Annotated in this window: 48 protein-coding genes, 3 tRNA genes, 3 pseudogenes and 1 riboswitch (1 of these 55 only partly in view); of the genes and pseudogenes, 36 read left to right on the top strand and 18 right to left on the bottom strand. The window is 63.0% G+C overall.

The genetic code is table 11. The features are described 5' to 3' along the window. From LJ656_RS13495 to LJ656_RS13485, 3 genes are all read right to left on the bottom strand, one after another. Positions 1–351, bottom strand: partial view of a porin gene (locus LJ656_RS13495; protein WP_230509908.1) — the start only. Its footprint begins 807 nt before the window's first position; the window shows 351 of its 1158 coding nt (coding positions 1–351); the start codon lies at positions 349–351; its stop codon lies beyond the left edge, outside the window. Positions 352–667: 316 nt separating this feature from the next. Further along, a complete protein-coding gene (locus tag LJ656_RS13490; RefSeq protein WP_230509907.1) occupies positions 668–1867 on the bottom strand; it encodes a M20 aminoacylase family protein in 1200 nt (399 codons plus the stop codon). A 38-nt stretch (positions 1868–1905) separates the two neighbouring features. After that, positions 1906–3204: an MFS transporter gene (locus tag LJ656_RS13485; protein WP_230509906.1), complete on the bottom strand. Its 1299-nt coding sequence runs from the start codon at positions 3202–3204 to the stop codon at positions 1906–1908. Positions 3205–3374: 170 nt separating this feature from the next. Here LJ656_RS13485 and LJ656_RS13480 point away from each other — a divergent pair, with 170 nt between their 5' ends. The 5 genes from LJ656_RS13480 to LJ656_RS13460 all read left to right on the top strand — a co-directional run bounded on the left by LJ656_RS13480 (position 3375) and on the right by LJ656_RS13460 (position 8869). After that, the gene (locus LJ656_RS13480) at positions 3375–4328 is read left to right on the top strand and encodes a LysR family transcriptional regulator (RefSeq protein WP_230509905.1); all 954 of its coding nucleotides are present in this window, start codon (positions 3375–3377) and stop codon (positions 4326–4328) included. A gap of 50 nt (positions 4329–4378) precedes the next feature. Beyond that, a riboswitch (glycine riboswitch) is annotated at positions 4379–4468 on the top strand. 158 nt (positions 4469–4626) lie between these two features. After that, positions 4627–5862 carry a D-amino acid dehydrogenase gene (locus LJ656_RS13475; protein ID WP_230510179.1) on the top strand — a complete coding sequence of 412 codons (1236 nt, stop codon included), beginning with the start codon at positions 4627–4629 and terminating at the stop codon, positions 5860–5862. A 134-nt stretch (positions 5863–5996) separates the two neighbouring features. Beyond that, positions 5997–7001 carry a sugar phosphate isomerase/epimerase family protein gene (locus LJ656_RS13470; RefSeq protein ID WP_230509904.1) on the top strand — a complete coding sequence of 335 codons (1005 nt, stop codon included), beginning with the start codon at positions 5997–5999 and terminating at the stop codon, positions 6999–7001. A 46-nt stretch (positions 7002–7047) separates the two neighbouring features. Next, positions 7048–7437: a C-glycoside deglycosidase beta subunit domain-containing protein gene (locus LJ656_RS13465; protein WP_230509903.1), complete on the top strand. Its 390-nt coding sequence runs from the start codon at positions 7048–7050 to the stop codon at positions 7435–7437. 220 nt (positions 7438–7657) lie between these two features. Next, positions 7658–8869 carry an MFS transporter gene (locus LJ656_RS13460; RefSeq protein ID WP_230509902.1) on the top strand — a complete coding sequence of 404 codons (1212 nt, stop codon included), beginning with the start codon at positions 7658–7660 and terminating at the stop codon, positions 8867–8869. Between the two features lie 119 nt (positions 8870–8988). On the opposite strand, the gene LJ656_RS13455 is transcribed toward LJ656_RS13460, so the two are convergent. Next, complete coding sequence (locus LJ656_RS13455; protein WP_230509901.1) at positions 8989–9921, bottom strand: LysR family transcriptional regulator; 933 nt, start codon at positions 9919–9921, stop codon at positions 8989–8991. A 13-nt stretch (positions 9922–9934) separates the two neighbouring features. Beyond that, positions 9935–11014 carry a LysR family transcriptional regulator gene (locus tag LJ656_RS13450; protein ID WP_230509900.1) on the bottom strand — a complete coding sequence of 360 codons (1080 nt, stop codon included), beginning with the start codon at positions 11012–11014 and terminating at the stop codon, positions 9935–9937. Between the two features lie 187 nt (positions 11015–11201). Between LJ656_RS13450 and LJ656_RS13445 the strand changes: the two genes are divergently transcribed. Genes LJ656_RS13445 through LJ656_RS13395 form a run of 11 tightly spaced genes read left to right on the top strand, consistent with a single transcriptional unit; the run spans position 11202 to position 22196 of the window. Further along, the gene (locus LJ656_RS13445) at positions 11202–12299 is read left to right on the top strand and encodes a porin (protein ID WP_230509899.1); all 1098 of its coding nucleotides are present in this window, start codon (positions 11202–11204) and stop codon (positions 12297–12299) included. Between the two features lie 19 nt (positions 12300–12318). Continuing rightward, the gene (locus LJ656_RS13440; RefSeq protein ID WP_230509898.1) at positions 12319–12642 is read left to right on the top strand and encodes a hypothetical protein; all 324 of its coding nucleotides are present in this window, start codon (positions 12319–12321) and stop codon (positions 12640–12642) included. Between the two features lie 34 nt (positions 12643–12676). Then, complete coding sequence (locus tag LJ656_RS13435; RefSeq protein WP_230509897.1) at positions 12677–13732, top strand: sugar phosphate isomerase/epimerase family protein; 1056 nt, start codon at positions 12677–12679, stop codon at positions 13730–13732. Positions 13733–13771: 39 nt separating this feature from the next. Next, on the top strand, positions 13772–14938 hold the full coding sequence (locus LJ656_RS13430) for a Gfo/Idh/MocA family protein (protein ID WP_230509896.1): 1167 nt from the start codon (positions 13772–13774) through the stop codon (positions 14936–14938). 28 nt (positions 14939–14966) lie between these two features. Further along, the gene (locus LJ656_RS13425) at positions 14967–16130 is read left to right on the top strand and encodes an alpha/beta hydrolase family protein (protein ID WP_230509895.1); all 1164 of its coding nucleotides are present in this window, start codon (positions 14967–14969) and stop codon (positions 16128–16130) included. Positions 16131–16157: 27 nt separating this feature from the next. Then, positions 16158–17105: a VOC family protein gene (locus LJ656_RS13420; protein WP_230509894.1), complete on the top strand. Its 948-nt coding sequence runs from the start codon at positions 16158–16160 to the stop codon at positions 17103–17105. Further along, the gene (locus LJ656_RS13415) at positions 17105–17500 is read left to right on the top strand and encodes a Rieske (2Fe-2S) protein (RefSeq protein ID WP_230509893.1); all 396 of its coding nucleotides are present in this window, start codon (positions 17105–17107) and stop codon (positions 17498–17500) included. Before LJ656_RS13420 ends, LJ656_RS13415 begins: the two co-directional genes overlap by 1 nt. A 2-nt stretch (positions 17501–17502) precedes the next feature. Next, entirely contained in the window at positions 17503–18645 is a 1143-nt protein-coding gene (locus LJ656_RS13410; protein ID WP_230509892.1) for an FAD-dependent oxidoreductase, read from the top strand. A 24-nt stretch (positions 18646–18669) separates the two neighbouring features. After that, positions 18670–19704, top strand: a complete 1035-nt coding sequence (locus tag LJ656_RS13405; protein ID WP_230509891.1) for a fumarylacetoacetate hydrolase family protein — start codon at positions 18670–18672, stop codon at positions 19702–19704. Continuing rightward, positions 19701–20489 (top strand): cyclase family protein, encoded by a 789-nt coding sequence (locus LJ656_RS13400; protein WP_230509890.1) that lies wholly within the window; start codon positions 19701–19703, stop codon positions 20487–20489. Before LJ656_RS13405 ends, LJ656_RS13400 begins: the two co-directional genes overlap by 4 nt. 21 nt (positions 20490–20510) lie before the next feature. After that, positions 20511–22196, top strand: coding sequence for a GMC family oxidoreductase (locus LJ656_RS13395; RefSeq protein ID WP_230509889.1), 1686 nt, complete (start codon positions 20511–20513; stop codon positions 22194–22196). Positions 22197–22334: 138 nt separating this feature from the next. Here LJ656_RS13395 and LJ656_RS13390 read toward each other — a convergent pair whose 3' ends face one another. Next, positions 22335–23207 (bottom strand): helix-turn-helix domain-containing protein, encoded by an 873-nt coding sequence (locus LJ656_RS13390; RefSeq protein ID WP_230509888.1) that lies wholly within the window; start codon positions 23205–23207, stop codon positions 22335–22337. Between the two features lie 183 nt (positions 23208–23390). Between LJ656_RS13390 and pobA the strand changes: the two genes are divergently transcribed. From pobA to LJ656_RS13375, 3 genes are all read left to right on the top strand, one after another. Continuing rightward, positions 23391–24575, top strand: coding sequence for a 4-hydroxybenzoate 3-monooxygenase (gene pobA / locus LJ656_RS13385; protein ID WP_230509887.1), 1185 nt, complete (start codon positions 23391–23393; stop codon positions 24573–24575). Between the two features lie 453 nt (positions 24576–25028). Next, the gene (locus LJ656_RS13380; RefSeq protein WP_230509886.1) at positions 25029–25685 is read left to right on the top strand and encodes a peroxiredoxin; all 657 of its coding nucleotides are present in this window, start codon (positions 25029–25031) and stop codon (positions 25683–25685) included. A gap of 77 nt (positions 25686–25762) precedes the next feature. Then, the gene (locus LJ656_RS13375) at positions 25763–26830 is read left to right on the top strand and encodes an MBL fold metallo-hydrolase (RefSeq protein WP_230509885.1); all 1068 of its coding nucleotides are present in this window, start codon (positions 25763–25765) and stop codon (positions 26828–26830) included. Positions 26831–26862: 32 nt separating this feature from the next. On the opposite strand, the gene LJ656_RS13370 is transcribed toward LJ656_RS13375, so the two are convergent. Beyond that, positions 26863–27645, bottom strand: a complete 783-nt coding sequence (locus LJ656_RS13370) for an AAA family ATPase (RefSeq protein WP_230509884.1) — start codon at positions 27643–27645, stop codon at positions 26863–26865. A 119-nt stretch (positions 27646–27764) separates the two neighbouring features. Further along, positions 27765–28784 (bottom strand): DMT family transporter, encoded by a 1020-nt coding sequence (locus LJ656_RS13365; RefSeq protein WP_230509883.1) that lies wholly within the window; start codon positions 28782–28784, stop codon positions 27765–27767. Positions 28785–29981: 1197 nt separating this feature from the next. Between LJ656_RS13365 and LJ656_RS13360 the strand changes: the two genes are divergently transcribed. The 6 genes from LJ656_RS13360 to LJ656_RS13335 all read left to right on the top strand — a co-directional run bounded on the left by LJ656_RS13360 (position 29982) and on the right by LJ656_RS13335 (position 36476). After that, the gene (locus LJ656_RS13360; protein ID WP_230509882.1) at positions 29982–31370 is read left to right on the top strand and encodes a class I SAM-dependent methyltransferase; all 1389 of its coding nucleotides are present in this window, start codon (positions 29982–29984) and stop codon (positions 31368–31370) included. 22 nt (positions 31371–31392) lie between these two features. Continuing rightward, a complete protein-coding gene (locus LJ656_RS13355) occupies positions 31393–32748 on the top strand; it encodes a sensor histidine kinase (RefSeq protein ID WP_230509881.1) in 1356 nt (451 codons plus the stop codon). Positions 32749–32755: 7 nt separating this feature from the next. Further along, positions 32756–33877 carry a hybrid sensor histidine kinase/response regulator gene (locus tag LJ656_RS13350; protein WP_230509880.1) on the top strand — a complete coding sequence of 374 codons (1122 nt, stop codon included), beginning with the start codon at positions 32756–32758 and terminating at the stop codon, positions 33875–33877. Continuing rightward, positions 33877–34878 (top strand): response regulator, encoded by a 1002-nt coding sequence (locus tag LJ656_RS13345; RefSeq protein WP_230509879.1) that lies wholly within the window; start codon positions 33877–33879, stop codon positions 34876–34878. Before LJ656_RS13350 ends, LJ656_RS13345 begins: the two co-directional genes overlap by 1 nt. A 288-nt stretch (positions 34879–35166) precedes the next feature. Beyond that, on the top strand, positions 35167–36024 hold the full coding sequence (locus tag LJ656_RS13340) for an AraC family transcriptional regulator (RefSeq protein WP_230509878.1): 858 nt from the start codon (positions 35167–35169) through the stop codon (positions 36022–36024). A gap of 44 nt (positions 36025–36068) precedes the next feature. After that, entirely contained in the window at positions 36069–36476 is a 408-nt protein-coding gene (locus LJ656_RS13335; protein WP_230509877.1) for a DUF2000 domain-containing protein, read from the top strand. A gap of 63 nt (positions 36477–36539) precedes the next feature. Here the strand turns inward: LJ656_RS13335 and LJ656_RS13330 are convergent, their stop codons facing one another. The 3 genes and pseudogenes from LJ656_RS13330 to LJ656_RS35070 all read right to left on the bottom strand — a co-directional run. Then, a complete protein-coding gene (locus LJ656_RS13330) occupies positions 36540–37535 on the bottom strand; it encodes a TRAP transporter substrate-binding protein (RefSeq protein ID WP_230509876.1) in 996 nt (331 codons plus the stop codon). 291 nt (positions 37536–37826) lie between these two features. Then, positions 37827–38180 (bottom strand): DUF1493 family protein, encoded by a 354-nt coding sequence (locus LJ656_RS13325; RefSeq protein ID WP_230509875.1) that lies wholly within the window; start codon positions 38178–38180, stop codon positions 37827–37829. Beyond that, a pseudogene (locus LJ656_RS35070) lies at positions 38180–38371 on the bottom strand (STM2901 family protein); the annotation flags it as partial. The gene LJ656_RS13325 and the pseudogene LJ656_RS35070, both read right to left, overlap by 1 nt. A 109-nt stretch (positions 38372–38480) precedes the next feature. On the opposite strand from LJ656_RS35070, the pseudogene LJ656_RS13320 reads away from it, so the two are divergent. The 7 genes and pseudogenes from LJ656_RS13320 to LJ656_RS13290 all read left to right on the top strand — a co-directional run. Then, positions 38481–38609, top strand: a pseudogene (locus tag LJ656_RS13320) (IS5/IS1182 family transposase); the annotation flags it as partial. 397 nt (positions 38610–39006) lie between these two features. Continuing rightward, positions 39007–41346, top strand: a complete 2340-nt coding sequence (locus tag LJ656_RS13315; RefSeq protein WP_230509874.1) for an alkaline phosphatase family protein — start codon at positions 39007–39009, stop codon at positions 41344–41346. 251 nt (positions 41347–41597) lie between these two features. Further along, positions 41598–43079 carry a cytochrome-c peroxidase gene (locus LJ656_RS13310; RefSeq protein ID WP_230509873.1) on the top strand — a complete coding sequence of 494 codons (1482 nt, stop codon included), beginning with the start codon at positions 41598–41600 and terminating at the stop codon, positions 43077–43079. A 64-nt stretch (positions 43080–43143) separates the two neighbouring features. Continuing rightward, positions 43144–43815, top strand: a complete 672-nt coding sequence (locus LJ656_RS13305; RefSeq protein WP_230509872.1) for a hypothetical protein — start codon at positions 43144–43146, stop codon at positions 43813–43815. 121 nt (positions 43816–43936) lie between these two features. Next, a tRNA-Asn gene (locus LJ656_RS13300) sits at positions 43937–44012 on the top strand. 6 nt (positions 44013–44018) lie between these two features. Continuing rightward, a tRNA-Gly gene (locus LJ656_RS13295) sits at positions 44019–44094 on the top strand. A gap of 21 nt (positions 44095–44115) precedes the next feature. Beyond that, positions 44116–44190: transfer RNA gene (locus tag LJ656_RS13290), tRNA-Thr, on the top strand. A gap of 88 nt (positions 44191–44278) precedes the next feature. Here the strand turns inward: LJ656_RS13290 and LJ656_RS13285 are convergent. From LJ656_RS13285 to LJ656_RS13255, 7 genes and pseudogenes are all read right to left on the bottom strand, one after another. Next, positions 44279–45169, bottom strand: a complete 891-nt coding sequence (locus tag LJ656_RS13285; protein WP_230509871.1) for a 2OG-Fe(II) oxygenase — start codon at positions 45167–45169, stop codon at positions 44279–44281. Positions 45170–45305: 136 nt separating this feature from the next. Beyond that, positions 45306–45566 (bottom strand): contact-dependent growth inhibition system immunity protein, encoded by a 261-nt coding sequence (locus LJ656_RS13280; protein WP_230510178.1) that lies wholly within the window; start codon positions 45564–45566, stop codon positions 45306–45308. A gap of 90 nt (positions 45567–45656) precedes the next feature. Next, positions 45657–45920, bottom strand: a complete 264-nt coding sequence (locus LJ656_RS13275) for a contact-dependent growth inhibition system immunity protein (RefSeq protein ID WP_230509870.1) — start codon at positions 45918–45920, stop codon at positions 45657–45659. Between the two features lie 59 nt (positions 45921–45979). Continuing rightward, positions 45980–46267, bottom strand: a complete 288-nt coding sequence (locus LJ656_RS13270) for a contact-dependent growth inhibition system immunity protein (protein WP_230509869.1) — start codon at positions 46265–46267, stop codon at positions 45980–45982. A gap of 63 nt (positions 46268–46330) precedes the next feature. Then, positions 46331–46456: pseudogene (locus LJ656_RS13265) on the bottom strand (transposase); the annotation flags it as partial. Positions 46457–46554: 98 nt separating this feature from the next. Next, positions 46555–46845: a contact-dependent growth inhibition system immunity protein gene (locus LJ656_RS13260; RefSeq protein ID WP_230509868.1), complete on the bottom strand. Its 291-nt coding sequence runs from the start codon at positions 46843–46845 to the stop codon at positions 46555–46557. A 7-nt stretch (positions 46846–46852) separates the two neighbouring features. Beyond that, positions 46853–47689, bottom strand: coding sequence for an RNase A-like domain-containing protein (locus LJ656_RS13255; protein WP_230509867.1), 837 nt, complete (start codon positions 47687–47689; stop codon positions 46853–46855). A 720-nt stretch (positions 47690–48409) separates the two neighbouring features. Between LJ656_RS13255 and LJ656_RS13250 the strand changes: the two genes are divergently transcribed. Genes LJ656_RS13250 through LJ656_RS13235 form a run of 4 tightly spaced genes read left to right on the top strand, consistent with a single transcriptional unit; the run spans position 48410 to position 57671 of the window. Continuing rightward, positions 48410–49624, top strand: coding sequence for an efflux RND transporter periplasmic adaptor subunit (locus tag LJ656_RS13250; protein ID WP_230509866.1), 1215 nt, complete (start codon positions 48410–48412; stop codon positions 49622–49624). Positions 49625–49639: 15 nt separating this feature from the next. After that, positions 49640–52774, top strand: coding sequence for an efflux RND transporter permease subunit (locus LJ656_RS13245; RefSeq protein WP_230509865.1), 3135 nt, complete (start codon positions 49640–49642; stop codon positions 52772–52774). Then, positions 52771–56094: an efflux RND transporter permease subunit gene (locus tag LJ656_RS13240; RefSeq protein WP_230509864.1), complete on the top strand. Its 3324-nt coding sequence runs from the start codon at positions 52771–52773 to the stop codon at positions 56092–56094. The genes LJ656_RS13245 and LJ656_RS13240 overlap by 4 nt, the downstream gene beginning before the upstream one ends. Further along, positions 56091–57671, top strand: coding sequence for an efflux transporter outer membrane subunit (locus tag LJ656_RS13235; RefSeq protein WP_230509863.1), 1581 nt, complete (start codon positions 56091–56093; stop codon positions 57669–57671). The genes LJ656_RS13240 and LJ656_RS13235 overlap by 4 nt, the downstream gene beginning before the upstream one ends.

The following is a 57671-nucleotide window of genomic DNA, read 5'->3' as shown; positions in this document are numbered from 1 at the left end:
GCGATTGAACAAGGTGGTCGAATCCTGCAGGCTGCCGTTGTTTGCGGTGAAGCCCGATTCCAGCCGGAAGAATGCGGTCCAGTCGTCGCCCAGATACTCCTGCCCATAAATGCCGAATTTCGAGGTCCAGCTGTTGCCGCTTTGCACACGCGTGATGGACCGGCCTCCGGCATTCGTGTAGTTGATGCCGAGATCCAGCGTGCCGTATACCTGCACCATGCTTCTTTGCGCGGCCACGCCGAAGACCTGCGGACCGAAGCCTGTCGCCGCGAGACCTATCACCGCGTCCGACTGGTTGACCTGGGCGTTGGCGGCCGTAGCCGCGGCGAGCAGGGCGATGCATGTAGCCACCGAGCGGGCCATCGTCGAATGTTCTGGTTTGAGTGAGCGCTTGGTGCGTGTCATGTTCAGGATGAGGGTGAAATGAGCGTGATGGAACATTCGATAGACGCGCGTGCGCGCGCCTATCGTTGCGCGAGAAGCGACAACAATTGGGTATTCAATTCGTTGGGCGATCTACCGAATAGCAACGGGACGCGCAATCGCGCGTGCTGCAACGAAGCGCACCGACTGCCTGCGCCCCGGGCGCCGCACGCAGTCGTGGCGGATTACCTTGGCTCGCTATGCGCGAGCGAAGCGTTCGATATGCATTCGTTAGGCGTGCGGCTTATCTGAGGACCGTTTCGACCAGCCGCACCCATAAACTGGCTCCGAGGCTGATGATCTTGTCGTTGAAATCGTATTTGGGGTTATGGCACATGCAGCCGCCCCATTCACCCACGCCGTTGCCGAGTACCACATAGCAACCGGGTACGACTTGCGACATCCACGCGAAATCCTCGCTGCCCATGAGCCCGGGAACATCCGTCAGCACGTTTTCTTCGCCTACCAGCTGCGCTGCCACGTGCTGTGCGGTTTCGGTCGGTCCTTCTGCGTTCATTACCACCGGCACGAGGCGCTGATAGTCGATCGACGCCTCGACGCCGAAGGTCTGTGCCTGAAGCGTCACGATGTCCCGGATGCGGTTCTCGATCCGTTCGCGCACTTCGTTCGTCGTCGAACGCATGTTGAGCAGCAGCTTGACCGATGCGGGAATGACGTTGTGCGTGGCGCCGCCGTGAATCGCACCGATACTGACGACGCCGACCTCGCGCGCGGCCAGGTTGCGCGAGACGATGGTCTGCAGCGCCATGATCAGCGCGCCCGCGGCAACGATCGGGTCGCGCGACTGCTCGGGCATCGCGCCGTGTCCGCCGACACCGTCGAGCGTGACCGTCGCGACGTCCGAAGCGGCCGTGACAGGACCGGGCTTGACCACGATCTGTCCGACGGGAATGCCTGGCCCGTTGTGCAGCGCGTAGACTGCATCGCACGGAAAGCGCTCGAACAGGCCGTCCTCGATCATCCGGCGGGCGCCGCTCAGGTTTTCCTCGTCGGGCTGAAAGATCAGATTGAGCGTGCCGTTGAAGGTCGCGTGCAGGGCGATGTGTTTGGCTGCCGCCAGCAAGATTGCCGTGTGGCCGTCGTGTCCGCATGCGTGCATCCTGCCCTGCACGCGGCTCGCATAGGGCAGACCGGTCGCCTCGACGATCGGCAGCGCGTCCATATCGGCGCGTATGCCCAGCTTGCGCGTGCCGTCGCCGCGCTTCAGTTGGCCGACCACGCCGTGTCCGCCGATGCCGCTATGCACCTCGTAGCCCCACTCGGTGAGCAGGCCGGCTACGAGCGCGGCCGTGTCCGCGACCTCGGCGCCAAGCTCGGGATTCGCATGGATGCGACGCCGGATATCGATGAAGATGTCCTGTTCAGCTACCACCTCGGGGATCAGACGTTCTTCGTGAAACCCTCTTTCAAGTACCACCGGCATTTGTCAGGCTCCTTCCATTAGAGAATGTTGCGGGTGAATTAGTCGTGCCTGGTTTCGCGCATTGCTGCCAGTGCGCACAGTGAGATCGCGCCGCAGCCGATCATGTACCAGGCGGGCGACATCGGATTACCGGTGGCGCTGAGCAACCATGTGACGATGAACTGCGCAAATCCGCCGAACAGGGATACGCCGAAGCTGTAAACCACGCTGATACCGGTGGCGCGCACCTGTTTCGGAAACGATTCGAGCAGCAGCAGAAAGCCGGCGGGCGAGCCGAAAGCGAGGCAAGCGACGAGCGCCGCGACCACTGCGAGAGCGGCACCGACGCTTGCCGTATGGTTGAGCAGCCAGAACGCGGGATAGATCAGCAATGCGCTGCAGAGGGTGGTGGCCATCACGACGGGCTTGCGTCGCTTCAGGCGGTCGGCCAGCAGTCCCGCGAGTGGCGAGCCGACCAGCAGCATCGCGCCCGCGACACAGCCGGACACGAACGCGGTGCCCGCGGGCATGTGCAGCACGCGGATCATGTAGGTCGGCATATAGAAGACGGCGATGTACATGGTTGCAGTACTGCCGACGATCATCAGAATGCCGACGATCAACGCGCGTTTGTGTTCGCTGAGCGCCTCGCGAAAAGCACTTTTTTCGCGTGCTTCTTGCACGTGCGTTTCATGTAGCGCACGACGGATGAAGAGGCCGACCGGTCCGATCAGCAGGCCGCAGAGAAACGGCACACGCCACCCCCAGCTTTCGAGTGCTGCGGGCGAAAGCAGATGTGAGAGCGTAAAGCCGAACAGTGCGCCGATCAGTGCGGCGCCACCCTGGCTCGCGATCTGCCAGCTCACGAGAAAGCCGCGCGTGCGGCTGGTCGCCGACTCCATCAGCAGCGTAGTCGAGGCGCCGATCTCGCCGCCAGCGGAGAATCCCTGCAGAAGCCGCCCAACAATGATGATGACCGGCGCGAGCAGCCCCGCCGTGGCATACGTGGGCGCGAGCCCGATAAAAGCGGTGCCTAGCGCCATCAGCGCGATCGTCACGGTCATGGCGGCCTTGCGTCCCGCACGGTCCGCATAGTTGCCGATGACGATGCCGCCGAGAGGCCGCATCACGAAACCGATACCGAATGTTCCAACGGCCATCAGCAACGACCCGAATGCGGAGTCGGACGGAAAAAACAGCTTGCCGATCGTGACAGCGAAGAAGCTGTAGATCGTGAAGTCGAACATTTCGAGGCCGTTGCCGAGCGAAGTTGCTGCGATCAGCGTGAAACGCGATGACCGCCCGCTGCGTGGCGCGGAAAACGAAGCCTCGGCGGGCAGGTTCTGCGATTGAGCCATGATTGCTCCAGGGGATGACGGTGAACCGAAGGGAGGCGGCATGAGACGAACAGTGCGGTTGCCAAAATCCCGGCACAAATCGTTTTTTTTTATTGCGATAACTTTCGGTTATTCCCATACTGAGCAAACTGCCACGCAGCCCTCGCGTTCACATCAATGAGAAGACAGCGATGAAATTCCACCAGCTTCGGGCTTTGATCGCCGTCACGGAACACGGCAGCATTCATGAGGCGTCGCGTGAATTGCATCTGACCCAGCCCGCCATTAGCAAGGCGCTCGCCGACCTCGAAGCGGAACTCGGCGCGCCGTTGCTGATCCGCTCGGCACGCGGCGTGCAGCTCACGCATTACGGCAAGAGCCTGATTCGGCACGCGCGCGCGATTGATCAGGAGATCCGGCACGCGCACGAAGACATCGCGACGCTGTTAGGCGTTGCGCGGGGCAGCGTGACGATCGGTGTGACGCCGGTGACCTCGCTGGGGCCGTTCGCGGAGGCGCTGCGGCAGTTCATCCAGCTGTATCCGCAAGTGAACGTCAACGTGCGCGAATTGCGGCCTACGCTGATTCAGGAAGGACTGGTGGACGGCACGATCGACTTTGGACTGGTCTCGCGTATCGGCGCGCCGGAAGATACGCGCTTTCATTGGGAAGAGCTCTACTCCGTGCCCACCACGCTCGCCGTCCGCGCGGGGCATCCACTGCGGGGCGGGCAGTCGTTGGAAGCACTGGCGCAGTCCTCCTGGTTGAGCTGGGATGCCCTCGACGATGCATCGAGTCTGGTGGGCGCGCTATTCATCAGCAGCGGGATCGCTCCGCCGAAAAGCGTGGTGCGCTGCACCTCGACCATGTTGTACATGGAAATGGCGACTACTACCGATCTGGTGAGCCTCTGGTCCGAGCTGCCGTTCCATATGCCGGACCACAATGCGAAGCTCAGACGCATTGCGTTGAAGGAGCCGTTGCCGCCGATGACCATCGGACTCGTGTGCCGCGATCTCGATGTGGCGACGTCGGTTGCGATCTCTTTCGTGGAGCTGATTCGCGCATGCTGCACGCGGCTTGCAGGCGTGTATAAACGGGCGGGCGCGGTGCCGCGTCTGCGGGCGGCGAAAACAACTGCATGAGCGGGGGCTTGCCAACGCAATTTGGCTTCGCTATGTTTGAGCCGTTCTTACAACGCAGCACGGGAGAGATCGTCCAGCGCGACGACGCCGACGGAGCAACCGCCCCGGAAACTCTCAGGCAAAAGGACCGTGCAGCAGGAACATCTGGAGAGCGGCGCCTTTGGGTGCCCACCGAAGGGGAGCCGTCACCGTCGAGGTGAGCAGGCGAAACTCTCAGGTCCATGGACAGATGGGGCATCGGCGCCGGCTTGCACCACGACGCGCAGCCGGCGATGCCCAACTCGCACTGGACCATGTCATGTCACGAATCGCCGTTATCGGCGCCGGGATCACCGGCGTCACGACCGCTTACGCCCTCGCTCAACGCGGATTTCACGTCACCGTATTCGAACGTCATCGCTACGCGGCGATGGAAACATCATTCGCGAACGGCGGCCAACTTTCGGTCAGTAACGCGGAAGTATGGAATAGCCGCGCAACCGTATTCAAGGGCCTGAAGTGGATGTTCCGACGCGACGCGCCGTTGCTGATGAATCCGCGTCCGGGTTGGCACAAGTACAGCTGGATCGGTGAGTTCCTGCGGGAGATTCCACGTTATCGTTCGAATACGATCGATACGGTACGTCTTGCGATCGCCGCGCGCGAGCATCTGTTTTCGATCGCGCAGCGCGAGGGCATTGACTTCGACCATGAACGCCGGGGCATTCTTCACTTCTACTCGACGCGCCGGGAATTCGACTCCGCGATGCAGGTGAACGAACTGCTGCGCGAAGGCGGCCTCGACCGCCGCCCCGTCACGCCCGACGAAATCCGCGCGCTCGAGCCGGCTCTTCACGGCAAGTTTCATGGCGGATTTTTCACCGAGTCCGACTCCACCGGCGACATTCACAAGTTCACGCGTGGTCTCGCCGCTGCATGCGAGCGGCGGGACGTGGAGTTTCGCTATGACACTTCGGTCGAGTCGATTGGCGAGGAAAGTGGCGGGCGGGTGGTCATTTCAGCGTGCCATCTCGACATGCGCGACACCACGGTGTTCGACAAGCTCGTGATTTGCGCGGGCGTGGGCAGCCGGGGGTTTGCATCGATGGTGGGCGATCACGTGAACGTGTATCCGGTCAAGGGCTACTCGATCACCGTGTGTCTCGACGACCTAGCGAGCCGACAGGCCGCACCGTGGGTGAGTCTTCTCGACGACAACGCGAAGATCGTCACCAGCCGGTTGGGCGTCGATCGTTTGCGCGTGGCAGGCACGGCGGAACTGAACGGTTTCAACCGCGATATACGGTCCGATCGCATCGATCCTCTCGTGAAGTGGACGCGCCGGCATTTCCCGCAGGTGTCCACCGAAAAAGTATTGCCGTGGGCCGGATTGCGGCCGATGTTGCCCAGCATGTTGCCCAAGGTGGGTCACGGCAAGCGGCGCGGCGTGTTCTACAACACCGGACATGGGCATCTGGGATGGACGCTGTCGGCCGCGACTGCTGAAGGTGTCGCGGATGCAGTGCTGGCCGCGTCATTGCGAGATGCACGCTGACACGCGCTGACCGGCGCTGCTGGCGCCGGACTTATCAAAAATATCAATAATCGAGCCTCAAAAAGTATCATTTTCCTTTCCCGGCTGATGCCCGAATAATCCGTCACGAGACTCATCACAACGACGGAGACATCATGTCATCACCCGCCCAAATCAAGCGCGGCGTCAGCCTTTACAGCTATCAGGAAGAGTTTTTTCTGCGCAAGCTCGACCTCGAGGGCTGCATCGCCGAGGCAGCGAAAATCGGCGCGAACGGAATCGAGATCGTGAGCGAACAGATGATTGCGGACGCGCCCCATGCCTCCGATTCCTTCTACGCGCAATGGCATGACTGGATGGCGCAATACGGCACGACGCCGGTCTGCCACGATCTGTTTCTCGACACCAAGCGCTATCTGGATCGCCGGCTCAGCGACGACGAATGCGTCGCCTCTATCGAAGCCGATCTGCTTCACGCACACCGTCTCGGTTGCCGTTTCGTTCGCGTGCTCGTCAGCGTGTCGCCGCATATCCTCGCGCGTTGCGTGAGCACCGCCGAGCGTTACGACATCAAGATGCTGCTCGAAGTGCATTCGCCGTTGCATTTCGATCATCCGTGGATCATCCGGCACGCTGAATCGATGGAGCGTCTCGCCACGCAGCACATCGGCTTCTTGCCCGACATGGGCATCTTCGTGAAGCACTATCCACGCGTGATGCGCGACCGCTTCGTGCGGATGGGCGCGCGCGAGTCGATTGCCGATTTCATCTGCGCAGCGTATGACGACCGCATCCTGTCCGAGTACCTGCTGCAAGACGTGCGGCAGATGGGTGGAACGCCGGTGGAACTGGCGATGGCGGAAACCGTTCGCCACACGATCTGGTCGAGCCCGAAGCGTCTACTCGAATTCATGCCGCGTATCCATCACATCCACGCGAAGTTCTACGAGATGACCGCCGATTGCATCGAGCCGAGCATTCCGTACGACGAGATTCTGCCGGTGCTCGTCGAGGGCGGCTATAACGGCTATCTGTCGAGCGAATATGAGGGCAATCGCCACGTGCAGGACGCGTTCGAGGTGGACAGCATCGAACAGGTTCGGCGCCAGCACCGGATGTTCGAGCGGCTGCTCGAACAGCATGCGCCGGTCACGGCGTAACCGAAGTAGAACGCCAACGCACAACGCAACGCGGAGACAACACGACATGTTCGACAAATACATCATCTGTGAAAACAGTCTGCGCCAGCGCGTCGAGGACGGCGAGCCGAAAGGCTTTTCGGTCGACGTGCGGCTGCCTTATTACCGCGCGCTCGGCCTCTCGATGGTCGAGCAACTCGCTTTGACGATCGACGGCGAGCCGATCGCGCGCGAACGCATGACGCTGAGCGTCGCCGCCGGCCGCTTCCCGGTAGCGGAGCTAGGCGCCGTCCATGATGCGCGCTGGGGTTTCGGTGAAGTCGCGCGACTCGACGTGGAAGGCGCGCTGCCGCCGACCACCGGCGAGCACGAAGTGCAGATCGAGCAACATCTGCGGATTTCGTACCTTCCGTTCACGCTTGTCGGCAAGGACCGCAAGCGCCTCGCGGCGCAGTAAAGCCAGCGTAACGTCGACAAGCCGTGGCGGATACGTCGGTCCGCGGCGTGCTGCCCAATTGCTGGTAGCATGCGTGCGCGCGTCGTATCGCGGTCACGCATTTGAGGGGCGGGCAGGGGTGCGCAGACTCCCCATCCGTCCGGGCGCCGGCGCGACCTGAAGCGCGTCGGCCGCAACGAACCCAGGAAAAAGCCGATCGAGCGGCTGGAAGGAGACGCGAATGAAACATGGAGTTCAACGCCAGGCCGGTAGGGCGCAAGGCCTGGTACTCAGCGTGGCATCGACCATGTCGGTGATGGGCGCGGTCGTAATGGCGCCGTTGTTGCCGAGTCTGCACGCCGAATTCGCCGCGACGCCCGGCGTCGATTTTCTGGTGCCAATGGCGCTCACCGTACCATCGCTGTGCGTCGCGCTACTCGCCCCCATCGTCGGCGTCGCCGCGGACCGCATCGGTCGCCGCCGCGCGTATCTGATCGCCCTGCTGTTCTACGTGCTGTGCGGCACCGCGCCGCTCTATCTGCAGACGCTGCCGCAGATTCTCATCAGCCGGGTGGGTGTCGGTATTGCAGAGGCTGTGATCATGGTCTGCAGTACCACCTTGCTGGGCGATTACTTCACCGGCTCCGAGCGCGTTAAATGGCTGTCCGCGCAGTCGGGCATCGCGTCGGTGTCGGGCATCGCGTTCGTCATGCTCGGCGGCGTGCTCGGGCGTGACAACTGGCGCATTCCGTTCTCGATGTACGCGCTGAGTCTGGTGCTTTTCGCCGCCACGCTGTTGTGGACCTGGGAGCCTGCGCCGCGCGAACGCGAAGCCGCGCACGCAGTGCCCTTTCCGTGGGGCAGCCTGCTTGGCAACGGTGTGTTGACGGTCATCGGCTCGCTGCTGTTTTATCTGATTCCCGTGCAGATGGGCGCGGTGCTTGCAAGTCATGGTGTGACTTCTCCGGCGAGCATCGGTGTGCTGATCTCGATCGCCAGCATCGCCATTCCGGTCGGCGCGTTTCTGTTCCGGCGCGCGGCGTTGCGCATCCGTCTCGACGTTATCGTGTGCCTGCCGTTTCTGCTGATGGGCGTGGGCCTGATCGCTCTCGGCCGGACCTCTGACCCGACGATGGACGTCGTCGCGGCTTCGATCCATCAGTTTGGCGGCGGCTTCGTGCTGCCTGTGCTTCTGACCATGGCGCTTCAGCGTCTACCGTTCGAATTGCGTGGGCGCGGCACAGGCATCTGGATGTGCAGCTTCTTCCTTGGCCAATTCATCAGTGCGCCGATCGCGATCGGCGCCATGAAGGCGGCGGGCAGCATCGGCGTGTCGCTCGGCTGGCTGGGCGCGCTCAGTCTCGCGGTGTGCGCGGTGCTGGTCGTGGCAGCAGTGCCGCGCGCGCGCCGCGAAGGCTGGGGAGCCCTGCCGAAGACGACGCTCGGCCAGTAACGGCGAAATCGCGCGCGACTCGCGCAACGAAGAGGGAAGCCATGCCGGCTGGACCGGCATGGCTTTTTTCGTTGTGCGTTCACAGGCGGGGTTGCCGCGCCCCGGTAGCAGTCGGCTTTTCAGGCCTTCACGCAGCGGGCGCAATCGAGCAGCACGTCCTTGAACCACACGTAAGCGGGGTCGTTGTCGCGCGCCTGCTGCCATTGCACGACTTCGGTCAGCGGCGGCAATGGAATCGGACAATCGACGAGTCGCAACTCGGTGTCGCGCGCCGCGAACCGTTCGGCGACGAACGACGGCAACGTCGCGATCAACGGCGTGCCCCGCAGCGCGAAAGGAATCGCAAGCAGATGTTCGGTGCGCACGACTCGTTCGCGTTGAGCGCGGTGAATCAACGCATCGTCGGATTCGATCGACGCCACGCTGCCGTCGAGCAGGGTCGGCACGATGTGCGGCAGCGAGTAGAAGGTCTCTTCGTCCAGCAGCGGCAACGCCGCGCGGTTTCGACGCCAGACGAGGCACCGGTAATGCGCGGTGAGCAACGGGCGGCGCGGATGCTCCGCCGACATGAAGAGCGATGGCAACACGACGAAATCGACGCCGTGACGTTCGAGCGCTTCGACGGCGGGTGGCCGCGCGGCACGGAACGCGCTGAAGTTGCGAAGGTCGAGACTGATACCGGGCGCTTCGGCGGCGAGCCGCATGCTGACGAGGGGAAGCAGAAATCCCGCGACGATCTCCGAGCAGGCGATCGAAAAGCGCCGCTCCGCGCAGGCCGGATCGAAGCCGGGCTTGACCGCCGTTAGTGCGCGGGCCCGCTCGAGCCACGCATGAACGGCCGGTTTGAGCTCGAGCCCGACGGGACTCAGCGTCAGCTTGCGCCCTGCCTGAACGAGCAGGGGATCGCCGAAGTGTTCGCGCAGCTTGGCCAGCATCGCACTGATCGCCGGTTGACCGACGTTGAGCCGGTCGGCAACGCGAGTGACGCTTGGGTCGTCCAATAGAGCGTCCAGCACAACGAGCAGATTCAGATCGATCGAACGATAACGCATGACGTGGGCCCCTTCAAAAGTCCTGCGCGCATTCGATGATAAGGCTGCTTATCCATTCCACTGCAGGATCGCCCGCATGCGCCGGGCTGATTTGCAACGTCTCGCGAACGTCGATCGCGGGGAACGGCGCGGGAACCACACGTAGCGGCATAGTGCGGGTCCATGCGTTAGCGAGGCGCGACGGCACGGTGCCGATGCGGTCCGTGGCCATCACGAACTCAGGGACGAGCAGAAAGTTCGGCACGATCACATCCACCTTGCGCGCGACTCCCGCGCGTTCGAGACGGCGTCCTTCGACTGTGTTTGCGGCCGAGTCCATGAAGGTTGCGATGACATGCGGCAGCGTCGAGTACTGCGTCGTACTGAGTTCTTTACCGACAAGCGCGTTCTCGCGCGCCACGATGCACGTGAAAGTCTCGTGAAACAGATCGACCGACGGTCGGTTCGCGGAGATAAATTCCTTCGGCGCGATAGTCAGATGCGCACCGCGGCGCTCAAGCTCGTCGCCCATCAGATTGCGCGAGCGAGGCAGCAGACTCATTAGCGGACGCAGCGACAGCGATACCCGCGGCGCCTCGTGCATGAGTCTCGCAATGACGCGCGGCATGAAAGCCTGCGCGACGTAGTCGGAACACAGCAGGACGAATTCCTGCTGTGCTTCTGCGGGTATGAAGGCCTGGGTTGCATTGGCAATCACATCCGCGCGCTGGAGCAGCGTGCGCAGCGCCGGTTGAAGTTCATAGCCGAGCGTGGTCGGCGTCATCTGGCGATTGCGCCACTCGAGCAGCGGGTCGTCGAAATGCTCGCGCAGGCGGCCCAGCGCGGAGCTGACCGCCGATTGTTGGAGGCCGATGCGCTGCGCCGCGCGCGACACGCTGCGCTCGGCGAGCAGCGCGTCGAGCACGACGAGCAGATTCAGATCGAGGCCTTTCAGACGCATACGGTGATTTCCCGGTGCGGGTGGATTCTGCGCAAGATGACGTGCACCACGGGCGCGGGATGGATTGTGCGGAACAATAGTGCGCTCGTGTTGTTGGTAGTTTCCCCAGGAGTGGACGACCTGAAGCAGCCGGAGAGCCGCAACCACCGGCATTGCAGCGTGTTTCGCGAGCCATCATGAAAATCAATAGAGGCTTGGCGATATTTATCATTTTTCGACGCTCGCGGGTCTCCCGATAATCCTCCTCACGCGCTGAACCGGCGCGCACGCAGAGCAAGCAGGGCTCGCCGCCAGCGAGCCTGAAGACAACGATGCACAGGCAGGTCAGGAGACGACAACGATGAATCGCAAATGCGAGCGGCACGCGCGACCGGTGCAGAAACGATGGGTCAGGTGGGGCATCCCGTTAGGGCTGTGTCTTGTGGGGCCCGGCGTGGGCGCGCAGCAGGTCACGCTGTACGGCACGTTGGACACCGGCATCACGTATATCTCGAACGCGGGGGGCGGCAGGCTGATCGAAATGCAGCCGAACATCATGTGGAAGAGTGCATGGGGCATCAAGGGCACAGAGGACATAGGCGCAGGCACGAAGGTCTTCTTTGATCTCAGCAACACGTTCAACACGGCGACCGGCGCGAACTACGGTTTCGGTCCTTCGATAGGCTTGACCAACGACACGTGGGGTACGTTGACTGCCGGTCAGTTGAACGACTTCATGTTCATGTCGCTCACGATCGCACGGTGGGGTCCGCAACTTTACTCGGCACCGCCGTACTACACGTCGGCCGGCCCGTTCAATAGCCTGGGCCTGAAGTTCGGTTCGATGGACTTCAATGGCCAGGCGGGCTGGTATGTCTTCAATAACGCGGTCAGCTATCGCTCGCCGACCATCAACGGTCTGAGCGTCGGCGCGATGTACGCGTTCGGCAACGTGGCCGGTCACATGGGCCGGGGCGACACCCACAGCTTCGGTCTCGACTACAGCCGCGGTCCGTTGCAACTCGACGCCGCCTATACGTTCACGCGTTCGGCGGACATCGTGCAGAACGGCCAGGCGATCCGCAACTGGGGTGTCGGCGGCCGCATGGCCGTTGGCGCCGCGTTGGTCGACGCGATCTATACGAACACGCGCAACACCGCGCTCGGCACCGGCGTGCAGGTGATCGGCGGCGGCTTGCAGTATCCGCTGACGCAGGCGACGACTTTCTCATTGAACTACCACTACGACTGGGCCAACACCGCGCAGAAGAGTTACCACGCGAACCAGATCGGCGCGGGCATTTTCTACGCGCTGTCCCGGCGCACCGACGTGTACGCGACGGCGGTCTGGCAGCGCGCGAGCGGCGATGGCGCGACCGCTGAAGTCAATTACACGATGGCGAGTTCGTCAACCGCGACGCAAACCGTGGCGCGCATCGGCATCACGCATCGCTTCTAACGATCAGGAGACACAGACCATGTCCGTTCGCATGCCACTTAGTGCATTCCTTCTTGCTGTCGCGATGAACGCCGCGCACGCGGCAGACAGTGCCGTTGCACCCGCCAGCGCGGCGAGTTCAGCCGAACAGGTTAAACGCGTGTGCCGCCATGTCTGGAAGAAGGACCACTACGAGGAGAAGTGCCGCATCGTTCGACGTGGGCCGCCTCCGCCGTCGCGCATCGACCAGCCGCCGCCTCCGCCGGGCGTGAAAAAGGACAGTCCGCAAGGCAACCCCGCAAAACAGGCACGCGATACGCGGGCAATCGGGCCGCTGAGCGCGAAGCGCCCGGCTGTGGATTGATCTTGCACGCAATCGAATGAGGCATCGGCACGACATGAAGACGATACAAGGCCCCGCCATTTTTCTCGCGCAGTTCGCGGGCGATGACGCTCCGTTCAACTCGCTCGCGGCTATTGCGCAGTGGGCGTCCAGTCTCGGCTACAAGGGCGTGCAGATTCCGAGCTGGGACACGCGTCTGATCGACCTGGAGCGCGCGGCAACCAGCCAGACCTACGCGGACGAAGTGCGCGGCACGCTCGCCGGGCACGGCCTTGCCGTGACGGAGTTGTCGACTCATCTGCAAGGCCAGCTCGTCGCCGTGCATCCGTGTTACGACGCCGCGTTCGACGGATTCTGTCCACCCGCGTTGCGCGGCCGGCCTCGCGAGCGTCAGCGGTGGGCGGTGGAGCAGCTGATGCTCGCCGCGCAAGCTAGCCGACGCCTGGGCCTTGCCGCGCACGCGACCTTTTCGGGCGCGCTCGCGTGGCCCTTCCTGTACCCGTGGCCGCAGCGGCCGGCAGGGCTCGTCGACACGGCGTTCGACGAACTCGCGCGACGCTGGAAGCCGATCCTCGACGCCTTCGACGCAGTAGGCGTGGATGTCTGCTTCGAAATTCATCCGGGCGAGGACCTGCACGACGGCGTGAGCTTTGAACGCTTTCTCAACGCACTCGGCGGCCACCCGCGCGCGAACCTGCTGTACGACCCGAGCCATCTTCACCTGCAGCAGATGGACTACCTACGGTTCATCGACATCTACCACGAACGCATCAAGGCTTTTCACGTGAAGGACGCAGAGTTTCGTCCGGATGGTCGGCAAGGCGTGTACGGCGGTTACGGCGGCTGGCTCGAACGCGCGGGGCGCTTTCGTTCACTCGGTGACGGCCAGATCGATTTCCGGTCGATTTTCTCGAAGTTCGCGCAATACGACTTCGCGGGCTGGGCGGTGCTCGAGTGGGAATGCGCGTTGAAGGACGCGACAGTGGGTGCGCGCGAAGGCGTGCGGTTCATCGCCGATCACATCATCCAGGTTACGCAGCGCGCGTTCGACGATTTCGCGGCATCCGGCGTGGACGAGGCTGCGAATCGGCGGCTGCTCGGTCTCGATTGAAGCGGCCAGATCAGTCGCGAAGTCAAAAGGAACAGAAACATGAAGCAAAGCATCCGGCTTGGGATGGTGGGTGGCGGAGAGGGGGCGTTTATTGGCGCGGTCCATCGCGTTGCCGCGCGGCTCGACGGCGAATACCGGCTCGTCGCGGGCGCGTTCGCATCCGACGCTGACCGCTCTCGCGCAGCGGGCATGGCGCTGGGCATCGAGGCTGCGCGTGCATACCCGAATTGGCAGGCGATGCTCGAGGCCGAGCGTGCGCTCCAGGACGGCATCGAAGCGGTCGCGATCGTCACGCCGAATCACCTGCATGCGCGGGTCGCGCGAGACTGTCTCGAACGCGGCTTGCACGTGTTGTGCGACAAGCCGCTTGCCGCCACCTTCGACGAGGCGATCGAACTCGCCAATCTGGCGCGCGACGCCGGAAGTCTTTTCTGCGTGACTTACACCTATTGCGGCTTCCCGCTCGTGCGGGAAGCACGCGAGCTGGTCGCGGCGGGCGAACTCGGCGAGATCCGTGCGGTGCAGGTGCGCTATGCGCAGGACTGGCTGAGCGCGCCGATCGAGACGGCCGGTAATCGCCAGGCCGCATGGCGCAGCGATCCGTCACAAGCCGGCGAGGGCGGCTGCATCGCCGATATCGGGACGCACGCGTATCACCTCGCGCGTTTCGTGTCGGGACTTGAACCGCAGGCGCTGCTAGCGGACCTCGCGAGCGTCGTGCCCGGCCGCCGTCTCGACGACAACGCTCAGGTTCTGCTGCGCTACGCGAACGGCGCACGCGGCATGTTGTGGGCAAGCCAGACCGCGCCGGGCAATGCGAACAACCTCGAACTGGGCGTGTACGGTTCGCGCGGCGGCATCACGTGGCGTCAGGAGCAGCCGGACGAACTGTGGTTCACGCCTCTTGGCGACAGCCCGCGAGTGCTTCGCCGTGGCGCTTCGAATCTGCGCCGCGCGGCTGCGGTGTCGACGCGCGTGCCGATGGGTCATCCCGAAGGCTATCTGGAAGCCTTCGCAAACCTTTACACCGATTTCGCGGCCGCGATCCGATCGCGTCGCACCCATGGCACGGATCGCACGCAGCACGTGCCCGCGTTCCCGACGATAGACGACGGCCTCGACGGCATGCGCTTCGTTCACACCGCGCTTGCATCGTCGCGAGCGGGCGGCGTCTGGATGCCGCTGCGCGGCGCCGCCTCGCGCTGACTCTCTTCTCATTGGACCCACTGCACACATGTTCAAATATTTTCCGACCAATTACGGCTGGAATCTCGCGGTCGATCTCGCCCTCGAAATGGGCGGCCGTATCGGCGAAATCGAGGTGATGTGCGCGCCGCTCATCGATGCGTCGAAGCAACCGGACGCGGCGGGCACGGCCGCGTTCCGCGACGCGTGGTCGCGCATGGCCGAGCAGCTGTGCGCGCTCGCCGCCGACGATGAAGAACAGGGGTGCCTCATTTCGGCTGGCGACAAATACAACCGCGCGGCCATCTATCTGCTCACCTGCGAGCGTCTGCAGGCGCATGGCGCGCCGGGACGCGTGGCGCTCTACCAGCGCTTCCTCGACATCTTTGCGCGCGGCATCGCGCTGACTGCCGAAAACTGCGAGCGCGTAACGATTAAGTACGGCGACACACATCTGTCCGCGCTCTATGTGCGCGCGGAAGGCGTCGAAGGTCCGGCGCCGATTCTCGTGCAGGTCAACGGCCTCGACTCGACCAAAGAACTGAAGTACCGCGTTGGACTGCCACGCTGGCTCGCGCAGCGCGGCGTGGCGTCGCTGATCGTCGATCAGCCGGGCAGCGGCGAAGCGCTGCGCCTGCAAGGACTGCACGCGCGCTATGACAGCGAGCACTGGGCGAGCCGCATCGTCGACTGGCTCGAGCGGCGCGGCGACGTGGACGCGGCGCGTATCGGCCTCGAAGGTGTGTCGCTCGGCGGTTATTTCTGCCCGCGCGCGGTCGCATTCGAACCGCGTTTCGCGTGCGGTGTGGTGTGGGGCGCGAACCACGACTGGCGCGACGTGCAGAAGCGGCGCTTGCAGCGCGAAGGCAATTTCCCGGTCCCGCACTACTGGGAGCACGTGCGCTGGGTCTGGGGCGCCCCCGACATGGATACGTTCCTGACGTTGGCAGAACAGGTACATCTCGACGGCGTGCTCGACCGGATCAAAGTGCCGTTCCTTGTCACGCACGGAGAACGGGATTCGCAGATTCCATTGCATTGGGCGCAGCGTACCTACGAGCAGCTCGTCAACAGCCCGAAACGCGAACTGAAGATCTTCACCGAGCGCGAAGGCGGCGTGCAACACAGCAGCTTCGACAACTCGGCGAACGCCGGCGCGTATATCGCCGATTGGGTCGCAAACACACTGGGCGGCAGGACCGCCATCTGTTGAAACCTCCACGGAAAAAAGGACCAGGTTATGAACATCATCGGACCGGATGAACTGGTGTTCGGCGTCGACGATATCGCGGCGTGTACGCAGTATCTGACCGACTATGGCCTCACGCCGATCGGCGTGAGCGAGGCGGGCGGCCGTTTTGCAGCGCTCGACGGCACAGCCATCGTCATCCGGCGCAGAGACGATCCCGGCTTGCCGCCAGCGCTCGGCACCGCAACCCTGCTGCGCGAGACCGTGTACGGCGTTGCCGACGCCGCGACGCTTGAAGCGATCGCCCGCGAGCTGGGCAAGGACCGCGAGGTGCGACGCCGCGCCGACGGCTCGCTCGCGAGCGTCGACGATGCCGGCTTTGCGCTGGCGTTTCAGGTCACCGTGCGCAAGCCGCTCGCGTTGCCGGGCGAAGCGAGCAATGCGCCGGGCGCGGCGGCCGCTCGCGGCATCAACGTGCCTGGCGTGAACCCGGACGCACCGGTGAAGCCTCGCACCCTTTCGCACGTCGTCTATTTCGTGCCCGACGCGCGCGCCGCCGAGGCGTTCTACGTCGAACGGCTCGGCTTCGCCTGCTCGGACCGCTTCACCGATGCGGGCCCGTTTCTCCGGCCCGCCGGCACAACCGACCATCACACGTTGTTCCTGATCCAGACGCCGCCGTTCATGAAGGGCTGCGAGCACTTCACGTTTCACCTGGGCGGGCCGTCCGAGCTGATGCTGGCCGGCACGCGCTTCGTCGCGAAGGGCTATCAGTCGTTCTGGGGACCGGGGCGCCATCGCTTCGGATCGAACTGGTTCTGGTACTTCAACAGCCCGCTCGGCTGCCATGTCGAGTATGACGCGGACATGGACCTGCACGACGACACGTGGGCGGCGCGCGCTGCGCCGATGAGTGCCGACGCGTCGCAACTGTTCCTGTTCCAGCATCGCGAGAAATGGGCCCCTGGCGGGCCGCCGCCTGCAGCGCCCGCGCAGTGATGGAGGGCAATGCTGCGAGCGGGCGTGCGTCCGGGCGGCTGCGCCTGTGCCGCATCGACGAACTGCGTTCCGGTGAAGCGCGCGGCTTCGATCCGCACGCTTGCGGTCGCGATACGTTGTTCGTCGTCAGGCGCGGCGATCGCGTGGACGCATGGCTCGACGCGTGTCCGCATTATCCGCTCGCCGAAGCGGTGCCGATGGCGTGGCGCAAGGATCGCTACCTGAGCGCGGATGGCCGTCACATTGTCTGTGCGGGACACGGTGCGTTGTTCGATCCGAACGATGGCCTTTGCGTGCGGGGCCCGTGCCGCGGAGCCCATCTGCAGCGGGTTGCAGTAACGCTCACCGACGCCGGCGAGCTGTGGTTGTTCAATGAAAATATCGATGGAGTCTGAACATGCCTGAAGGCATCTCTCGTGTGCTGGTTGTGGGTGGCGGCTTTTCCGGCATGGCGGCCGCGATCGCGTTTCGCAAATGCGGCGCGGCGGTCGATCTGGTCGAACTCGATCCGGGCTGGCGATCCTACGGTGCGGGCATCAGCCTGGGCGGCGCGACACTGCGAGCGTTTCGCACGCTCGGTGTGCTGGACGCGTTTCTGGAAACAGGCTACGCGGCCGACGGCGTGAACGTATTTCGCGCCGACGGCGCACCGATCGGCGTGCTGCCGACCCCGCGTCTGGCCGGCGACGACGTGCCCGGCGGCGGCGCGATCATGCGTCCCGCACTGGCGGCGATTCTCTCGCAGGCGACCCGGTCGCAAGCAGTCGATGTGCGGCTCGGCTGCACGGTCGCTGCGTGGACCGAGGACGCCGCCGGAATCGACGTGACCTTCTCGGATGGCGCGACCCGCCGCTACGACCTCGTGATCGGCGCGGACGGACTTTATTCCACGATGCGCAGACGTACTTTCGCGGAGGCGCCAGCGCCCGCCTATACCGGCCAGGGCGTGTGGCGCGCGGTGTTCGAGCGTCCCGCTTACATCGAAACCGCGTCCATGTGGGTGGGCGAACGCCTGAAGGCCGGCGCCAATCCGGTCTCGCGCGACGCGATGTATCTGTTTCTCACGGAGGACCGGCCTTCGAACGAATACGTGGAGCCCGCGCAGTTCGTCGCGCGGTTGCGGGCTCTGCTCGACACGTTCGATGCGCCGGAAGTCAAGGCGTTGCGCGACCAGCTCGGCGAGCATTCGCAGATCGTCTATCGGCCGCTCGAAAGCCTGCTGTTGCCGCGGCCCTGGTACGCGGGCCGTGTCGTGTTGATCGGCGACGCGGTGCACGCGACGACGCCGCATCTGGCGTCGGGCGCATGCATCGGCATGGAGGACGCGATTGTCCTTGCTGATGAATGCATGACAGGGGCCACGTCAAACGACACGCTGGCGGACAGGCTCGCGCGCTTCGAGGCGCGTCGCTGGGAACGTTGCCGGATGGTCGTCGACAACTCGCGGCGGCTCGGCGAGATCGAGATCACCGGCGGCGACCGCATGGAACACGCGCGCATCATGCGCGAGACGCTGGCGGCGCTCGCCGCGCCGATCTGAACGGCAAGCAGGGGAGAGCCAACCATGAAAGTAAGACTTGCCACGCTTGACGACGGCAGCGCCGACGGGACACTCGTCGCGGTGTCGCTGGACGGCGCACGGGCCGTGTCGGTCGCGCATATCGCACCGAATCTGCTCTACGCGCTGGAACACTGGGAGCGGGTCGCGGGGCCGCTCGAACACTGTTGCGCGTCGCTCGATGCGGGAGGTTCGTCCGGCGGCTTCGCGTTCGACCACGCGCGAGCCCGTGCGCCGTTGCCACGATCGTTCCAGTGGTGTGACGCGTCGGCGTTTCTCTCGCATGGCGAATTGATGGAGCGCGCGTTCAACACGCAACCGATGCCCGACGCGCGCGAAGTGCCGTTGATGTACCAGGGCGCATCCGACGACTTTCTTGGTCCATGCGAGGACGTGCCGCTGCCTGACGAAGCCGATCAGATCGACTTCGAGGGCGAGTTCGGCGTAATCGTCGGCGCGACGCCGATGGGTGTGTCGGCGCGCGACGCGCTCGGCTTCATTCGTCTCGTCGTGCAACTGAACGACTGGAGTTTGCGCGCGTTAGGACCGCGCGAGATGAAGAGCGGTTTCGGCTTCCTGCAAGCCAAGCCTTCGACAAGCTTTGCGCCTGTCGCGGTCACACCCGCGGCACTGGGTGACGCGTGGCAGGACGGCCGCCTCGCGATGAAGCTGCGGGTCGAACGCGACGGCGCGTGGTTCGGCGAGCCTGACGCGCGCGAAATGCATTTCCATTTCGGTGAGCTGATTGCGCATGCGGCGCGTAGCCGTTCGCTGTCGGCGGGGACCGTGATCGGCTCGGGCACCGTCTCGAACTACGGAAGTCTCGCCGGTTCGGCTTGCATCGCCGAACGTCGCGTCATCGAGCTACTTGACTCGGGCGTCGCCCAGACCTCGTTCATGCGCTTCGGCGAGCGCGTGCGGATGCAGGCTATCGCGTCCGGCGACGGCGCGACCCCATTCGGCGCGATCGATCAGCGCGTGGTGCGCGCTCATCGCGTCGCCCCTTGCGTGACCTCATGCCAATCCAGCACACAACCATGAAACCACAACGCACTTTTGTCGATCTGTCGATCTACCTGGAGAACGACGTTCTCTCCGATCCGCCCCCGCTCGCGCCGAAGATCACCTATCAGCGCCATGCCGACACGGTGCCGGAATTTCTCGCAATGCTGCCGGGGGTGAAACCCGAAGACTTCCCGGATGGTGAAGCGGCCGCGGCCGAGTGGGTGACGCTGACGACGCACTCGGGCACCCATCTGGACGCGCCGTATCACTTTCATTCGACGATGGATGCGAAGTTCGGCGAACCAAAACCGTCGACAACGATCGATCGGGTGCCGCTCGAATGGTGCTTTCAGCCGGGCGTGAAGCTGGATTTCCGTCACTTCCCCGACGGGTACGTGGTGAGCGCAGCGGACGTCGAAGCCGAATTGCGACGGATCGGCTGCACGCTCGAACCGCTCGACATCGTCGTCGTCAATACACGCGCGGGCTCTCGTTACGGCCACAACGACTATGTCAGCGCCGGATGCGGAATGAGCTACGAAGCTACGATGTATCTGCTCGAACGCGGCGTGAGGCTGACCGGCACCGACGCATGGAGTTGGGACGCGCCGTTCTCCTATACGGCCAAACGTGTCGCCGAAACCGGCAACAAGGCGCTGATCTGGGAAGGACACAAGGCGGGCCGCGACATCGGCTATTGCCATCTGGAGAAGCTTCACAACCTCGAGGCGCTGCCCTCGCACGGATTCACCATTTCGTGCTTTCCCCACAAGATTCGCGGTGCGTCGGCCGGGTGGACGCGCGCGGTCGCAATCCTTTGATTCCAGCATCGAGAGACTTTGATGAGCAATGAAAACAATACGTTCGACTATGTGGTCGTCGGTGCGGGGTCGTCGGGAAGCGTGCTCGCGGACCGGTTGAGCCGCGATGGAAAGAGCACGGTGTTGTTGCTCGAAGCCGGCGGCAATAACGAATCGGAACTCGTGCGCATGCCACGTGCGTTCATGAAAATGTGGGGCAATCCGACGTATTTCTGGCAGTTCCCCGTGAAAGCGCAGAAAGAGCGGCCGGATAACGAGACGTGGGTATACGGCCGGGGGCTGGGCGGCTCCAGTTCGACGAACGGCACCTGGTACCTGCGCGGGATGCCCGCCGACTACGAAGCATGGAACGCGATGGGCCTGCGCGAGTGGTCGTGGGCGCAGGTCGAGCGGTGCTTCAAGGAGATGGAGAGCTATCAGTATCGGCACGCGCATGCTTCGCGTGGACGCAAGGGTCAGTTGCAGGTCACGGAGTTGCCATTCCGCTCGCCGGTCATTCGCGCCGCGCTCGAGGCGGGCAGGCAGATGGGCCTGCCTGTACTAGACGATATCAACACGCCCAATACGCAAGGCATCGGCTACACGCAGGCGACGGTGGACCGGCGCGGCAGGCGTGCGTCCGCGTATCGTGCGTTTCTCAAGCCCGCGATGCGCAGGAGCAATCTCACCGTCATCACGGGCGCGCTCGCGGAGCGCATCGTGTTCGATCGCACGCGCGCGAGCGGCGTACGTTATCGGGTAGGCGAAGCGACGTTGCTCGCCAGCGCGCGCCGCGAGGTGATTGTCTGCGCTGGCGTGCTGCAGAGTCCGAAGTTGCTTCAGCTTTCCGGCATCGGTCCTGCCAACGTGCTTGCGAAGGCAGGTGTGAGCGTCGTAAAAGATCTGCCGGCGGTCGGGCGCAATCTGGTCGATCACGCGATGTTTTCTATTTCGTTCCGCATGCGCAAGGATCCGGGCTTCAATCGTGAGTTCCATGGCTGGCGCCTGATGCGGCATGTGCTTCAGTACTACACGACGCGCTCGGGATTGATGGCATACACGTCGCCGGAACTTACGGCACTGGTGTCGATGCGCTCTGCGCCGCACTGGCCCGACGTCCAGTTTGGCGTGGGACCGTTCTCGATGCGCTCGTCCGAAGAGATCAAGGCCGATCCGGGGCGCGGTGCGCTCGAAGATCAACCCGGTCTCACCCTGAACGGGTACTACCTGCGGCCGAAGAGCCGTGGCAGCGTGGCGATCCAATCGTCGGATATTGACGTGCCGGTGCTGGTCGACGCGAATTGGTGGGGCGATCCGCAAGACCGGAAGCTACTCGTGGATATGCTGCGCCTGATGCGCGAGTTCGCGGCGCAGCCCGCACTTGCGCCTTACATCGTGCAGGAGGTGACGCCCGGGGCGCAGTATCAGACCGACGATGAGATCTTTCGGGCATTGCAGTGGCTCGTCAGCCCGGGGGTTCACGCCACCGGCACATGTCGCATGGGTGCCCCGGGCGACTCGGTGCTTGATTCACGGTTGCGCGTACATGGGATCAAGGGGCTGCGCGTGGTCGATTGCTCGTCGATGCCGACGCCGCCCTCGGGAAATACGAACGGCCCGGCCATGATGCTCGGTTATCGCGCGGCCGAACTGATTCTGGCAGACCGTGATCGCGTTGAAACAGATGGCGAGTGCGGCGTGACGCCGGCGCGTGCAGCAGCGGCTTGACGGGTACGTGGAGCGAAGCAAGGTTGTCCCTGGCCAAGGGCCGCGCACACGGGGCCGACAGCCTCCGAGTTGACGACATTACTTCGCTTCTGAACGAAGTAATGTCGTCACTTCCCGGCAAAGCGACTCAAGCCGACTTCAATCCGGCTTCCGGAACGCATTCGGCGTCACGCCGGTAAACCGCTTGAAAAACCGCGTGAAATAAGCCGGTTCGGTAAAACCAAGAAAATCCGAAATCTGCGCAATGCTCAACGCGGTGTAAGTCAGATTTCGTTTCGCCTCGAGCATCAACCGCTGATGCACGAGCGCGAGCGCGCTCTTACCCGCGAGCCGCTGACACACCATATTCAGATAAACCGGTGTCACCCCTAACTGCTCGGCGTACCGGCTGATCGCCAGATGCTCGCGGTAATGCTTCTCGACCAGGCTGTAAAACGCCTTCAGATGAACGTGCCCACGATCCTGTCTCTCGCTGCGTTCCGCGCCTTGCTGCGCCTGCCGGCTGACCCACACCACCAGCGTGCTGACCAGCGAGCGCAGCAGCAGATCGCGCGACGGCGCCGGCAACCCATACTCGTCATTGAGCTTGCCGCACAGCGTGTCCAGATACGCGCTATCTTCGCCGACCGCATAGCAACCCGGATGCTCGAACACGCGCCGCGGCGCGTCCATCTGCTGCTGCAGCCAGTTCATCAGCGGCGCGGCGATCGTGATCACGTAGCCGTCCACCTCCGGCGAGAACTGGAAGCCGTGCACGCACATCGGCGGGACGATCTGCACCGATGGCATGTCGATTCGTGTTGTCTCTCCCTCGATTTCGAGTTCCGCGGTGCCCTTCTGCACGTAAAGAATCTGCGCGAGGTCCGCATGCCGATGCCGGCGGATTTCCCAGTCGTACAGGCTGCTGCGCTCAGGGATCGACTCGCAGTGCAGCAAATCGAGCGTGCTCCAATCGGGCCCTTCACCGTATAAATTGAAGACGGGGATGTCGTGCTGTGCGGGCTGCTTCATGGGTTCGTCGGCGGCGACTCGGTCCGCCCGGGGACTTTCGAAAAGTCCAATTTTAATCCGAAAAAATGCCTTATCAGCGCCGCGCGTTTCTAGAAAAATGCAATTCGACCGTGGCGGCAGATATCGGAGCCCGCACCGCAGGCCGGCAGTTCACGGTGTAAATGAACACAGGAGACATCGATCATGAAAACCACCATCGCGATCATCGGCGCCGGGCCGTCCGGGCTGCTGCTGGGGCAGTTGCTGCACAAGGCGGGTATCGACAACATAATTGTCGAGCGCCAGAGCGGCGAATATGTGCTCGGCCGCATCCGCGCCGGCGTGCTCGAACAGGGCACGGTCGACCTGATGCGCGAAGCGGGCGTCAGCGAACGCATGGACGCGGAAGGCCTGGTTCACGACGGTATCGAACTGGTGTTCGGCGGCCGGCGTGACCGCATCGATCTGAAGAAGCTGACGGGCGGCTCGTCGGTGCTGGTGTACGGCCAGACCGAAGTGACCCGCGATCTGATGGCCGCGCGCGCGGCAAGCGGCGCGACCACGGTGTACGAAGCGTCGAACGTCCAGCTGCACGACGTGAAGGGCGAAGCGCCGTACGTCACGTACGAAAAGGACGGCGAGACCCACCGCCTGGACTGCGACTACGTCGCCGGCTGCGACGGCTTTCACGGCGTTTCCCGCAAGACCATCCCCGAGGAAGTGCTCACTCATTACGAGCGCGTCTACCCGTTCGGCTGGCTCGGCCTGCTGTCCGACACGCCGCCGGTCAATCACGAACTGATCTATGCGCACCACGAACGCGGTTTCGTGCTGTGCAGCCAGCGTTCCACCACGCGCAGCCGCTACTACCTGCAGGTGCCGTTGACCGAGAAGGTCGAGGACTGGTCCGACGAGCGCTTCTGGGAAGAGCTGAAGACGCGCCTGCCGAAGGACGTCGCCGACAAGGTCGTCACGGGACCGGCGCTCGAAAAGAGCATCGCGCCGCTGCGCAGCTACGTGGTCGAGCCGATGCAACACGGCAAGCTGTTCCTCGTCGGCGACGCCGCGCACATCGTGCCGCCGACCGGCGCGAAGGGCCTGAATCTCGCCGCGAGCGACGTGAGCACGCTGTACCGGATTCTGACCCGCGTGTACCGCGAGGGCCGTACCGATCTGGTCGAGAAGTATTCGCAGATCGCGCTGCGCCGCGTGTGGAAGGCGGAACGGTTCTCGTGGTTCATGACCAACCTGCTGCACGAGTTCTCGGAGCGCGACGCGTTCGACAAGCGCATGCAGCGTACCGACTACGACTACTACACGAACTCGGAAGCCGGCCTCAAATCGATCGCGGAAAACTACGTCGGTTTGCCGTACGATCCGATCGAATAAAAACGCCGGTTACATCGGTTCGATACGTCCTCCATCCGCTGAGGACGTAGTTCGGGGTGCGGCCACCCACCCCGAACGATCCCGCTTCCCTCAGACTAGCTCCCTGTCCACCGTTTTCGCGCGGCCGGCAACGTCGCGGCGCCAGCGCGGCCCCGCCGCTTCGTGTGTCGACACACACGCTGCGCCAACCGGCGTCCATCAGTCCATCATTTACTGACCTCTCGCCCCCGCCGGTAAGCGCTACCGCAGCGGCCGCCTGCGGCCGAACTGGGCGAGCATCGACATACGCCCGGTCGTTACGCGCTATATTTGAACTCTCACCGTCGGCCGTGCAAGCTTGCTGCCTCCAGTCCACGAGGACAGAAACTTCCGTACGGCAGTGAACTCTCAGCAACGCGCCGCACGCGCTTCGCCCGTGTCTTTCGTTCAACCACTACTTTGCAGGACGGCTATATGTCACTTCGCATCAATGACGTCGCGCCCAATTTCACCGCGCGCACCACGCAAGGCACCATCGATTTCCACGACTGGATCGGCGACCAATGGGCGATCCTGTTCTCGCACCCGAAAGATTTCACGCCGGTTTGCACGACCGAACTGGGCTACATGGCGAAGATCGAGCCGGAGTTCACGAAGCGCAACGCGAAGCTGATCGGCCTGTCGGTCGATCCGGTCGAACAGCACGAAAAATGGGCGGCCGACATCGAGGAAACGCAAGGCGCCGCCGTTAAATATCCGATGATCGGCGACACCGACCTCGCGGTCGCCAAGCTCTACAACATGCTGCCGGCCGAAGCGGGCGACAGCAGCGAAGGGCGCACCGCCGCGACCAACGCGACCGTGCGTTCGGTGTTCATCATTGGCCCGGACAAGCAGATCAAGCTGATGCTGACCTACCCGATGACCACCGGCCGCAACTTCGACGAAATCCTGCGCGTGCTCGATTCGCTGCAGCTCACCGCGAAGCACAAGGTGGCCACGCCGGTGAACTGGAAGCAGGGCGACGACGTGATCATCACCGGCGCGGTCAGCAACGACGAGGCGGCGACGCTGTTCCCCGGCTTCAAGACCATCAAGCCGTATCTGCGCACCACCAAGCAACCGGGCTGACCCGGCGTGACACGGCGGCGGTTCGCGGCGCGCGCCACGAACCGCCCGTCATCCCGGCTGTTTTCCAGAGACTCGCCATGATTTTTCGCCAGCTGTTCGACCCCGTCTCCTCCACTTATACCTACCTGCTGGGCGACAGCGGCGAAGCGCTGCTGATCGACCCGGTCTACGAGCAGGTGCCGCGCGACCAGGCGCTGCTGCAGGAGTTGGGTCTGCGGCTGCTGACCACGCTCGACACCCACGTGCACGCCGATCACGTGACCGGCGCGTGGCGCTTGCAGCAGCGCTGCGGCAGTCAGATCGCGCTGGCCGCGGCGGTCGACGCGCAAGGCGTCACGCGGCCGTTGCGGCACGGCGACCGGATCGACTTCGGCAAGCGCCATCTGAGCGTGCGCGCGACGCCCGGCCACACCAGCGGCTGCCTGACCTACGTGCTCGACGACGAGAGCATGGCCTTCACCGGCGACAGCCTGCTGATCCGCGGCTGCGGCCGCACCGACTTCCAGCAGGGCAGCCCGGAGCAGTTGTTCGCATCGGTGCACGAGCAGATTCTGACGCTGCCCGCTCACTGTCTGCTGTATCCGGCGCACGACTATCGCGGCATCACCGTGACGAGTGTGGCGGAGGAGCGGCGCTTCAATCCGCGCCTGGGTGGCGACGTCGATGTGCGCGACTTCGCCGGCCATATGAATAATCTGAATTTGCCGCATCCAAAGCTGATGGCGGTCGCGGTGCCCGCCAACCTGCGCTGCGGGCAGCCGGAGGCCGACGCGGCGCAGGCCACGGAGACGCCCGACTGGGCGCCGCTCACGCTGCGCTTCAGCGGCGTGTGGGAAATCGAGCCGATGGCGCTGCTCGAGCATGGCGCGGCGTTCCAGATCGTCGACGTGCGCGAGGCGCCGGAATTCATCGACCGTCTCGGGCATCTGCCGGGCGCGCAGCTGGTGCCGCTGTCGCAGCTGACCGCGCGGCTCGACGAGCTGGATCGCGAGCGGCCGGTGGTGGCCGTGTGCCGTTCCGGCGTGCGCTCCGCGCAAGCGAGCGTGCTGCTCACCAAAGCGGGCTTCGGCAAGGTCGCGAATCTGGCCGGCGGGATGCTGCGTTGGCGCAGCGAGGGCTTGCCGGTCGCGCTGGACGTGCTCTGACAGCGCCGGAGCCCGGGCGAGCGCCCTGCTCGCTAGTCGATGTGCCCGTCGGCGCTTGCGTCGTCGGCATCCGCCAGTAACACCTTCAGCATGCGTTGCGGATTGGCGAGGAAGTCGCGGGTGATCCTGTAGTGCTCGGTGTCTTCGTAAGCGATCGGCTCGATGCCGTCGGCGCCGAACTGGTAGATCGTCGCGTCCGGATAGGCCATCAGGATCGGCGAATGCGTTGCGATTACGAACTGCGAATTTTGCTGGATAAGTTGATGCATGCGCGCCAGCAGCGTCAGTTGCCGTTGCGGCGATAACGCCGCCTCGGGTTCGTCGAGCAGATAGAGCCCATCGGGACCAAAGCGATTCATCACCAGCGCCAGAAACGATTCGCCATGCGACTGCGCGTGCAGCGAGCGACCGCCATAAGAGGCCAGCACGCCGGCGGTGTACGGATCTTCTTCGAGCTCGTCGAGCGAACTGGCGACGTTGTAGAAGCTTTCCGCGCGCAGAAAATAGCCGGTGCGCGGGCGCCGGAAGCCTTTCGAGACCCGTAGGCGGGCATGCAGGTCGGAGTGAGTATTGCGGGTCTGGAAGCGCAAATCGCGACTGCCGCCCTCGGCGTTGTAGCCGAGCGACACGGCCAGCGCCTCCAGCAGCGTCGACTTGCCGGAGCCGTTTTCGCCGACGAAGCAGGTGACTTTCGGATGCAGCGTCAGCGTTTGCAGCGAACGGATCGCAGGCAGGCTGAACGGGTACTGCGAAGGGTCCGCGTTCGCATCCGGTTTCAGATCGATACGCGACACGAATTGCGAGGAAATGATCATGTGGGGTCTGCCGGAGCGCCGCGGTCGGCCCCGCGGTTCGCCAGATTTTCACCAATCCGGCGGCCGCTGTCGACTCGCGGCGGGCGGCCGGCAGCGGCCCACCCGATCTATTCGCGCTTTCAGCCTTGGCTCTGGCCGCACGCGCGAGTGTTGCCAATTGCGACTTCCGGCTTTGCATGAGCGGCCCGCAGTCGCGGCGCGCGCGTGACCAGCCAGATGCCGCAGCACACGAGCACGAGCGCGAACAGATTCTTCACTTCCATGATGTTCTCGCTCAGGCAGATCGCCGACAGCACGGTGCCGAAAACCGGCACCAGAAAATTGAAGACGGTGACCTTGCCGACCGGGTTGTACTTGAGCAGCAGGCTCCATAGCGTAAATGCGACCGACGAAAGCAGCGCCAGATAACCGAGCAGCGCGAGCGAGGCCGGCGTGAACGCTTGCAGCGTACCGCCGCTCGCATAACCGGCCACGACCAGCACGAGGCCGCCGAACGCCAGTTGGTAACCGGTCATCACCATCGGGTCGATGCGCTGCGAAATGCGCTTGCCGTAAATCGACGCGGCGGACAGCACGAACGCGGCAATCACGATAAAGCCTTCGCCGAGCAGCGTGAACGCGAATTCGAGCGTGCCGTCGCCGAAATTGACGACCATCACGCCGACAAATCCCAGCAGACATCCGAATGCTTTGCGCGGCGTCAGTTTGTCATTGCGATAAAGAAAATGGGCGAGCAATACGCTGAAGAAGGTCGTGGTCGAATTGAGAATCGAGCCGCGCACGCCGGTGGTGTACGCAAGACCGATATAAAAGAACACGTATTGAATCGCCGTTTGCGTGAAGCCCAACAGCATCACCCGTGCTGCATCGGTGCGGCTCAATTTGAAAAGGGGCTTATTCGACAAGGCCGCGAAAACCAGCACGATCAGGCCGGCGAGCACGAACCGGTAGCCGGCGAAAACCAGCTTCGAAGGAATGTCGTTCTGCGTAATGCCGAGCAGCGCATAGCCGATCTTGATGGCCGGATAGGAGCTGCCCCACAGCAGGCAACATAGCGTCGCCAGCATTACGAGTACTTTGGGTTGGGTGAAAAGCCGCGTGGAATCGCGCGAGCCGGTCGGGGTGGCGGAGGCTGTCATGTTTCGGGTGGGTTTGTCGTTGCGCACCGTGTGGATCGACCACGGCAGTAGCGCGTCTTATTGCGTTATTTTCTTGGCCGGCCGGCCGGGCGTTGGTATTGCCGTTCAGGCATTCGGCAATGACTGATTCGGCATGTCTCGCATTGGTGGAATTCGCGAATGGAAAAGAGAGGATTTCCAACAATCAACTAGTCTCGATTAGTTGAAGGCCGCGCGAAATTATATCTCAATGCAACTGTAATGTCAGGCGCGCCGGCCGGGCGGCGCGCGTGCGGAACCCGATGCCACGGGCGACCGGACGTTACGCCGGCTGCTATGTCCGCATCACTGTGTCGGGCGATCTTCCGACCATACGCTGGCGAGTGACGCGGACCTTCACACCTGCGGTGCAGACGCCCGTGGGTAATCTATTGTCGCTCAATCGCGCTGGGCCGGCAGAGGCGAGGGACGGGGCGTCGAACGAATCGACCGGCTCGTGCTTGCTTTGCTCGAGCTTACCCATCGACAGCTATCGGAGACCGGGTACTCCGTCGTTAACGACCGCTTGCAAAAAAACTTTAATTTTGTCCGCAAAAAACGACTGCCGCGTTGTCAGTCATTTACTAAAGAATTGCTATTTGTCGGCTGCGCAGTACTTCATTAGCACGTCGTTTTTCCAGAAGATCTCGCGCTAATTGCACAGCGCGGACCATTCGCTTGACGAGAAGGATTCGGAAATAGAGAGAACTGTCTAAGAACTACGAGAAAGAATTGCGCGCGAATTTGCTTACCGCGAATTTCCGCAATCGTTTGCCGATAGCGCCCCGGCCCGGTGCATATCCGTAATGCGGGACAGACACGCCATGCAATTCGACAGTAGCGCCGCGCGCCGGGTGTGCGGCGCTTATATTCAACCGGCATAGGCGCCGCGGGCTTGCGGCATAAGCGTCGCCAGCCGGCGCACGCGAACAATCTCAATTGCTTTTCAAGATTGCTCGGGCGCAAAGTCGCAATTTGTTATAACGCAGAATCTTCAGTCTTGGTGTTACACTGCAACCCGCCGGAATCTTCCGGCAAAAGGGTTTGGGTGTTTCCAGTGCAACACTGGTTTGAACCTCGCGTACACGACTTGTATTCGAAGTTGTTCGTGCGGCAGCCATTCACTGTCTTTCATCCCACACTCCGCTGCGTTTCCCGGATTCCTCAGGTACTTATACCGTGTACTCTCAGACGCAAATCGACCCGGTGGTCAGCTTCCGCAACTCGCAGCGCGAGCATGTGCGAGGGACAATCATTAACCTCCAGAGAAAGTCGCTGGTGATGGAGGTCTATAACCCTTACTCGATCGTCCAGGTCAGTGAGGTGTTGAGCGAACTCAGTGTTCGGATGGGCAGCAAGAACGCCTATCTCGGCAAGGCGGTCGTCGTCAGTCTCGTGAATACCGGCCTCACCGCGGTGGTGTCGCTCGCACTGATCGACGAGTGGCGCGAACTGAGCGTGCTGCCCAACGAGGCGAAGTCGGTCGGGCGCGAAGCCGAACTGTTCATTACCGATTGGGACGCGCGCTTCAACATCCGCCGCGACTATCAGATCGTCGTCAATGAAATGCGCGCGTTTCTTTCGGAAGTGTCGCGCTGGGTCGAGCAGGTCGATCTGACCGAAAGTCTGCCGAAGAACGAAGGCCGGCTGCGCGAGGATCTGTTCTACGAGCTCGCCACGCCGATCATGCTGAAGATGAAGTTCTATCTCGACCGGCTCGAGGAAGAAGCTCAACGCGTCGATGTCGAGATCGCGCCGGTGCATCGCACGTATGCGCAATCGGCATTGCATCCGCTGCTGCTGCGCGCGCCGTTCGTCTATCGCACGTTCACCAAGCCGCTCGGCTATGCGGGCGACTACGAGATGGTCAACCAGATCCTCAGCGATCCGCAGCAGGGGCCGACCACTTACTTCCAGATCGTCAATACCGCGTTCCTGCAGGCGGCGGTGGCAACCGCGCACCGCAACCGCATCACGCTGCTGATCGACTTCCTCACCCGTCAGGCCGAAGCGGCGCGCGCGGCCGGCCGGCCGTTCCGGATTCTCAACGTCGGCTGCGGACCGGCGTTCGAGATTCAGCGCTTCGTGCGCGAATATCCGCATCCCGAGCTGCTGTCGTTCCAGCTGGTCGACTTCAGCGAGGAAACGCTGGCATTCACGAAAGACGCGATCGAAAGCTCGGCGCGCGGGGCCGGTCACAAGACCTCGGTGGAAATGGTCCATCAATCGGTGCACGACCTGCTCAAACGCAAGATTTCGTCGGACCCGGCCGCGCGCGAGTTCGATGCGGTGTATTGCGCCGGTCTGTTCGACTATCTGTCGGACAAGGTCTGCGCGCGTCTGCTCAGCTATTTCGCGGCCCGCACGCGACCGGGCGGCCAGTTGCTGGTCACCAACGTGCATTCGGCCAATCCCGAGAAGTACGGGATGGAACACCTGCTGGAGTGGTATCTGATCTATCGGAACGAAGCCGGTATGAGCTCGCTGCTGCCGCCGAATTCCAGCGACCACAAACTCTATGTCGACGAGACCGGAGTGAACGTGTTCGCGGAAGCCACGATTCTCTGAAACGTCAGCAGACACTCCATCGATGACTACCAGTCCACTGCACGCAGGTTATCAATCCGAGCTGGCCGACTTTCGTGTCAATTTCAGCCGCGGCGGTGCGCTTACCGCGATCGCGCTGGTCCTGCTCGGCGTGGGCCTCGATTACGCGCAGTATCCGCAGTATCAGATGTCGTTCGCGGTCGCGCGGCTGGTCGTGTCGTTGCTGATCGGCGGCATCGTCGCGTTGCTGGACACCGGCATCGGGCGCCGCCTCACTCCGTGGTTGACGCTGTCGTGGCTGCTGCTGCCGCAGATCATGATCTCGTGGATGATCTGGCGCACCGACGGCGTGCTGTCGCCGTACTACATGGGGCTCAATCTCGCGATCTTTGCGTCCGGCATCGCGCTGCCGTTCGGCCTGTGGCAAAACCTCGTGTTCGGGGTGCTGTCGTGCGTGCTGTATCTGCTCGCCTGTCTGATGCCGCCGCACAATGGCGCGCCGCTCGGCACGCTGACCGTGAACGTGCTGCTGTTGTTGTTCGCCGCCGCGGCGAGCGCCGTGTACACGTTCTTCAACGAGCGGGTGCGCTTCATGCTGTTTCGCCTGAAGGCGGAAGTGTCAGAAAAAAACGCCGAGGTATCGGCAAAGAATGCCGAGCTCGAGGTGATCAATCGCCAACTGCTCGATATCAAAGGACAATTGCTGCAGCAGGAAAAGATGGCGGCGATCGGTACGCTGGCCGCGGGCTTGCTGCACGAGGTCAACAATCCGGTCAATTTCTGCCTGATGGCGATCGAGGTCGCGCTGGAAGAGCCGATTTCCAAAACGGAACCGACTCTGAACGAGTGTCTCGTCGACGCGCGTCAGGGGATGCAGCGGATTCAGCACATCGTGTCGGACCTGAAGACGTTCGCGTATCGCAAGCCGGGCGCGGAGGCCGAACTGGGCACGCCGTTCCTGTTCGAAAAGGCGCTGGATTCGGCAATCCGGCTGGTCGGCCACGAATTGCGCGGCGTCACGGTGACTCGCGATCTGCCGGCCGATACGCTGGTGCAGGGCGACGAAGCGGCGATCATCGGCGTGCTGATCAACCTGTTGTCGAACGCGGTGCTGGCGATGCGCAAGGCGGGCACGCCGGGCCCGTCGATTCACATCAACGTGGAGTGGACCGAAGAGCGCCTGCATGTGACGGTCAAGGACAACGGACCCGGCATCAAACCGGAGAACCTGGCGCGGGTGTTCGAGCCGTTTTTTACGACTCGCGAAGTCGGCCAGGGTCTCGGCCTCGGGCTGTCGATCAGCTATGCGGTGATCGAGCGCCACGGCGGGCTGCTGTTCGCCGAGAGCGAATTGGGCAGTTGGGCGTCGTTCAGTTTCGATCTGTCGCCGGCGCCCTGAGAACACGATGAACGATATTCGACAGACCCAGCCCACGCTTCTTTACGTCGATGACGAAGAGTTGGCGTGCAAATATTTCGCGCGCAGCGTCGGCGCGGATTACGACGTGCTGCTCGCGCGGAGCGCGGACGAAGCGATCGCGATCCTGCGCCAGGAGAACGCGCGCATCGCGGTACTGGTCACCGATTTCCGCATGCCCGGCCGCGATGGCGGTCAGCTGTTGCGCCAGGTCGCGCACGAATATCCGCATATCGTGCGGATTCTGGTGACCGCGTACGCGGATGTCGAGATGCTGCTGCAGACGGTCAATACCGGCGAGGTGTTCCGCATCCTCGAAAAGCCGCTCAGACCGGACGCGGTGCGCGAGACGTTGCAACTGGCGTTCGAGCGGCATCACGAGCGCGCGATGCAGAACCAGCGCCTGATCGCGATCGACGAAACGCTCGCGTTTCTCGCGCACGAACTGAATACGCCGCTCGCGGCCATTGCATTGAACGCACACAGCATCGAAGGCCGCACCACCGTGCAGCTCGATGCGGAAGGGGAAATTCTCGGCGCCGCGAAATCGATGCGCGAGAGCGCGCAGTACTGCATGGCGGTGGTGTCGTCGTTCTGGCGCTCGGTGCACAACGGGCGCCGGCAACCGGAGGGCGACGACGCGCGCAGCGAGGTCACCGCGCACGGACTGATTTCGGCGCTGCTCGATACCTATCCGCTGACCGCGGCGCAGCGCTCGTGGATTCAGGTCGACGTGGCCGGCGACTTTCCGGTGGTGACGCAACCGAATTGCGTGGCGCTGGTGTTGTCGTCGCTGCTGTCGAACGCGCTGCGCGCGCTCGCGGGCGCCGGCGCGCCGGCGGTGCGCTTTACCGTGACGGCGGAGCCGGCGCGGAGCATCGCGATTTGCGACAACGGTCCGGGCATTCCGCCGGAAATCAAAGCCCGTCTGCTCACGGACCCGATTACCACACACGCTAAATCCGGGGGTAATGGCTTGGGCCTGATTTTATGCAACCGGGTCATGCAGTCCTGTGGCGGCGGACTCGAGATCGAGTCCACGCCCGGGGGAGGCACCACCGTAGTGCTGGATTTCCCCCATATCAAAGGTCAAACGCACAGGAGTTGTTGATGAACGAAGCAAATGCCAACCAGGACTCGATGCCGGCGATCATTTTCGTCGATGACGAAGCCACGGCCGTGAAGTACTTCCAGCGTGCGATCGGAAGCCTGGCGCCGGTCCTGACTGGCGGCTCGGTGGAAGAAGGCAAGGCTCTACTGGACGCGCACGGCGACCGGGTCGGAGTTCTCGTCTCCGACCAGCGCATGCCGGGCGAATTCGGCAACGAATTGCTCCGCTACGCGAGCGAGCGCTATCCGCATATCGTGCGGATTCTGACCACCGCCTACTCGGAAATCGATCAGACCGTGGCGGCCGTCAACCTGGGTCATATCCACCGCTACATCAAGAAGCCGTGGGACATCACCGCGCTGCGCATGGAGCTGAAACAGGCGCTGGAACTGGCCGATCTGCGCAAGGAGCGCGACCAGTTGCTGCGCGAGAAGCTCGGCGTGCTGCAGAAGCAGACGGTCGCGACGCGTATCGGTCTGGTGCGCTCGCTGGCCGCGACGCTGCTCGGCACCGAGCGCTTCCAGCCGGTGGAAACCTATCTTGCCGCGGCGGCGCTCGCCGACGCCCAGAACGCCGAGCCGGACTGGCTGCTGCAGGACTACTCCGATCTGGTCGGCGCCGAGAGCGCACGCAGCGGCGCGTTCGGTCATCAGGTCGCCAGCCAGCTGGCGGGGCTGCGCAACCGGCACCCGAATCCGGCGGCCGGCAACGCGGTTGCGACGCTGGTCGCGACGCTCGCGGAAGCGGGTCTCGACGTGCGGGCCGATGGCGAGGGTTTCGTGTGGAACGAACCGGCGGCATTGGCCGAGTTTCTCGCGCAAGCGGGCGACAAGGCGGTGCCGAGCGAGCACGCGGTGTGGCTGGCAGGCTTGCTGTGGCTGGACGGTAACGGCGTTGCACTGGAGGCGGCACGCTCGGGTGACGCGATCGCGTTCAGCGCCACGCAGCCGAAGGCCGATTTTGCCGCCGATCGTCTCGCGACCTGGATCGAGCAGTTCTGAGGATGGCTGACGAAGCGGCGAGCGATCGCGGCGACTGAAAACAGCAAGCAACGGCAGCAGCCGAGCGCAGCAAAGAACGCAGCAAAGAACGCAGCGAACAAACAAAGCGGCCTCGGCCGACGTGTGAATTCCGGGTGGGCGCAACCCCGGCGCACGTTGGACGAAGCCGCTTTGTCATTACCGCGTCCATCGCGTCCATCGCGTCCATCGCGTCCATCGCGACCCGCGTGCCGGTGCCGTACACTAGCCGCAGTCACATCTGACGCGCGCCACGCGCATTCCATCTCCATGACCAGCACGCCCGCGACTTGCGACTCGCCCGATCACTGGCTGATCGCGCGACGCGACCCGGAAACCGGCATCGAAAGCCTGCGCGCGCATTTCAGCGGCCATGCGTACGATCCGCACGATCACGACGATATGTTGATCGGCTACACCGAGCAGGGCGTGCAGCGCTTTCAGTGTCATCGGTTGCTGCATACGAGCGTGCCGGGCCGCGCGATCCTGATCGAGCCCGGCGCGCTGCACGACGGCCACGCGCCCGAGGCGGCCGGCTTTACCTACGCGATGCTGTATCTGCCGCAAGCGTGGGTCGAGCGCGCGGCGCGCCGCCTCGATCTGCCGGGACTTCGCGGCGTCGAGGCCGCGTTCGGCCAGACTCTCGTCGACGACCGCGCGCTCGTCGAGACGATCCGCCAGGCGTGTGCCGCGATCTACTGCGACGACGGCCGGCTCGCGCGCGATCAGGCGCTCGACCGCCTGCTGCTGCAGCTCGGCGCGCAACTGCGCGAGCCGCCGGCGCCGGCAGGGCTCGCCGCACCGCCGGCGATCGCGCGCGTGCGCGATCTGCTGCACGAGCAGATGGACGGCAACCTGGGACTCGACGAACTCGCGGACGCCGCCGGCATCGACCGGTTCCGGTTGACGCGGCTGTTTCAGCGCGCGTTCGGCAGCTCGCCGCATGCGTATCTGGTCCGTCTGCGGTTGCGCGCCGCGCGTCGGTTGCTGGCGAGCGGCCGCACGCCGGCGCAGGTCGCAGCCGAAGTCGGCTTCGCCGACCAGAGTCATTTGGGCCGCTGGTTCCGGCGCGCGTACCGGATCACGCCGGCCGCCTACCGGCGCATGTGCACAAACGTTCCAGACTGAATGCCGCGCGTAGTCGATGATGAGCGCCTCAACGAGGAGTCATCATGTTCGATACCAAAGTGGCGCTGATCGTGCGCGGCGATCTGGCGGTCTGGCAAAAACTCAATGTGGTCGCGTTTCTCGCGACCGGCGTCGCGGCAGCGGCGCCTGACGCGCTGGGCGAGCCGTACGAGGATGCCGCCGGGCATCGCTACGGCCGCATGCTCGGCCAGCCGATGATGGTGTTCACCGCCGACCGCTCGGGCTTGCAGGCCGCGCATCGGCAGGCACTGTCACGCGATGTCAGGATCGTGCCGTACGTGCACGCGATGTTTTCGACCGGTCACGACGCGGCCAATCGCGAGGCGTTTCGCGCCGAGGATGCGGCGAATCTGGATCTGGTGGGACTGGCGGTGCACGGGCCTAAAAAGGCGGTCGACAAGACAGTGAAGGGGTTGGCGCTGCACGAGTGAGCGGGTGAGCGGGTGAGCGGGCCGGCCGGCCCGCCCGCTATTACCGCGTCACTTTCCGACGGCTTACTTGACTGCCTGGATTTCGTCGGCGAGCTGCTTCATCTGCGGGGTCTTTTCGTACTTCACCCACACCGGCTGCATTGCCTTCACGAACGCCGGACGATCGATCTGCGAAGCGCTGACGATCGTCGCGCCACCCGTGGTGACAACCTTCTTCGCGTCGGCTTCGCGCGCGGTCCACAGCTTCTGGTAGTAGGGCACCGAGTCGGCCGCGGCCTTCTTGATGATCTGCTGCTCTTCGGGCGAGAGTTTGTCCCAGATCTTCTTCGAGAACACCAGCACTTCCGGCGTCATCGAATGCTGGGTTTCCGAGTACACCTGAGCCACTTCGAAGTGCTTACCTTCGTCATAGGTCGGCAGATTGTTTTCCGCGCCGTCGACGATGCCCGTCTTCAGAGCCGTGTAAACCTCGGCGGTCGGCATCGGCGTCGGCACGCCGCCCATCGCGCGGATTTCGTCGACCATCAGGTCCGACGGCTGCACGCGCACTTTCAGACCCTTCATGTCGGCCGGCGACTTGATCGGCTTCTTCGCGTACATCGAACGCGCGCCGCTCTCGTAGAACGTCAGTGCGACCATGCCCTTAGCGGTGAACGCGTCGAGGATCTTCTGGCCTTCCGGGCCGTACATCACCTTGCGGAAATGGTCGACGTCGCGGAACAGGAACGGCAGCGACGGGATCATCGATTCCGGCACGATTTCGTTGAACGCCGCGCCGTTGGCGCGCGTCATGTCGAGCGCGCCGATCCGGACCTGGTCGATCGTGTCGTTCTCCGAACCGAGCGCGCTGTTGCCGAACACCTTCACGGAATCCTTGCCACCGGTCGCCTTGTTGATCTGCTCGCCCATGAACTTCACCGCCATGTTGGTCGGGTAGGTGTCGCCGTGCACGTCGGCGCAGCGGAACACGCGCGCCTGGGCCGAGCCGGCGGCGCCGAATGTGAGCAGGGAGGCGGCGATAAGCGCCGGGAGACGAGCGGAAGCAAATTTCGTTTTCATTATCGGGTGTCTCAAAGCGGTTAGTTGTACGATGACTTACAATTTTATAAAGCGGGGTTGACGCTGTACATACGGTGTTTACCCGGGAAAACGCCAAAATCGCCGTTCCGGATCGGAGCGTCGGTCGCGGCTAAGTTAAATGTTGTCTGATGAGGGTTGGCGGCGTTGCGACACCTTCTAACTTCGGGCGTTGCGCCGTCTCGAAGAAAACCTTTGTGCCACACGGTGTATGCGGTGCCGTACCGATGGAGAATTAAAAAGGCCGCGCGACTTCGCACGGCCTTTCAACGACTACTGACGTTTCATCGATAGAATTTTAGAATCCCATCTTCCCTGAATCATCGCATCGCGAAGCATTCTAACGGTTAACGGTTCTCTCTTTGTTGAATGGGGCCTTCTGAAAAGGTATTTTTGGATCAGGTGATAAACGAATCCCTCACCTTCCATAAAAAAATACTTTTCGAATTTGTAGTCACCTTCATCAATTCCGAATTCTTCGAAAAATCGTGTCATGAAAGTGTCGGCGTCGTCACCTTCCTGACCTAGGTCATACACCACAGACATGTCGAGTCCGATTGGCTTCGACGACATACCCGCTTCTTTTCTGATAAACGATTCGAGATTTTCCCATGAGGGATGTGACATCAGAAAACCCTGTCTTCGGGCCTAACCACCCGGTTATATTTCGAAACCGTATGATAGACGATCTGATAGACGTCGCTCGAAAGCATGACCCAACCAACGCCGGGAATAGTTCGACCAATGAAGACACCTAATTTGTGTGTCAGGATCCAATGAAACCGTTTAACGCTCCCAAGCGCGAAAGGCGCGCCGACTCCAGCCGGACGTTGAACGCATAGTCGATGTCCTCGCGCTTATCGTCACCCTTGCTGATTCCACCCCGTTCCCGGCGGCCGAAACCCCGAATGAAATCGCGTGCCGTGGTCGTGCCGAGCTGGTCGGGGCACGCCGCACGTAGCGCAAAACGACGACCGCGTGGGTAGCTCGACTATGGACGCTCGTACGACACGTTGGTCCGGCTACGCCATCAGCCAGCGCAAGCGCAAATACATCGGTTAAATAACAATTGCCTTTCGTGCGCATATCCTGATTCCGCTGACCGATTGGCAATCACCTGCAGTTATTTCGAATTACTTTCAAAATAAAATTTCCGTCAGGAAATCGTAAATAAACAAATTGAACAGAGTGGGACCGCCTTGCCCGGCAGCGATCGCGCGCGAATATCGATCGAATATTTCAATTCCGTGACAGATCTGAATCAATTAATAAATCAGAGCGGGACCGCACGCATCCGGCCAGGCGCCGCAAACAAATGATAAGAAAAATGCTCAGTCAGAGTTATATGTCATAAAAAACAAACATGCCCCTTCGATAATCCCGCTGCTTAAAAACACTGATTAGTTCCGTCAGGGCGGAAAAAAGTCGCATCTCCACCAACAGGGGTCCCACAATGTCGGTCAGTCCAGCTCCACGCAGCACTCTATTCCTTACGTCGATCGCCGCTGCCTGCGTCCTCGCAGCGTGCGGCGGTAACGACGATCACGCATCCAACCCGAGCCCGACAGCCGCGGCCCCGACGTACTCGGGCGTGGTGAGCGCATCGTCGTTTGTGGCGGGCAGCACTTCCGGCAACCCGACGATCAAGGCCGGCTACTACTCGGGCGCGACGGTGTGCATCGACGCGAACGGCAACGGCGTGTGCGATTCGGGCGAGCCGAGCGCGACGACCGACAGCAACGGGCACTTCTCGCTGCAATCGACGGTAAAGGGCCAACTGATCGCCGACGTCAGCACCAAGGCGACCAACACCGCGAGCGGCGCGGCGGTCGCGAGCCACATGATCCTGCGCGCTTCGGCCGCGCAAGTGGCCGACCAGGGCGCGACGAGCGTCGTGATCAGCCCGATGTCGAGCGAAGTGCAACGACTCGTCGAAGCCAACGGCACCGACTATGCAACCGAAAAAGCCAACCTCGCGTCGCGCATGAGCGTCGCGGCGCTGGGCGCGTCGTCGGTCACGGTCAGCGCGAGCGACGTGCTCGCCGATGTGAACAAGCTGTCGGGCGCCGAACAGCAAGCGCTGCTGTTCGAAGACAACCAGTTGACGAACCGCTACACGTACGCGACGACCAAGCTCGATCGCGGCGACATGTACCCGGACAACCTCGCGGTGAGCGGCGGCGATCCGGCGCTGGTCGGCGCCTCGGGCGTGACCGCGCTGACAGCAGTGAAGTCGAGCCAGACGCAGGCGCCGATCACGTTCGCGCAGGCGCAGCAGGCCGCGTTCAACGTGGAAGGCATTCCGCGTTACGACAACGTGTTCGTGATCATGCTCGAGAACCACAGCGTGGGTCCGGTGCCGGGCACGCCGGGTATTCTCGACTCGAGCAACGCGCCGTACATCAACCAGTTCCTGACGGCCAACAACCAGTTCACGACCTACTACTCGACCGGCAACCCGAGCGAGCCGAACTACACGGCACTCGGCGGCGGTGACGACTGGGGTATCGTCGATGACAACTGGTGGGGCTGCGGCGCGGGCACGACCGGCGCGAATGCACCGACCGACAAGGTCTTCGCAGGCGGCACCGCGTCCGACGGTCAGCCGCTCGTCGCGGTCGGCGCACTGCCGCCGACCGACAACTCGCACCTGACGAATTACACGAGCGCATCGTGTTCGTCGACCGGCGCGATCGCGAACCACAACATCCAGGCACCGAACCTGTTCACGCTGCTGTCGCAAGCGGGCATGACGTGGCGTACCTATAGCGAGTCGATGAACCCGGGTCAGGATCCGCGTGCTGACAGCATCGCGGAGAGCACGATCTCGGCGGCCTACACGGGTCCGGGCTCGAACGGCACGGCCTACCCGCTGCCTGGCGCGCTGTACAAGACCAAGCATAGCCCGGCAATCCCGTATCAGACGGCACGCAATCTGCCCGAGTTCTACGCGAACAACCGCACGATCTTCGGCACGCAGTACCCGGCATCGGTACTCGCGAACTCGAAGGATTACCCGATCCCGGCGGGCTACAACTACGATCAGTTCAGCACCGACCTCGCAACCGGCGACGTCGGCAACCTGAACTTCATCATGCCCGACCAGTGCGACGACATGCACGGCACCGGCTCCGATCCGTCGTGCGCGGGCGGCAGCACCGCGATCGTCCAACGCGGCGACGACTACGTGCGTCAGGTGGTGGCGAAGATCCAGGCATCGCCGATCTGGACCAACCCGAACCGCAAGGTCGCGATCGTCGTGATGTTCGACGAAGGCGAGGGCAGCTCGACCTCGTGCTGCGGCTGGAACCCGGTCACGTCGAATGTGAACCAGGCGCCGCTGACGTATGCGAACGGTAAGTACTCGCCGGTCACGACGACGCTGTACAACCAAGGCAACCACGGTCACGGCAACTCGGTGTTCGGCGTCGCGACCAACCAGGCGAACCCGAACGTCGTGGATAGCGACGAGTACAGCCACTTCTCGTTCGTGCGCACGCTGCAGGACATGTTCCAGGTGGCCGACCCGGCGCAACCGTACACGTACCTCGCGCGTGCGAAGTACAGCGAATCGTTCATCGCGAGCAACATCGCGAATCTGCCGGAACTGGCGGGCAGCGCGGATACGCACTTCGACTCCGTGCGTCCGATGAACCACGCGTACGTGACACCGGCGACCTACACGCAGAAGCTGAACACGGTCGACGTGACCAGCACGTCGCTGGCTTCGCGTGGCCCCGGCCCGGACGCGACCCAGACCAACGTCTGGGCGCTGAAGTCGGCGAAGAAGTAACAGGCCGGCGTGCAGGCGGGCGACGCGGTGCGCCGCGTTGTCCGCAGCCAGGTGCTAGCAGGTGCTGAACCACTATTTCACTGCTATTTGAGTGCTTTCTGCCGGACCGCTTTTCGTGCGGTCCGGCAGTTTTCAATTCCATTCGTCCGATCGCCGCGCGGCCTTAGCGGTACTTGCGGTTAGCCAGGCCCTCGTAGTCGAAGGGCCCAGCCAGGACCGCGCGGCAATCGGATTGAGCGATACAGATCGACATGCGAAAACTTTCCCTCGGCGTGCTGTGCGCGCTCTCTGTGATATTGACCGCGTGCGGCGGCGGCGGTGGCGGCGACAGCGGTAATGCTTCGAACCAGAGCGCGTCGGGCAACGGCGGCGCCAGCAGTGTCGCGCCGCCGGCGACGGTCACGCTGAGCGCGGCCGCGCAAGTCGGCAAACAGCTGTTCTTCGACCAGAACCTGTCGGGCAACAGGAACATGGCGTGCGCGACCTGCCACAACCCGCAATACGCGTATGGGCCGCCGAACAGCCTGGCGGTGCAGCTCGGCTCGGATCCGTCGTTGGCGGGCCAGCGTGCGGTGCCTTCGCTGCGCTATAAGTCGATGACGCCCGCGTACAACGACATTGCCGACAACCCCGACGGCATCACGCAAAACGCGCCCGGCGGCGGCTTCATGTGGGACGGCCGCGCGACCACGCTCGCGACCCAGGCCGCGCTGCCGCTGCTCAATCCGGTCGAGATGAACAGCCCGTCGCAGGCTGCCGTGGTCGACGCGGTGAAGAACGGTTCGTATGCGACGCTGTTCAAGCAGGCGTTCGGCGCGGATGTGTTCTCGAACGCCGATGCCGCGTTCAACGATATCGGCCTCGCGTTGCAGGCCTATCAGATAGAAGAGCCGAGCTTTGCGCCGTATTCGAGCAAGTTCGATCTGTACGAATCGAACAAGGTGGGCGGCACGCTGACGGCGGCGGAGTTGCGCGGTCTGCAACTATTCAACGACACCGACAAGGGAGCCGGCTGCGTGGCCTGCCATTACGCGGGCGCGAACTTCAACGGCTCGGTCGGCTTGATGACCGACTTCACGTACCAGGCGATCGGCGCACCGCGTAACGACGCATCGATTCCGGACAACCCGGACCCGATCCCGAGCAATACGAATAGCGCGTACTACGACATGGGTCTGTGCGGTCCGTTCAACACGATCCATCCACCGGGCACCGCCAATAGCGGCGGCGGTCCCAATTCGTTTACCGGCGTGAACGTGCCCGACCCGTATTGCGGCCGATTCAAGGTGCCGACCTTGCGTAACGTCGCGACGCGTACCGCGTTCTTCCATAACGGCGTGTTCCACTCGCTCACGCAGGTGCTCAATTTCTATAACACCCGCGATACCAATCCCGAGTACTGGTATCCGAGCAGCGGCGGCGATAGCAGTCAGACCACGCAGAATCCGTCGTATGCGCTGTTCCCGACCTATGCATCGGGCGCGACGGTGACGAGCTTCAACGATTTGCCGGCAGCGTATCAGGGCAATATCGACGAAGAATTGCCGATGGGGCAAGGGCAGACCGATGCGGGCGGCACGACCGCGGCCGACGGTGCGAAGCCGCGCGCGTTCCATTCGACGCCGCAACTCACGCAGCAGAACATCGCGGATCTGGTGTGCTTTCTGAACACGCTGAGCGATGGTTATCAGGTGCCGGCGACGCAGCCCACTAGCGGCGCTTGCGTGAACTGACCGCGCACCGCGCGTGATACGGGATATTTTCGAGAACCTCATTATTCAATCGAGCAATAACATCATGATTCGACGTTCCACCGCCATCCGCCTTGCAGGCGGCGCGCTTTCCCTGCTTGCACTGACGCTTGCGGCTGGCTGCCACGACAGGAGCCAGGACGCTAATCAGGAAAACTTCACTGCCACGATCAACGATTATCTTGGTAAGCGCGGGCATCTATGTCTCGCCAAATACGATTGGCCTATCTATACGACGACTGAAGATCAGGCCAAACGCACGCGCGATGCGATTCAGATGCCGGTGCTCGAGAAGCTCGGGTTGGTGACGGGCAAGGACATGATGGTCGAGCGGGTCGATGGCGACGGCAAGAAGATCACAGCTGCTGCGCGGCAGTATCAGTTGACCGATGAAGGGAAGAAGTACTACCTGCAGATTCCCGAGGTTGTCGCTACGGCTACTTCGCGGGTGACGCACCCGGCGGATTTTTGTGCGGCGACGCTCAAGCTCGATAAGGTTGTCGGGTGGGAGCGGCCGATGCAGATGGACGGCAAGACGGTGACTTCCGTTGTTTATACGTACAAGATCGAGCCGGCTGGGTGGGCCAAAGATCCGGACGCGCAGCGGGTGTTTCCGATGGTCAAGCGTGTGATCGACGGCGCAGGGACCATGCAGTTGCGCGAAGGGGTGCACCTGACTTCGGAAGGGTGGGTCGCCGACGAGGTGTTTCAGCGCTGAGTGTGCGGGCGCTGCGCGAGCTGGCGCCGCGCAGCCATTGATCGACGCGACATCGCTGTCGAGGGACGCGACAATTTTCCCGAGCGATGTTGTACAATCCGGTCCGCTTCACAAAGCATGATCCCCGATAGCTCAGTCGGTAGAGCGCCGGACTGTTAATCCGTAGGTCCCTGGTTCGAGCCCAGGTCGGGGAGCCAGACAAAGCGGGAGTAGCTCAGTTGGTAGAGCGCAACCTTGCCAAGGTTGAGGTCGCGAGTTCGAGCCTCGTCTCCCGCTCCAGTATTACGTCGTCAACGCGACGCCCATGTGGCTCAGTGGTAGAGCACTCCCTTGGTAAGGGAGAGGTCGGCAGTTCGATCCTGCCCATGGGCACCACCGCGCTTTTGCAACGGCGTATCGATGCGCCGGCATTCTTCCCGCTCCATTCCCGTCTTCGTTTTCCGCTCGGCAAGTATCGCTGACCCTACCCGTGATTTCGCGCCACGAACCGTCGCGTCCGAATCCACTTGGTAGCGACCCACTTGTCCCCGGCGCGCAGCGGCGTGCTCGCGTGCAGCGAACCCGGATCGCACAAGCCGAAGCGATTGCCGTATTCGAAATACAGCGCATGCCCGCGCTGCGGCGTGACCGCCCAGCCGAGCTGCGGAAACACCGTTTCGCCGCCACTTTCGACATCGTTCAGGTACATCAGCAACGTTCCCATCCGTTGCCCGCTACGCGCAATCGATTCACGGTTGGCTTCATTGCCGGTGGCCAGATAATCGACATGCGGAGTCGACTCCGCGCCTTCCTCGTAGTGCAGCATTTGTAACCCTTCGCCATTCTCGACCGGCGTACCGGTCAACTCGGCAATGCGTGCTTCGAGCCGCGCGATCAACGCTGTCTCGCCGAGCCGGAAGAACATCCCGTGACTACTGCGATGACCGGCGACCACGTTGCGTCCCGTCACCGGGTCGACCACCGTCGAGCGATCGAGGCGCGGCTGCGCGAGCGCGATCAGCTGCTCGCATTCTTCGGCGCTCAGGAAATTGGCGAGATGCACGGCGGCCGGACGTTGCAGTCGCGACAGCACGCGCACCTTGCGTTCGCCGAGCTGGATCAACGGACCGTCGGGCACGCGCAGCGCGTCCGGCTGATAGCTGAGCGGGGGGGCGCCGACTTCGAGCTTGTCGCCGGGCAACGGCGCGGCGTACAGGAACGATGCGGAAACCGCTTCGACCATCGCCGACGCCAACTCCGGCGCGCTGTTGCGGCTGACCATCTCGTTGACGATCGCTTGCGGCGCGACGCCGCGTGTCAGGTTGGCGGCGATCCAGTCGCGTACTTCGGCGGGAAAATTGACGGTGATGGACATCGGTAATGGCGGTGGGCGGGAGTGACGGCGAGAGGGCGAGAAAGCTGCGCTCGGATGATAGCGGGGGATTGTGACGGGTGTGGGAAGGGGGGCGGCGGAAGCGAAGCACGCGATTGAAGGCGTACCGGCACGGGCTTCACTCATTCAGGACGCGTTGTACTTCGTCGAGGAACGAGGCAACCGTGTAACCCCACCCCTCCGGACGAAAGCCGTGCCGGAAAGGTATAAACGCGGCGTCCAGATCACCTGAGTGAGCGCGTCGAAATAGCTCTAATTCGCGGAGCAAGTTCGGATATCGATGCGGAGAGTCCTGCTTGTAGCAAGCGACAATCTCCGGAACAGTTGACCCAAATATGTCAAAGTCTTGACCGAAATAGATAGAAAAAAAGTGCTCCATCGCTGGATATTTCGTTGAAGAATTCATTTTTCTCTCATTCGAGGTGGTAGGTGACTCTACTAATCTATCGCCATAAAGCGAGACGAGTGTTCACTCGCGCAAAAGGCGTTGTACTTCTTCAAGGAAAGAAACGGTAGTGTAGCCCCACGGCTCCGCAGAGAAGTGGCGCCAATACCTCTGATGGAATGCCGTATCCAGGTCATTCGGATGGCGATTCCTGAACAGGTCTATCTCGCGAATCAACTTTTGATAGTGATGGCGGAAGTCTTTCTTGTAACGAGCGACAATTTCCGGAACTGTTTCGCCAAAGATGTCGAAGTCCTGGCCGAAATATATTTCGAACAGATTGTCCATCTGCGGGTAGCGGCTTGAAGAGTTAAAACGCATTGCGATCAAATGCAGCAGTCAAGTTGTCATTCTTTCAGGACACTCTGTATCTCGTCGAAGAATGTAGCGATTGTGTAACCCCACCCTTCCGGATGGAAGCCATGCCGGAACGGCATGAATGCAGTGCTGAGATCGTCAGCGTGGTCGCTCCTGAACGACTCCAACTCACCGATGAGATTTTTATAGTGGTGAGGACAATCAAACTTGTAGCACTCGACGATTTCCCGGACTGTCTCGCCGAACAGGTCGAAGTCCTGGCTGAAGTAAGTGCAAAAAAACTGATCCATTTCTGGATGGCACGCTAGAGAATCCATTATTCCATCACTCGATGAAGGCCTCGTATTGCTTGCGCCACGCAAACACCTAGTTTAGGTTCACCCGGGCCGACGGGCAACGGCCGATACCGTTGCTCCCGGCTCCAAGCTTTCCTGCACGATGGCCACTTTCTCCTGGACCGAACGCCGACGACGCTCCGGCTCGGTCAGAACTTCAATGCTTTCCATAATTTGCCTGGGCTTGAAACTAGTCACAAGGCTACACCTTATTAAAGAGGGGCCTCGTGTCTTGAGAATCAAGGAGCTAGTCCAATCGGATCGGTTGATTATTTGCGCAATTGGCGCTGTATCTCGTCGAGAAAGGACGTGACCGTGTACCCCCAAGGCTCGGGTCGAAACGAGCGCAAATACGTCTCTTCGAATGCGCTGGCCAGGTCATTCGGGTGCTGGCTCCTGAACGAGTCGATTTCGCGAATCAGGCTTGCGCAATGGTGAGGTGAGTCCTTCTTGTAGCACGCCACAATTTCAGGGACGCTTGCCCCGAACAAATCGGAGTCCTGGCCGAAATAAATGCTAAACATGTGGTCCATTTCTGGATAGAGATCTGATGATTTCATTTCTTGCTCATTCGATGTAGGCGGTGAGAATGTAATACGGCATGCCGTTGTAGGTTTCGTATTTCAACGCAACAAAAACTTTGTTCATTCGTGTAAGTTTTCCGGTTGAACGCGTCACTCCGTATCCGATGTCTCCTGGAACGACCTTACTCACTTTCTCTATATTTTTTCGATTTGGTGACCGTGCCCATGTCTCAATGAATGCTGCATTGGCACGCAAGGTTTCCGAGATGGCACGCTCCGCCTGCTCAACGGTTGTAAAAGAGGATACGACTCTTCGAAATGGCTCGCGTCTTAGACGGTCCCGAAGCCAAGCCTCATCCTTCCCAACATGCTTTAGAAGTGTATGCCCACCGAGCTTCGGCTGCGCGGCCTTCGCCTCATGCATCTGCAGATCGATCCGGCCGCGCGTAATACTGGCCGCCCGCGCAGCCTTGATAGACCCCGCAAATCCGAACGGCACCATCAGATCGAGTGAGACGGCGATATGGTTCGCCATCTCCGGCCCGGCCTTCATGGCCTGAGCCAGCTTGCTGGTGCCCTGCTGCGTGAGTGAGAGGGTGTCGTACCCGGTCCACACCTGCCGCAAACCTGTGGCCGCGGCATCCGAGCCATGCGCACCGAACACGATGCAACCGGCCTTGCTTGCCATCGTCGGTTCGGGCAGCACACACAGCGCCGCCGCACCGACCATCTCAAGAACACCGCCGACCACCTGTAACCCGCCCCAAAGCCGGTTGGTCAGCATCTCTGTCTGGCTAATCGACTGACGGGCCAACACCGCGGCCAATTGCGGCGCGCTCAGCACTATCCGCAGGCCGTCTGAATCATCTTGATAAGACATCCGAATCGCTCTCCATTTATGGGGAGCGGAAAAGCTAACAATTAGCCCGGATGGATTAAATGGGCGAAGGATGATTTTCGGGTGTCACTTGTCCTAAGCCAATTTGGTCTCCGTAAGGCGCGCGGTTTATCTCGATAAAACGGCGCCCGGCAGTAGCAGGGCGTTCGCCCATAAGGAATAGGGCGTTTTTTGGATTTCGTTGCCGCAGTACCGGAAACCAGATTGGAAGAAATTCGACTGAATCGCGCCATCCTCTACCGCGATACTCCCGCTGCTGGCGAGCGAAAGTCAGCAGATGCAAAGCTGTAATGACGTCACGCCAGTGAGCCGAACAGTGCTGGTGCGGCAGATCTTCTCTAACGGAATGGACGTTTCGACGCTTGCCCCTCCCGGCGCATCGAACAAGACACCCGCCTTACCATCGCTTGCACCGATCGCCTCACCTCAATCCGTCTCCACTCCGCACCCCTCCAAACACTGCCTTTTCCCAACCCCCCCACATGTTTCACACCTGTAACTCAAGCCCGCCGCAAGCCGGTTACATTGACGCCATTCCGGCAGTGATAAAACCGCGCCATAAACCTTTCGTTTTGCCAACAATTAATCCGGCAAGCATCGCCTGATGACAACCCGCGCGAACCATGGCAAGTTTGCGCAGTCCCGCCACAGGACGACGCCGCAGCCGAACATCAACATAACTATCTGTATCCGGAGTACACCATGAGCGAAACCGTGTCCCCGCCGCCGAAGCGCTCCCGACGCGGGCTCATCGTCTTCGCGTTGATTCTGCTGGTGCTGATCGCCGTGGTCGTGGTTCATCTGCTGACGCGCAAGAAGCCCACCCACGAGAGCGCGCCGATCGTCGTCACCGTCACCCGCGCGACGCTCGGTTCGATGCCCGTCACGCTCAGCGAACTCGGCACCGTCACGCCGACCGCGACCGTCACCGTGCTGCCGCAACTGAGCGGCTACCTGACCGAAGTCGGCTATCACGAAGGCCAGGAGGTGCAGAAAGGCCAGTTCCTCGCGCAGATCGATCCGCGTCAATATCAGATCAGCAAGCAGCAGGCGCAGGCAACGCTCGCGAAAGACCGCGCGTCGCTCGCGCAGGCCCGCGCCGATCTTGAACGCTATACGCAGTTGAACGAGCACAAGTCGATCGCGCAGCAGACTTTCGCGGACCAGCAGTTCCTCGTGCAGCAGGACGAGGCGGCGGTCAAGGCCGATCTCGCCAATATCGCGCAATACGACCTCAATCTCGCCTATTGCCGGATCACCGCGCCGATCGCCGGCAAGGTCGGATTGCGGCTCGTCGATCCGGGCAACTACGTGACCGCGTCGTCGACGACCGGCATCGTCGTGATCACCACGGTCAAGCCGACCACGGTGCAGTTCACGGTGCCGCAGGACTCGCTCGCGTCGATCGTGCAGCGCCTGAACGCCGGCGCGAAGCTGCCGGTGACCGCCTATTCGAGCGACAACGTGCGCGAGATCGCGACCGGCACGCTGTACGCGGTCAGCAACCAGATGGCCACCGCGACCGGCACCGTGACGCTGCGCGCGACTTTCGCGAACGACGACGAAGCGCTGTTCCCGAACGAGTTCGTCAACGTGAAGCTGCTGGTCGACACGATGCAGAACGCGGTGCTGGTGCCGACCGCCGCGGTGCAGACCGGCGCGCCGGGCGACTTCGTCTACCTGGTCAATCCGAACAGCACGGTGTCCGTGCATAAGGTCAGGCTCGGCCCGAGCGATGGCAAAAACACGGTGATCCTGTCGGGCCTCGCGGCCGGCAACGAAGTGGTGACAGACGGCACCGACCGTCTGAGCGACGGTGCGAAGATTCAGCCGGCGCATCCGCAGCCCGCTTCGGCCCCCGCAGCCGCGGCGCCCACCTCGGCAGCCGCGCCCGCCTCCGCAGCCGCGGCGTCGTAACGGACCGCCGCGCCGATGAACATCTCCCGTCTGTTCATTCTCCGACCGGTCGCGACGCTGCTGCTGATGATCGCGATGGTGCTGGTCGGTCTGATCGCGATGCGCGTGCTGCCGGTGTCGTCGCTGCCGAACGTCGACTATCCGACCATTCAGGTGCAGACCTTCTATCCGGGCGCGAGCCCGACGGTGATGGCCACCACCGTGACCGCGCCGCTCGAAGTGCAGCTAGGCCAGATCCCCGGTTTGCAGCAGATGACGTCGTATAGCTCGGACGGCGCATCGGTGATCACGCTGCAGTTCGATCTGTCGCTGAACCTGGATATCGCCGAGCAGAACGTGCAGCAGGCGATCAACGCGTCGAACAGTTTTCTGCCGTCGGGTCTGCCCGCGCCGCCGACCTATGCGAAGGTCAATCCGGCCGACCAGCCGATCCTCACGCTCGCGATCACGTCGAAGTCGATGTCGCTCACGCAGTTGCAGGACGTCGCCAACAATCGCCTCGGCACGAAGATTTCGCAAGTGGCCGGCGTCGGCGTCGTCACGACCAGCGGCGGCAACGTGCCGGCGATCCGCGTCGAAGCGGACCCGCACAAGCTCGCCGCATATGGCCTGAATATCGACGATCTGCGCACGCTGCTCAGCTACGTGAACGTGAGTCAGCCGAAGGGCAACTTCGACGGCCCCGATCTCGACTACACGATCAACGGCAACGACCAGATCACCGATCCCAAGGACTACCTGGACACGGTGATCGCGTATCAGAACGGCTCGCCGGTGTTCATGCGCGACGTCGCGCGCGTGAGCCAGGCGGCCCAGGACGTCGAGCGCGGCGCCTGGTACAACGGCGAGCCGGCGATCGTGCTGAACGTGCAGCGTCAGCCCGGCGCGAACGTGATCCAGACGGTCAGCCAGATCAAAAAGCAGTTGCCGCAACTCGAAGCGACGCTGCCGGCCGGCATGAAAGTGACCGTGGTGTCGGACAGCACCGGCGTGATCCGCGCGTCGGTCGCCGACGCCGCGTTCGAACTGATCCTCGCGATCGTGCTGGTGGTCGCCGTGATCTTCGTATTCCTGCGCAACGTGCCGGCCACGCTGATTCCGAGCGTATCGGTGCCGGTCTCGCTGATCGGCACGCTCGCGGTGATGTACCAGCTCAATTACTCGATCGACAACCTGTCGCTGATGGCGCTGATCATCGCGACCGGCTTCGTGGTCGACGATTCGATCGTGATGATCGAGAACATCGTCCGCTATCTGGAGGAGGGGATGACGCCGCTCGAAGCCGCGCTCGAAGGCGCCGGGCAGATCGGCTTCACGATTTTGTCGCTGACCGTATCGCTGATCGCGGTGCTGATTCCGCTGCTGTTCATGGGCGGCGTGATCGGCCGGCTGTTCAGCGAATTCGCGGTGACGCTCGCGGTCACGATCGTGATCTCGGCGGTTGTTTCGCTGACCGTGGTGCCGATGCTGTGCGCGCGAATGTTGCGCGCGCAGGCCGAGCGTCATCCGAGCCGCTTCGAGCGCATCAGCGAGGGGCTGTTCGACAAGACGCTCGCCGCGTACAAGCGCGGCCTCGAGTGGGTGCTCGATCATCAGCCGCTGACGCTCGCGGTCGCGGTCCTCACCGTGGTGCTGACCGGCATCCTCTACGTGGTGATTCCGAAGGGGCTGTTTCCGGTCCAGGATGTCGGCGTGATCGAAGGGATCAGCGTGGCCGACAATTCGGTATCGTATGCGGCGATGGTCAAGCGGCAGAGCGCGCTCGCCGACGCGGTGCTGAAGGACCCGGACGTGGTGTCGCTCACGTCGTACGTGGGCATCGACGGGATCAACGCGACGCTGAACAATGGCCGCTTCCTGATCAATCTGCGCGATCGCGACCAGCGCTCCGACTCCGCGCAGGAAGTCGCCCGCCGTCTGCAACAGGAAGTCGCGCACGTGCCCGGCGTGAAGCTGTTCATGCAGCCCGAGCAGGATTTGACGCTCGACACCACGGTGTCGCCGAACCAGTACAGTTTCGTGCTGCGCGGGCCGAGCCAGCAGGCGTTCCAGAAGTACGTGCCGGAACTGGTCGAGCGGCTGAAGCGGATTGCCGCGCTCGAAGACGTGCACAGCGACCTCGATACCGATGGCCTGAGCGTGCACGTCGAAGTGAACCGGCAACTGGCGGCGCGCTTCGGCATCACGCTGGCGACGATCGATAACGCGCTGTACGACGCGCTCGGCCAGCGCATCGTGTCGACGATCTTCGAGCAGTCGAATCAGTACCGGGTGATTCTGGTCGCGAAGCCGGAGACGATGCCGACCGTGCAGTCGATCGGCAATCTGTATCTGCCGAGTCAAACCAGCAGCAGCGGCCAGGTGCCGCTGTCGGGGATCGCGAAGATCGAGATCAGAAAGGCGCCGCTGGTGATCAGCCATCTCGCGCAGTTTCCATCGGTGACGGTGTCGTTCAATCTCGCGAAGGGCGCATCGCTGAGCACCGCGGTCCGCGAGATTCACGCGGCCGAGCAGGCGGTCAATCTGCCGCCGTCGATCACGTCGTCGCTGCAAGGCGCGACCGCTGCGTTCGAGGATTCGCTGTCCAGCGAGGTCTATCTGCTGATCGCCGCGCTGGTCGCCGTCTATATCGTGCTCGGGGTGTTGTACGAAAGCTTCATCCATCCGGTCACGATCCTGTCGACGCTGCCGTCGGCCGGCATCGGCGCGCTGCTCGCGCTGATGCTCGCGGGAATGGACCTCGACGTGATCGGCATCATCGGCATCGTGCTGCTGATCGGCATCGTCAAGAAGAACGCGATCATGATGGTCGACTTCGCGCTCGACGCCGAACGCAATCACGGCAAGGCGCCGCGCGACGCGATCTTCGAGGCGTCGCTGCTGCGCTTCCGGCCGATCCTGATGACCACGCTCGCGGCGATGCTCGGCGCGCTGCCGATGCTGCTCGGCACCGGCACGGGCTCCGAACTGCGACGGCCGCTGGGCCTCGCGATCATCGGCGGTCTGACGCTGAGCCAGATGCTGACGCTGTTCACGACGCCGGTGATCTATCTGTTCTTCGACCGGATGGCCGCGCGCGTGAAGCGTTGGCGCGCGCAGCGCAACGCGGGCAGCGGCGGCAATGACGACCACCCGGAGGGCGCGCGGTGAACATCCCGGCGCTCTTCATCCGGCGGCCGGTCGCGACCACGCTGCTGGCCATCGCGATCCTGATCTCCGGCACGCTCGCGTATTTCCGCATGCCGGTCGCGCCGCTGCCGAACATCGCGTTTCCGGTGATCGTCGTGCAGGCGAACATGGCCGGCGCGAGCCCCGAGATCATGGCGGCGACGGTGGCCGAGCCGCTCGAACGGCGCCTCGGCACGATCGCCGACGTGCAGGAGCTGACTTCGATCAACAGCGTCGGCTCGTCGCTGGTCGTCGTGCTGTTCGGCATCAATCGCGACATCAACGGCGCCGCGCGCGATGTCGAGGCGGCGATCCAGGCCGCGCGCGCCGATCTGCCGACCACACTGCGCAGTAATCCTTCCTATCGCCAGTACAACCCGGCCGACGCGCCGATCATGGTGCTGTCGCTGACGTCCGACACGCTGACCAAAGCGCAGTTGTACGACTCCGCCGATTCGGTGATCCAGCAGCAGCTATCGCAGGTCAAGGGCGTCGGCCAGATCACGCTGGGCGGCGGTGCGCTGCCCAGCGTGCGGGTCGAGTTGCAGCCGGGCAAGCTGAACAGCTATGGGATCGGCCTCGAAGACGTGCGCGCGGCGATCGGCGCGGCCAACGCGAACAGTGCGAAGGGGCATCTGGATGTCGGCGAGCAGCGCTACGTGGTCACGTCGAACGATCAGATCACGCACGCGGCGCCGTATCGCGATCTGGTGATCGCGTACCGCGACGGCGCGCCGGTGCAGTTGCGCGATGTCGCCCAGGTGCGCGACTCGAACGAAAACATCCGCAATGCGGGGCTGTTCAACGGCAAGTCGGCGATCCTCGTGATCGTCTATCCGACGCCGGGCAGCAATGTGGTCAGCACGGTTGCGCAGATCCGCAACGTGCTGCCGGCGATCGAGGCGACGCTGCCGAGCACGATTCACGTCGGCGTTGCGATCGACCGCTCGGAGTCGGTGCGCGCATCGGTCGGCGATACCGAGCGCACGCTGTTCATCGCGGTGCTGCTGGTGGTCGGCGTCGTGTTCATTTTTCTGCAGTCGCCGAGCGCGACGCTGGTGCCGGCGGTCGCGTTGCCGCTGTCGATCGTCGGCAGCTTCGGGCCGATGTATCTGCTCGGCTATAGCATCGACAATCTGTCGCTGATGGCGCTGACGATCGGCACCGGCTTCGTGGTCGACGACGCGGTCGTGGTGCTGGAAAACGTCGTGCGTCACATCGAACTCGGCTTGAGTCCGAAGGAGGCTGCGATCAAGGGCGCGGGCGAGGTCGGCTTCACGGTGATCTCGATGAGCCTGTCGCTGATCGCGGTGTTCCTGCCGATCATCATGATGCCGGGCATCCTCGGCCTGCTGTTTCACGAGTTCGCGATCACGCTGTCGATCGCGATCATGATTTCGCTGGTGATCTCGCTGACGGTCACGCCGGCGATGTGCGCATACCTGCTGAGCCGCAACGATGCGGGCCACTCGAAGGCGCGGTGGGCGCGCTGGGTCGAGCATCAGTTCGACCGCTTCAAGAACATGTACGCGCGTTCGCTGACGGCGGTGCTCGATCATTCGCTGGCGGTGATCGTGCTGCTGTTCGCGCTGCTGGTCGGCAACGTGTTCCTGCTGAAGCTGGTGCCGGCCACCTTCTTCCCGGAGCAGGACACCGGCATTCTGATCGGCCAGATCATCGCCGACCAGAGCATCTCGTTTCCGGCGATGCAGAAAAAGCTCGCGCAATTGCAGGCGATCGTGCAGCGCGATCCGGCGGTGCAGTCGGTCGCGGGCTTTACCGGCGGCCGCGCGCTCAATACCGCGAGCGTGTTTATCGAACTCAAACCGCTCGATGAGCGGCACGCAACCGCCACCGAAGTCGTCAACCGGCTGCGGCCGAAGCTCGACGAGGTATCGGGCGCGCGGCTCTTTTTGCAGGCGCAGCAGGATTTGCGGATCGGCGGCCGGCAGTCGGCGGCCGAGTATCAGTACACGCTGACCAGCGACGATGCGGCCGCGCTGTTCAAGTGGACGCCGAAGCTGGTCGCCGCGCTGTCGAAGCAGCATGGCCAATTGCTCGACGTGAATTCCGATCTGGAACAGAACGGTTTGCAGACCTACGTGAAGATCAATCGCGCGACGGCCGCGCGCTACGGTTTCGCGCCGAACCAGATCGACAACGTGCTGTACGACGCGTTCGGCCAGCGCACCGTGTCGACGATCTACAACCCGCTGAATCAGTACTTCGTCGTGATGGAGCTGGCACCCGAGTACTGGCAGTATCCGCAGTCATTGAGCCAGATCTATCTGAGCACCGCGTCGGGCAATCCGGCCGGCACCGCGGCCACGCAGATGCCGGGCGGCACGGTATCGGGCGCGACCGGTTCGACCGCGAGCAGCAAGGGGAGCACCAACGCGAACACCAACTCGCGCAACGCGAACGCGCAGTCGAATGCGACCAACAACGCGATCGCCAACAGCAAGGGCGGCAGCTCGACCGGCAGCGCCGATAGTACGGCGGCCGAAACGATGGTGCCGTTGTCGGTGCTCGCGTCGTACACGAACAGCCACACGGCGACCCAGGTGAACCACCAGAGCGGGCTGGTCGCCGCGACGATCTCGTTCAACCTGCCGGCCGGCGGCACGCTGAGCGAGGCGGGCAAGACGATCGACGACACGATCCGCGAACTCGGCGTGCCGGCGAGCATCCACGGTTCGTTCGCGGGCGCGGCGGCGGCATTTTCGCAATCGATGGGCACCGTGCCGCTGCTGATTCTCGCCGCGCTCGGCGTCGTCTATATCGTGCTCGGCGTGCTGTACGAAAGTTCGATCCATCCGCTGACGATTCTGTCGACGCTGCCGTCCGCGTTTATCGGCGCGACGCTCGCGCTGCTGATTTTCGGCACGCCGTTCTCGGTGATCGCGTTGATCGGCGTGATTCTGCTGATCGGCATCGTGAAGAAAAACGGCATCATGATGGTCGACGTCGCGATCCAGTTGCAGCGCGAGCAAAGCATGCCGGCGCGGGACGCGATTCACGAAGCCGCGCTGATCCGGCTACGGCCGATCATGATGACGACGTTCGCGGCCGTGCTCGGCGCGGTGCCGCTCGCGCTCGGCGTCGGTCAGGGCGGTTCGCTGCGCGAGCCGCTCGGGATCACCGTGATGGGCGGGCTGATCGTGAGCCAGCTGTTCACGCTCTACACGACGCCGGTGATTTACCTGTACCTCGACCGCCTGCGCGCGCGGCTGGTCCGATGGTCCGCGCGGCTGCGCTGGAACCGCGGCGCGAGGCCGGGACAACCGGATACGAAGGCATGACGATGAAGAATCTGTTTGAACGATCGATACGGCCGGGCTTACCGGTGTCACCGGTTTCGGCCTCGACGCTCGCCGTCGCGTTGCTCGCGATATTGAACGCGGGCTGCATGGTCGGCCCCGACTATCACCGGCCGCAGGTACGCGTGCCGGCAACGTATTCGGAGCTGCCGGGCTGGACCCGCGCCGAACCGAACGCGGCCGCGCCGAAGGGCACGTGGTGGACCGCGTTCAACGATCCGCTGATCGACGAACTCGAACCGCTGGTCGCGGTATCGAACCAGACGGTGCGCGCGGACTATGCGAACTATCAGCAAGCGCTCGCCGAAGTGCGGGTCGCGCACGCGAGCCTGTTTCCGACCATCGGCGTGACCGGCTCGGCCACGCGCGAACGCGCGAGCAGCGGTTCGGTCAGCTCGTCCGGCAGCTTCCTGAACGGCACGAGCGCGCGCATCGTCAACGCCGGCTCGCTCGAAGGCAGTGTGGACTGGGCGCCCGATCTGTGGGGGCAGGTGCGTCGCACGGTCGAGGAAAACGCGGCGACCGCGCAGGCCACCGAAGCGACGCTCGCGAACGCGACGCTCTCCGAGCAGGTCGCGCTCGCGACCGCGATCATCGAACTGCGCACCACCGACGCGAACATCGACCTGCTGCAAAGAACGGTCGAAGCGTATCAGCACTATCTGGATGTGGTCAGCGAGCAGGACCGCGCGGGCACGATCTCGCCGGCCGACGTGATCACCGCGCGCAATCAGCTCAATACCGCGAAGTCCAATCTGATCGCGCTCGGCGTCGCCCGTGCGCAGTACGCGCACGCGATCGCGGTGCTGGTCGGCAAGAACCCGGAGGAGCTGTCGATCACGCACAGCACCGCGATGCCGGCGTTGCCTGTGGTGCCGGCCGGCGTGCCGTCGACGCTGCTCGAACGCCGCCCCGACATCGCCGCCGCCGAGCGCAAGATGGCCGCGCAGAACGCGGCGATCGGCGTCGCGGTGGCCGCGTATTACCCGGACATTTCGATCTCGGGCGCGCTCGGCTTCACGCAGTCGCCGCTGAACGGCTTGTTGAAGGCCGCGAACTACGTGTGGTCGCTCGGCGGCAGCGCGACCCAGACGTTGTTCGACGGCGGGCTGCGCAGCGCGGATGTGGACGCCGCGAAAGCCGCCTACGACGCGACGGTCGCGAACTATCGCGGCACGGTGCTGGCCGCGTTCCAGAACGTCGAGGACGATCTGTCGGGCTTGCGGATTCTCGCCGAGCAGGCCGACGTGCTCGACGCGGCGGTGCGCGACGCGGACCGCGGCGCGCAGATCGCGTTCGACGAGTACCAGGCCGGCACCGTCGATTTCACGACGGTCGCAACCGCGCAGGCGGCCCAACTGAACATCCGGCAAACCGCGCTGAACGTGCAGGAGTCGCGGCTGCTGCATGCGGCGTCTTTGTTCGGCGATCTGGGCGGCGGGTGGTCGGCGGATCTGTTGCACGATCCGCGTCATCCGGCGGCCGTGGCTGCGGGGGCGTCGGCTTCCGCCGCGGCCGGCGCGGATAACGAACAGGCTGCAACGGCCAAACCGCAATGA

Source organism: Paraburkholderia sejongensis (assembly GCF_020880815.1).
In the GTDB taxonomy this organism is placed as follows: Bacteria; Pseudomonadota; Gammaproteobacteria; order Burkholderiales; family Burkholderiaceae; genus Paraburkholderia; species Paraburkholderia sejongensis.
Note: the sequence above shows the minus strand (reverse complement) of the source record. Positions and strands in the feature narration are given on the sequence as shown.

Coding starts and splice junctions, on each gene's coding strand:
- LJ656_RS13490 (WP_230509907.1), bottom strand. CDS start 1,867: ATGCCGGTGGTACTTGAAAGAGGGTTTCACGAAGAACGTCTGATCCCC.
- LJ656_RS13485 (WP_230509906.1), bottom strand. CDS start 3,204: ATGGCTCAATCGCAGAACCTGCCCGCCGAGGCTTCGTTTTCCGCGCCA.
- LJ656_RS13480 (WP_230509905.1), top strand. CDS start 3,375: ATGAAATTCCACCAGCTTCGGGCTTTGATCGCCGTCACGGAACACGGC.
- LJ656_RS13475 (WP_230510179.1), top strand. CDS start 4,627: ATGTCACGAATCGCCGTTATCGGCGCCGGGATCACCGGCGTCACGACC.
- LJ656_RS13470 (WP_230509904.1), top strand. CDS start 5,997: ATGTCATCACCCGCCCAAATCAAGCGCGGCGTCAGCCTTTACAGCTAT.
- LJ656_RS13465 (WP_230509903.1), top strand. CDS start 7,048: ATGTTCGACAAATACATCATCTGTGAAAACAGTCTGCGCCAGCGCGTC.
- LJ656_RS13460 (WP_230509902.1), top strand. CDS start 7,658: ATGAAACATGGAGTTCAACGCCAGGCCGGTAGGGCGCAAGGCCTGGTA.
- LJ656_RS13455 (WP_230509901.1), bottom strand. CDS start 9,921: ATGCGTTATCGTTCGATCGATCTGAATCTGCTCGTTGTGCTGGACGCT.
- LJ656_RS13450 (WP_230509900.1), bottom strand. CDS start 11,014: ATGCCGGTGGTTGCGGCTCTCCGGCTGCTTCAGGTCGTCCACTCCTGG.
- LJ656_RS13445 (WP_230509899.1), top strand. CDS start 11,202: ATGAATCGCAAATGCGAGCGGCACGCGCGACCGGTGCAGAAACGATGG.
- LJ656_RS13440 (WP_230509898.1), top strand. CDS start 12,319: ATGTCCGTTCGCATGCCACTTAGTGCATTCCTTCTTGCTGTCGCGATG.
- LJ656_RS13435 (WP_230509897.1), top strand. CDS start 12,677: ATGAAGACGATACAAGGCCCCGCCATTTTTCTCGCGCAGTTCGCGGGC.
- LJ656_RS13430 (WP_230509896.1), top strand. CDS start 13,772: ATGAAGCAAAGCATCCGGCTTGGGATGGTGGGTGGCGGAGAGGGGGCG.
- LJ656_RS13425 (WP_230509895.1), top strand. CDS start 14,967: ATGTTCAAATATTTTCCGACCAATTACGGCTGGAATCTCGCGGTCGAT.
- LJ656_RS13420 (WP_230509894.1), top strand. CDS start 16,158: ATGAACATCATCGGACCGGATGAACTGGTGTTCGGCGTCGACGATATC.
- LJ656_RS13415 (WP_230509893.1), top strand. CDS start 17,105: ATGGAGGGCAATGCTGCGAGCGGGCGTGCGTCCGGGCGGCTGCGCCTG.
- LJ656_RS13410 (WP_230509892.1), top strand. CDS start 17,503: ATGCCTGAAGGCATCTCTCGTGTGCTGGTTGTGGGTGGCGGCTTTTCC.
- LJ656_RS13405 (WP_230509891.1), top strand. CDS start 18,670: ATGAAAGTAAGACTTGCCACGCTTGACGACGGCAGCGCCGACGGGACA.
- LJ656_RS13400 (WP_230509890.1), top strand. CDS start 19,701: ATGAAACCACAACGCACTTTTGTCGATCTGTCGATCTACCTGGAGAAC.
- LJ656_RS13395 (WP_230509889.1), top strand. CDS start 20,511: ATGAGCAATGAAAACAATACGTTCGACTATGTGGTCGTCGGTGCGGGG.
- LJ656_RS13390 (WP_230509888.1), bottom strand. CDS start 23,207: ATGAAGCAGCCCGCACAGCACGACATCCCCGTCTTCAATTTATACGGT.
- pobA (WP_230509887.1), top strand. CDS start 23,391: ATGAAAACCACCATCGCGATCATCGGCGCCGGGCCGTCCGGGCTGCTG.
- LJ656_RS13380 (WP_230509886.1), top strand. CDS start 25,029: ATGTCACTTCGCATCAATGACGTCGCGCCCAATTTCACCGCGCGCACC.
- LJ656_RS13375 (WP_230509885.1), top strand. CDS start 25,763: ATGATTTTTCGCCAGCTGTTCGACCCCGTCTCCTCCACTTATACCTAC.
- LJ656_RS13370 (WP_230509884.1), bottom strand. CDS start 27,645: ATGATCATTTCCTCGCAATTCGTGTCGCGTATCGATCTGAAACCGGAT.
- LJ656_RS13365 (WP_230509883.1), bottom strand. CDS start 28,784: ATGACAGCCTCCGCCACCCCGACCGGCTCGCGCGATTCCACGCGGCTT.
- LJ656_RS13355 (WP_230509881.1), top strand. CDS start 31,393: ATGACTACCAGTCCACTGCACGCAGGTTATCAATCCGAGCTGGCCGAC.
- LJ656_RS13350 (WP_230509880.1), top strand. CDS start 32,756: ATGAACGATATTCGACAGACCCAGCCCACGCTTCTTTACGTCGATGAC.
- LJ656_RS13345 (WP_230509879.1), top strand. CDS start 33,877: ATGAACGAAGCAAATGCCAACCAGGACTCGATGCCGGCGATCATTTTC.
- LJ656_RS13340 (WP_230509878.1), top strand. CDS start 35,167: ATGACCAGCACGCCCGCGACTTGCGACTCGCCCGATCACTGGCTGATC.
- LJ656_RS13335 (WP_230509877.1), top strand. CDS start 36,069: ATGTTCGATACCAAAGTGGCGCTGATCGTGCGCGGCGATCTGGCGGTC.
- LJ656_RS13330 (WP_230509876.1), bottom strand. CDS start 37,535: ATGAAAACGAAATTTGCTTCCGCTCGTCTCCCGGCGCTTATCGCCGCC.
- LJ656_RS13325 (WP_230509875.1), bottom strand. CDS start 38,180: ATGTCACATCCCTCATGGGAAAATCTCGAATCGTTTATCAGAAAAGAA.
- LJ656_RS13315 (WP_230509874.1), top strand. CDS start 39,007: ATGTCGGTCAGTCCAGCTCCACGCAGCACTCTATTCCTTACGTCGATC.
- LJ656_RS13310 (WP_230509873.1), top strand. CDS start 41,598: ATGCGAAAACTTTCCCTCGGCGTGCTGTGCGCGCTCTCTGTGATATTG.
- LJ656_RS13305 (WP_230509872.1), top strand. CDS start 43,144: ATGATTCGACGTTCCACCGCCATCCGCCTTGCAGGCGGCGCGCTTTCC.
- LJ656_RS13285 (WP_230509871.1), bottom strand. CDS start 45,169: ATGTCCATCACCGTCAATTTTCCCGCCGAAGTACGCGACTGGATCGCC.
- LJ656_RS13280 (WP_230510178.1), bottom strand. CDS start 45,566: ATGGAGCACTTTTTTTCTATCTATTTCGGTCAAGACTTTGACATATTT.
- LJ656_RS13275 (WP_230509870.1), bottom strand. CDS start 45,920: ATGGACAATCTGTTCGAAATATATTTCGGCCAGGACTTCGACATCTTT.
- LJ656_RS13270 (WP_230509869.1), bottom strand. CDS start 46,267: ATGGATTCTCTAGCGTGCCATCCAGAAATGGATCAGTTTTTTTGCACT.
- LJ656_RS13260 (WP_230509868.1), bottom strand. CDS start 46,845: ATGAAATCATCAGATCTCTATCCAGAAATGGACCACATGTTTAGCATT.
- LJ656_RS13255 (WP_230509867.1), bottom strand. CDS start 47,689: ATGTCTTATCAAGATGATTCAGACGGCCTGCGGATAGTGCTGAGCGCG.
- LJ656_RS13250 (WP_230509866.1), top strand. CDS start 48,410: ATGAGCGAAACCGTGTCCCCGCCGCCGAAGCGCTCCCGACGCGGGCTC.
- LJ656_RS13245 (WP_230509865.1), top strand. CDS start 49,640: ATGAACATCTCCCGTCTGTTCATTCTCCGACCGGTCGCGACGCTGCTG.
- LJ656_RS13235 (WP_230509863.1), top strand. CDS start 56,091: ATGACGATGAAGAATCTGTTTGAACGATCGATACGGCCGGGCTTACCG.